This is a genomic window from Veillonella parvula (genome assembly GCF_945949885.1).
Lineage (GTDB): Bacteria > Bacillota > Negativicutes > Veillonellales > Veillonellaceae > Veillonella > Veillonella parvula_B.
Genome location: NZ_CAMFFZ010000005.1, coordinates 1 through 57,671 on the forward strand (window position 1 = coordinate 1; position 57,671 = coordinate 57,671).

The 57,671-nt window shown below is 38.9% G+C and carries 54 protein-coding genes and 1 pseudogene (1 of these 55 running past the window's edge); 39 read left to right on the forward strand and 16 right to left on the reverse strand.

All coding sequences use genetic code 11. The features are described 5' to 3' along the window. The first annotated feature begins 228 nt into the window (after window positions 1-228). The 5 genes from Q7O55_RS02550 to Q7O55_RS02570 all read left to right on the forward strand — a co-directional run bounded on the left by Q7O55_RS02550 (window position 229) and on the right by Q7O55_RS02570 (window position 4,644). A complete protein-coding gene (locus Q7O55_RS02550) occupies window positions 229-1,317 on the forward strand; it encodes an RtcB family protein (protein ID WP_298761155.1) in 1,089 nt (362 codons plus the stop codon). A gap of 43 nt (window positions 1,318-1,360) precedes the next feature. Beyond that, window positions 1,361-2,275 carry a DUF4268 domain-containing protein gene (locus Q7O55_RS02555; RefSeq protein ID WP_229778450.1) on the forward strand — a complete coding sequence of 305 codons (915 nt, stop codon included), beginning with the start codon at window positions 1,361-1,363 and terminating at the stop codon, window positions 2,273-2,275. A 73-nt stretch (window positions 2,276-2,348) separates the two neighbouring features. Further along, window positions 2,349-3,020 (forward strand): hypothetical protein, encoded by a 672-nt coding sequence (locus tag Q7O55_RS02560; protein WP_303928073.1) that lies wholly within the window; start codon window positions 2,349-2,351, stop codon window positions 3,018-3,020. 238 nt (window positions 3,021-3,258) lie between these two features. Further along, a complete protein-coding gene (locus tag Q7O55_RS02565) occupies window positions 3,259-3,942 on the forward strand; it encodes a hypothetical protein (protein ID WP_369691702.1) in 684 nt (227 codons plus the stop codon). Window positions 3,943-4,167: 225 nt separating this feature from the next. Further along, window positions 4,168-4,644: a hypothetical protein gene (locus tag Q7O55_RS02570; RefSeq protein WP_303928077.1), complete on the forward strand. Its 477-nt coding sequence runs from the start codon at window positions 4,168-4,170 to the stop codon at window positions 4,642-4,644. Window positions 4,645-4,700: 56 nt separating this feature from the next. Here Q7O55_RS02570 and fliB read toward each other — a convergent pair whose 3' ends face one another. Then, complete coding sequence (gene fliB / locus Q7O55_RS02575; RefSeq protein ID WP_303928079.1) at window positions 4,701-5,606, reverse strand: flagellin lysine-N-methylase; 906 nt, start codon at window positions 5,604-5,606, stop codon at window positions 4,701-4,703. Window positions 5,607-5,766: 160 nt separating this feature from the next. On the opposite strand from fliB, the gene Q7O55_RS02580 reads away from it, so the two are divergent. From Q7O55_RS02580 to Q7O55_RS02590, 3 genes are all read left to right on the forward strand, one after another. Beyond that, on the forward strand, window positions 5,767-6,330 hold the full coding sequence (locus Q7O55_RS02580) for a PepSY domain-containing protein (RefSeq protein ID WP_303928080.1): 564 nt from the start codon (window positions 5,767-5,769) through the stop codon (window positions 6,328-6,330). Window positions 6,331-6,845: 515 nt separating this feature from the next. Beyond that, complete coding sequence (locus tag Q7O55_RS02585; protein ID WP_303928081.1) at window positions 6,846-7,466, forward strand: ribonuclease E; 621 nt, start codon at window positions 6,846-6,848, stop codon at window positions 7,464-7,466. Between the two features lie 158 nt (window positions 7,467-7,624). Then, a complete protein-coding gene (locus Q7O55_RS02590; RefSeq protein ID WP_004693966.1) occupies window positions 7,625-7,903 on the forward strand; it encodes a PepSY domain-containing protein in 279 nt (92 codons plus the stop codon). A gap of 387 nt (window positions 7,904-8,290) precedes the next feature. Here the strand turns inward: Q7O55_RS02590 and alr are convergent, their stop codons facing one another. Beyond that, window positions 8,291-9,403 (reverse strand): alanine racemase, encoded by a 1,113-nt coding sequence (gene alr / locus Q7O55_RS02595; RefSeq protein WP_303928082.1) that lies wholly within the window; start codon window positions 9,401-9,403, stop codon window positions 8,291-8,293. A gap of 358 nt (window positions 9,404-9,761) precedes the next feature. On the opposite strand from alr, the gene Q7O55_RS02600 reads away from it, so the two are divergent. Next, the gene (locus Q7O55_RS02600; RefSeq protein ID WP_303928084.1) at window positions 9,762-10,712 is read left to right on the forward strand and encodes a 2-hydroxyacid dehydrogenase; all 951 of its coding nucleotides are present in this window, start codon (window positions 9,762-9,764) and stop codon (window positions 10,710-10,712) included. 114 nt (window positions 10,713-10,826) lie between these two features. Here the strand turns inward: Q7O55_RS02600 and Q7O55_RS02605 are convergent, their stop codons facing one another. Next, complete coding sequence (locus Q7O55_RS02605) at window positions 10,827-11,390, reverse strand: TetR/AcrR family transcriptional regulator (protein ID WP_042986611.1); 564 nt, start codon at window positions 11,388-11,390, stop codon at window positions 10,827-10,829. A 200-nt stretch (window positions 11,391-11,590) separates the two neighbouring features. Between Q7O55_RS02605 and Q7O55_RS02610 the strand changes: the two genes are divergently transcribed. Then, on the forward strand, window positions 11,591-13,486 hold the full coding sequence (locus tag Q7O55_RS02610; protein WP_303928087.1) for a cation-translocating P-type ATPase: 1,896 nt from the start codon (window positions 11,591-11,593) through the stop codon (window positions 13,484-13,486). 121 nt (window positions 13,487-13,607) lie between these two features. Here the strand turns inward: Q7O55_RS02610 and pflA are convergent, their stop codons facing one another. From pflA to Q7O55_RS02630, 4 genes are all read right to left on the reverse strand, one after another. Beyond that, window positions 13,608-14,384: a pyruvate formate-lyase-activating protein gene (gene pflA, locus Q7O55_RS02615; protein WP_303928089.1), complete on the reverse strand. Its 777-nt coding sequence runs from the start codon at window positions 14,382-14,384 to the stop codon at window positions 13,608-13,610. 12 nt (window positions 14,385-14,396) lie between these two features. Further along, a complete protein-coding gene (gene grcA3 / locus Q7O55_RS02620; protein ID WP_287529389.1) occupies window positions 14,397-14,633 on the reverse strand; it encodes an autonomous glycyl radical cofactor GrcA3 in 237 nt (78 codons plus the stop codon). A gap of 75 nt (window positions 14,634-14,708) precedes the next feature. Further along, window positions 14,709-16,826, reverse strand: coding sequence for a formate C-acetyltransferase (pflB, locus tag Q7O55_RS02625; RefSeq protein ID WP_303928092.1), 2,118 nt, complete (start codon window positions 16,824-16,826; stop codon window positions 14,709-14,711). Window positions 16,827-17,115: 289 nt separating this feature from the next. Beyond that, window positions 17,116-17,247, reverse strand: coding sequence for a hypothetical protein (locus tag Q7O55_RS02630; RefSeq protein WP_303928094.1), 132 nt, complete (start codon window positions 17,245-17,247; stop codon window positions 17,116-17,118). A gap of 74 nt (window positions 17,248-17,321) precedes the next feature. Between Q7O55_RS02630 and Q7O55_RS02635 the strand changes: the two genes are divergently transcribed. The 5 genes from Q7O55_RS02635 (at window position 17,322) to Q7O55_RS02655 (ending at window position 22,208) form a co-directional block, all read left to right on the forward strand. After that, complete coding sequence (locus Q7O55_RS02635; protein ID WP_303928096.1) at window positions 17,322-18,194, forward strand: helix-turn-helix domain-containing protein; 873 nt, start codon at window positions 17,322-17,324, stop codon at window positions 18,192-18,194. Window positions 18,195-18,515: 321 nt separating this feature from the next. Then, window positions 18,516-19,382 carry a DMT family transporter gene (locus Q7O55_RS02640; RefSeq protein ID WP_303928097.1) on the forward strand — a complete coding sequence of 289 codons (867 nt, stop codon included), beginning with the start codon at window positions 18,516-18,518 and terminating at the stop codon, window positions 19,380-19,382. Window positions 19,383-19,635: 253 nt separating this feature from the next. After that, window positions 19,636-20,658 (forward strand): methionine ABC transporter ATP-binding protein, encoded by a 1,023-nt coding sequence (locus Q7O55_RS02645; RefSeq protein ID WP_303928098.1) that lies wholly within the window; start codon window positions 19,636-19,638, stop codon window positions 20,656-20,658. Further along, window positions 20,658-21,329, forward strand: a complete 672-nt coding sequence (locus tag Q7O55_RS02650; protein WP_303928099.1) for a methionine ABC transporter permease — start codon at window positions 20,658-20,660, stop codon at window positions 21,327-21,329. Before Q7O55_RS02645 ends, Q7O55_RS02650 begins: the two co-directional genes overlap by 1 nt. A gap of 54 nt (window positions 21,330-21,383) precedes the next feature. Then, on the forward strand, window positions 21,384-22,208 hold the full coding sequence (locus tag Q7O55_RS02655; protein WP_303928100.1) for a MetQ/NlpA family ABC transporter substrate-binding protein: 825 nt from the start codon (window positions 21,384-21,386) through the stop codon (window positions 22,206-22,208). A gap of 154 nt (window positions 22,209-22,362) precedes the next feature. Here Q7O55_RS02655 and Q7O55_RS02660 read toward each other — a convergent pair whose 3' ends face one another. Together Q7O55_RS02660 and Q7O55_RS02665 are read right to left on the reverse strand one after the other, a co-directional pair. Further along, window positions 22,363-24,186, reverse strand: a complete 1,824-nt coding sequence (locus tag Q7O55_RS02660) for an ABC transporter ATP-binding protein (RefSeq protein ID WP_303928101.1) — start codon at window positions 24,184-24,186, stop codon at window positions 22,363-22,365. Beyond that, window positions 24,183-26,042 (reverse strand): ABC transporter ATP-binding protein, encoded by a 1,860-nt coding sequence (locus Q7O55_RS02665; RefSeq protein WP_303928103.1) that lies wholly within the window; start codon window positions 26,040-26,042, stop codon window positions 24,183-24,185. The genes Q7O55_RS02660 and Q7O55_RS02665 overlap by 4 nt, the downstream gene beginning before the upstream one ends. Before the next feature lie 121 nt (window positions 26,043-26,163). Between Q7O55_RS02665 and Q7O55_RS02670 the strand changes: the two are divergent. The 7 genes and pseudogenes from Q7O55_RS02670 to Q7O55_RS02700 all read left to right on the forward strand — a co-directional run. Continuing rightward, window positions 26,164-26,963: pseudogene (locus Q7O55_RS02670) on the forward strand (DASS family sodium-coupled anion symporter); the annotation flags it as partial. 70 nt (window positions 26,964-27,033) lie between these two features. After that, on the forward strand, window positions 27,034-27,438 hold the full coding sequence (locus Q7O55_RS02675) for a PACE efflux transporter (protein ID WP_303928105.1): 405 nt from the start codon (window positions 27,034-27,036) through the stop codon (window positions 27,436-27,438). 58 nt (window positions 27,439-27,496) lie between these two features. Continuing rightward, window positions 27,497-28,000, forward strand: coding sequence for a hypothetical protein (locus Q7O55_RS02680; RefSeq protein WP_303928107.1), 504 nt, complete (start codon window positions 27,497-27,499; stop codon window positions 27,998-28,000). Window positions 28,001-28,152: 152 nt separating this feature from the next. Continuing rightward, window positions 28,153-29,286, forward strand: a complete 1,134-nt coding sequence (locus Q7O55_RS02685) for a PLP-dependent aspartate aminotransferase family protein (protein ID WP_303928109.1) — start codon at window positions 28,153-28,155, stop codon at window positions 29,284-29,286. A 10-nt stretch (window positions 29,287-29,296) separates the two neighbouring features. After that, a complete protein-coding gene (locus Q7O55_RS02690) occupies window positions 29,297-30,481 on the forward strand; it encodes a MalY/PatB family protein (protein WP_303928112.1) in 1,185 nt (394 codons plus the stop codon). Between the two features lie 43 nt (window positions 30,482-30,524). Then, window positions 30,525-31,484, forward strand: coding sequence for a homoserine O-succinyltransferase (gene metA / locus Q7O55_RS02695; protein ID WP_303928114.1), 960 nt, complete (start codon window positions 30,525-30,527; stop codon window positions 31,482-31,484). 290 nt (window positions 31,485-31,774) lie between these two features. After that, window positions 31,775-33,046 carry an O-acetylhomoserine aminocarboxypropyltransferase/cysteine synthase family protein gene (locus Q7O55_RS02700; RefSeq protein WP_303928116.1) on the forward strand — a complete coding sequence of 424 codons (1,272 nt, stop codon included), beginning with the start codon at window positions 31,775-31,777 and terminating at the stop codon, window positions 33,044-33,046. Window positions 33,047-33,526: 480 nt separating this feature from the next. On the opposite strand, the gene Q7O55_RS02705 is transcribed toward Q7O55_RS02700, so the two are convergent. Beyond that, on the reverse strand, window positions 33,527-34,114 hold the full coding sequence (locus Q7O55_RS02705; protein WP_303928117.1) for a PepSY domain-containing protein: 588 nt from the start codon (window positions 34,112-34,114) through the stop codon (window positions 33,527-33,529). Between the two features lie 394 nt (window positions 34,115-34,508). On the opposite strand from Q7O55_RS02705, the gene Q7O55_RS02710 reads away from it, so the two are divergent. Next, window positions 34,509-35,075, forward strand: coding sequence for a biotin transporter BioY (locus tag Q7O55_RS02710; protein WP_295816292.1), 567 nt, complete (start codon window positions 34,509-34,511; stop codon window positions 35,073-35,075). Window positions 35,076-35,219: 144 nt separating this feature from the next. On the opposite strand, the gene Q7O55_RS02715 is transcribed toward Q7O55_RS02710, so the two are convergent. From Q7O55_RS02715 to Q7O55_RS02730, 4 genes are all read right to left on the reverse strand, one after another. Continuing rightward, the gene (locus Q7O55_RS02715) at window positions 35,220-35,984 is read right to left on the reverse strand and encodes a TIGR03943 family protein (protein WP_303928120.1); all 765 of its coding nucleotides are present in this window, start codon (window positions 35,982-35,984) and stop codon (window positions 35,220-35,222) included. A 186-nt stretch (window positions 35,985-36,170) separates the two neighbouring features. Next, complete coding sequence (locus Q7O55_RS02720) at window positions 36,171-37,706, reverse strand: permease (RefSeq protein ID WP_303928121.1); 1,536 nt, start codon at window positions 37,704-37,706, stop codon at window positions 36,171-36,173. Beyond that, a complete protein-coding gene (locus tag Q7O55_RS02725) occupies window positions 37,703-38,572 on the reverse strand; it encodes a GTP-binding protein (RefSeq protein WP_303928122.1) in 870 nt (289 codons plus the stop codon). The genes Q7O55_RS02720 and Q7O55_RS02725 overlap by 4 nt, the downstream gene beginning before the upstream one ends. Before the next feature lie 424 nt (window positions 38,573-38,996). Further along, window positions 38,997-40,445, reverse strand: coding sequence for an aminoacyl-histidine dipeptidase (locus Q7O55_RS02730; protein WP_303928183.1), 1,449 nt, complete (start codon window positions 40,443-40,445; stop codon window positions 38,997-38,999). 300 nt (window positions 40,446-40,745) lie between these two features. Here Q7O55_RS02730 and Q7O55_RS02735 point away from each other — a divergent pair, with 300 nt between their 5' ends. The 3 genes from Q7O55_RS02735 to Q7O55_RS02745 all read left to right on the forward strand — a co-directional run bounded on the left by Q7O55_RS02735 (window position 40,746) and on the right by Q7O55_RS02745 (window position 44,137). Continuing rightward, complete coding sequence (locus Q7O55_RS02735) at window positions 40,746-42,197, forward strand: nicotinate phosphoribosyltransferase (protein WP_303928123.1); 1,452 nt, start codon at window positions 40,746-40,748, stop codon at window positions 42,195-42,197. Between the two features lie 8 nt (window positions 42,198-42,205). After that, entirely contained in the window at window positions 42,206-42,973 is a 768-nt protein-coding gene (nadE, locus tag Q7O55_RS02740; protein WP_303928124.1) for an NAD(+) synthase, read from the forward strand. Between the two features lie 186 nt (window positions 42,974-43,159). Beyond that, window positions 43,160-44,137 carry an asparaginase gene (locus tag Q7O55_RS02745; RefSeq protein WP_195394469.1) on the forward strand — a complete coding sequence of 326 codons (978 nt, stop codon included), beginning with the start codon at window positions 43,160-43,162 and terminating at the stop codon, window positions 44,135-44,137. Window positions 44,138-44,398: 261 nt separating this feature from the next. Here the strand turns inward: Q7O55_RS02745 and Q7O55_RS02750 are convergent, their stop codons facing one another. After that, the gene (locus Q7O55_RS02750; protein ID WP_303928127.1) at window positions 44,399-45,175 is read right to left on the reverse strand and encodes an adenosylcobinamide amidohydrolase; all 777 of its coding nucleotides are present in this window, start codon (window positions 45,173-45,175) and stop codon (window positions 44,399-44,401) included. A 175-nt stretch (window positions 45,176-45,350) separates the two neighbouring features. Between Q7O55_RS02750 and Q7O55_RS02755 the strand changes: the two genes are divergently transcribed. The 3 genes from Q7O55_RS02755 to yfbR are packed head-to-tail and all read left to right on the forward strand — an operon-like array spanning window position 45,351 to window position 47,779. Beyond that, the gene (locus Q7O55_RS02755; RefSeq protein WP_303928128.1) at window positions 45,351-46,280 is read left to right on the forward strand and encodes a mechanosensitive ion channel family protein; all 930 of its coding nucleotides are present in this window, start codon (window positions 45,351-45,353) and stop codon (window positions 46,278-46,280) included. A gap of 25 nt (window positions 46,281-46,305) precedes the next feature. Beyond that, the gene (locus tag Q7O55_RS02760) at window positions 46,306-47,163 is read left to right on the forward strand and encodes a D-alanyl-D-alanine carboxypeptidase family protein (protein ID WP_303928184.1); all 858 of its coding nucleotides are present in this window, start codon (window positions 46,306-46,308) and stop codon (window positions 47,161-47,163) included. Between the two features lie 25 nt (window positions 47,164-47,188). After that, window positions 47,189-47,779, forward strand: coding sequence for a 5'-deoxynucleotidase (gene yfbR, locus Q7O55_RS02765; protein WP_187002516.1), 591 nt, complete (start codon window positions 47,189-47,191; stop codon window positions 47,777-47,779). A gap of 195 nt (window positions 47,780-47,974) precedes the next feature. Here the strand turns inward: yfbR and Q7O55_RS02770 are convergent, their stop codons facing one another. Beyond that, window positions 47,975-48,859, reverse strand: a complete 885-nt coding sequence (locus tag Q7O55_RS02770) for an epoxyqueuosine reductase (protein ID WP_303928129.1) — start codon at window positions 48,857-48,859, stop codon at window positions 47,975-47,977. 155 nt (window positions 48,860-49,014) lie between these two features. On the opposite strand from Q7O55_RS02770, the gene Q7O55_RS02775 reads away from it, so the two are divergent. The 10 genes from Q7O55_RS02775 to Q7O55_RS02820 all read left to right on the forward strand — a co-directional run. Beyond that, a complete protein-coding gene (locus Q7O55_RS02775) occupies window positions 49,015-49,797 on the forward strand; it encodes a xanthine dehydrogenase family protein subunit M (RefSeq protein ID WP_303928130.1) in 783 nt (260 codons plus the stop codon). Next, window positions 49,797-50,249 carry a (2Fe-2S)-binding protein gene (locus Q7O55_RS02780; protein WP_004693892.1) on the forward strand — a complete coding sequence of 151 codons (453 nt, stop codon included), beginning with the start codon at window positions 49,797-49,799 and terminating at the stop codon, window positions 50,247-50,249. Before Q7O55_RS02775 ends, Q7O55_RS02780 begins: the two co-directional genes overlap by 1 nt. Beyond that, window positions 50,249-52,546 carry a xanthine dehydrogenase family protein molybdopterin-binding subunit gene (locus Q7O55_RS02785; RefSeq protein WP_303928132.1) on the forward strand — a complete coding sequence of 766 codons (2,298 nt, stop codon included), beginning with the start codon at window positions 50,249-50,251 and terminating at the stop codon, window positions 52,544-52,546. The genes Q7O55_RS02780 and Q7O55_RS02785 overlap by 1 nt, the downstream gene beginning before the upstream one ends. Before the next feature lie 41 nt (window positions 52,547-52,587). After that, entirely contained in the window at window positions 52,588-53,346 is a 759-nt protein-coding gene (gene yqeC, locus Q7O55_RS02790) for a selenium cofactor biosynthesis protein YqeC (RefSeq protein WP_303928133.1), read from the forward strand. 6 nt (window positions 53,347-53,352) lie between these two features. Further along, entirely contained in the window at window positions 53,353-54,075 is a 723-nt protein-coding gene (locus Q7O55_RS02795) for a nucleotidyltransferase family protein (protein ID WP_303928134.1), read from the forward strand. Next, window positions 54,072-54,884 (forward strand): selenium-dependent molybdenum cofactor biosynthesis protein YqeB, encoded by an 813-nt coding sequence (yqeB, locus tag Q7O55_RS02800; protein WP_303928135.1) that lies wholly within the window; start codon window positions 54,072-54,074, stop codon window positions 54,882-54,884. Before Q7O55_RS02795 ends, yqeB begins: the two co-directional genes overlap by 4 nt. Further along, window positions 54,868-55,596 carry an XdhC family protein gene (locus Q7O55_RS02805; RefSeq protein WP_303928136.1) on the forward strand — a complete coding sequence of 243 codons (729 nt, stop codon included), beginning with the start codon at window positions 54,868-54,870 and terminating at the stop codon, window positions 55,594-55,596. Before yqeB ends, Q7O55_RS02805 begins: the two co-directional genes overlap by 17 nt. Next, window positions 55,586-55,900, forward strand: a complete 315-nt coding sequence (locus tag Q7O55_RS02810; protein ID WP_012863865.1) for an XdhC family protein — start codon at window positions 55,586-55,588, stop codon at window positions 55,898-55,900. Before Q7O55_RS02805 ends, Q7O55_RS02810 begins: the two co-directional genes overlap by 11 nt. A gap of 117 nt (window positions 55,901-56,017) precedes the next feature. After that, window positions 56,018-56,830, forward strand: coding sequence for a diadenylate cyclase CdaA (gene cdaA, locus Q7O55_RS02815; protein ID WP_004697909.1), 813 nt, complete (start codon window positions 56,018-56,020; stop codon window positions 56,828-56,830). Continuing rightward, window positions 56,827-57,671, forward strand: partial view of a YbbR-like domain-containing protein gene (locus Q7O55_RS02820; protein WP_303928140.1) — the 5' portion only. Its footprint extends 82 nt past the window's final position; the window shows 845 of its 927 coding nt (coding positions 1-845); the start codon lies at window positions 56,827-56,829; its stop codon lies off the right edge, out of view. The genes cdaA and Q7O55_RS02820 overlap by 4 nt, the downstream gene beginning before the upstream one ends.

Genomic DNA, 57,671 nt, shown 5'->3' on the forward strand with positions numbered 1-57,671 from the left:
TCTGATACTCCCCTATAAAAATGGCTATTTATCAACTGTTTGTTGTGACATAGCCATATTTTTAACTGGCTCTGTTATTTTCTGCAGAAGGTTGGGGCTGACTTAAACGACCCGTCCGTGAAGTTCTTACCCGCAAGACAACTTGCTTCATTATATAGGGACTCCAGATAATGTTTAATCCGCCGCATGTGCAGCTATGAGCTGACGAAGGGGAGCCGGGTGCGGATTATGCCGGACGTCCATGCCGGGAAAGGCTGTACGATTGGTACGACGATGACAATCACAGACAAGGCAGTACCGAACATCGTCGGCGTGGACATCGGCTGTGGCATGTATACGATTGCTCTTGACAAGCAGCCGATTGATTTTGCCAGACTCGATGAAGCGGCTCACATCGTACCTTCCGGGATGAATGTCTGGCCTGAGAAACAGGCTGACTTCAATTTGCAGCGGCTCTATTGTTATGACAAGCTGAAAAAACTGTCTTGGATTGCCTGCAGTATCGGTACCCTGGGAGGCGGGAATCATTTCATCGAGGTCGATAAAACCCATGATGGTCGACATTATCTCGTCATCCATACAGGAAGCCGGAACCTGGGAAAACAGGTGGCGGAGATTTATCAGCGCATGGCCGTTGAGCTGAATGCCCATGATGAAACACTGGAAGAACGGCTCCAGCATATCATAGCAGAATACAAGGCAGCAGGACGGCAAAAAGAAATCCAGAAGGCCATCCAGCAGGCGAAGTCAGAACAACGCAGAGAAAAGCTGCCGGAAGATCTTTGCTTTGTCTCCGGAAAATACCTGAGGCAGTATCTGCATGATGTGGCTCTTTGCCAGCAGTTTGCTAGACTGAACCGGGAGCAGATTGCCAAAAAACTGCTGGAAAGAGCCGGCCTTCAGCCCGGCGAAGCGTTTCATACCATTCACAACTACATCGATGTCGATGAGATGATTCTCAGAAAAGGAGCCATCGCCGCACATAAGGGTGAAAAGGTTCTCATTCCCATCAACATGCGTGACGGAAGCATCCTGGCACTCGGCAAAGGCAATGCCGAGTGGAATTACTCTGCCCCGCACGGCGCAGGCCGCATCATGTCCCGTACCCAGGCAATCAAAGAGCTTTCCCTCAAGGAATACCAGCAGGAGATGGCAGGCGTATATACAACATCGGTAAACGAAGGTACCATTGACGAGGCTCCTATGGCCTACAAATCCCTTGACGATATCTTGGATGTCATCGGTGACACCGTGGACGTTATCGACGTGATGAAACCAGTCTATAATTTCAAGGCGGCAGAGGAGAAGCATTTCTAAAGCATCGGGAAGTGAAGTGACATATATGGAAAAACTAGGGTGCATGAAACGGATTGATGACTTGCGGTCTATCTGGCCGCATGAGGAACAGGATTTTTCAAAATGGCTTGCCCAAAAAGAAAATCTGGAACAGCTGAGTGATGCCATTGAAATTGACCTAGAGCTTGAGGAAACGGAATCTCCAGTAGGAAGTTTCAGTGTAGACATCTACGCCCGCGAAAGCGGGAGTTCCCGTGGGATTATCATCGAGAATCAGCTGGAAGATACCGACCATGATCATTTGGGAAAAATCATTACGTATGCGGCAGGGAAAGACGCTGAAATTATAGTCTGGATTGTCAAAAGGGCTCGTGATGAGCATAAACAGGCTATCGGATGGCTGAATCAGCATACGGATGAAAATATTGGTTTTTTCCTGATTGAAATTGAACTCTGGCGCATTGGGGATTCGCTGCCAGCACCACGGTTTAATGTTGTAGAACGTCCCAACGAATGGGCAAAAACGGTGAAAGCTGCAGAAACCCTGACGCCGCTGCGGAAATTCCAATTGAACTTCTGGCAGCAGTTCTGTGACTATGCCTTCGATAAAGACAGTAAGTTCAGCAAGAGCTTCTCATGCAGAAAGGCTTTCGCGACCAATTGGTACAACCTGAGTACCGGCGTATCGTCTGTGGTGGTAGAATTTACAATCAACACATCCCGCCATCGGGCGACAGCGGGCTTGTATGTTGCCAAGGGGAAGGATTGGTATAGGCAGCTGAAAGATAATCAAGATACGATAGAAAAGGAATTAGGCGCTTCCATTGAGTGGTCAGAAGGTGAAAAAGATGGACGTATGCTTTTGACCAAGGAGCTTGATGCGGCGTTTGATAGAAAAGAATATAAAAACTACTTTGACTGGTTCATGGAAAAAGCACTTCTGCTCAAGAAGATAGCCAATCAGTACAACACCGATTGAAGTGAACACGGGGGTGTTCAAAATCCCTGCTATCGTTCGATTGTATCAAATACAGACACCTTTGAGAGGTTTTATGGAAACAAAATGGTATTCAGATATTTGGCAGCTTATGGTAGCTCCCTTTAAACGTGGTATTCCACAGATCGTAGAACATGGATCTTGTCGAAAAGGGTTCTATGCTACAGCAGCTTTGGCATTAATGTCATTCGTATTTTCAAATATTCTACCTGCTCTTGTGGGTATGATATTTGTAGATAAACTTAATATTGCACTTACTGGTGCGGCAGCTCTTTCTGGGGTCGGCCTATTAGGCCTAGCGTTTGGCTTGCTATTTGCTTTTATTGGTATTGCTATTTATTCTGCTATTTTTTCTTGGGTCGCCAATAAATTTGATGCGAATACTACATATGAGTCTGTGTTAAAGATCATGTGGTATGAACAAGCTTATAATCAGATTATGGGTCTAGTATATTTCATTGGATTTCTATTACTATCATTGCCATTTTTGTTGCTACTAGGATCTAATCCTGATTCTACAGTAGGTAGTATCGTATGGATAATTATTATTATATTCGCAACGATAGTTTTTGCAGTCTATACATTCTGGGTATGTTTAACATTGTTAAGTCGCCAAATTAATAAATCCCGTTTAGCAACTTTTGGCATTTCTATTATTACGAGTTTAATTCCCATAATCGTTTTAGGTATCTTGATTGGAATGATAGCACTTGCTACTTCCAGATAATTACATAACATGAAAAATATGAAAGGGGGCTGTAACAAAACAGCCCCTTTTTTATATTTTAAAGGAATCGCAATTAGAATATGGTAAAACCACATTCTTTTATAGGCTCTTTTGTGCTATAATGATGAACGGAAAATGAAAAGGAACTATTTTTTATAGTTCCTTTTAGTGTGTTGTATGTTATAGTATTTAAACTTGAATGTTATGTATGTATATTGTGTAAAAGGTGGTGATACTTATGATGGTAGGTTTAATGCAGTTTATCTATCGTTTATTAAACCCTATTGAAGAGAATAATCCTCGTATGTATCACTTTGATATTGCCTATGGGCAACTCATAGGAATGTTGCTATTAACACTTATATGCTATCAATTTACTATTGTAGGTGAAGGCGTATATTTAGATGCTATACGTGCGTTTATACGTAATTCTTCGTTATTGGTAAGGTGGGAATCACTATCTCTTCCAGTAGGTCAACATGAAATACAACTTTTTTTGGAACAGATGGGTAGGCCTAGAGAATTTTGGAATCTAGGTCGCTTTGCATGGGTAATCGGAAAAGTCATTCTCATGGCATGTATCATTATAGTCTATGCGGTTGCTCAACAGCGTAAATTCTATGTTCGAACTGTTACAACCGGTATTTTGCATATCATGTCATTTGCTCAACTTGTTGTGGCACTGATTACTTTTACAGCAGGGATTATGCTGATTCTAACTTCGGTACCATTAATACTGCAAGCGATCATTGGCTTCTGTATGATTGTGCTATGTATTTTAAGTACCGTATTATTGTTACAAACTATGGGACGTATTGCGGGAGCATGTATTAATGGGACCCCTTATGAAGGTCTGATTCTAATGTTGATTGCTCTTTTGGTAGCACACGTGTTTGAATGGGTTTATATGTTGACTCGATAAAATACATATGATATATCTAGGATGAGCTATGACTCGTCCTTTTTTACTAGTTTTAAACTAAAAGGAGCATTTATGACATGGTATAAGGATATATTACATTTATTTACCAAACTTAGCGAACAATCATTTCAAAATATTATCAATTACGGATCTCATACGAGAGCCATTCTAAATCTAGTTGTATCTACTATTGTATTATATATAATGACCTATAGCTTACCGTTTATGGTAAAAGTTATATCTCCATTGCTTGGGATTAAACGGATTACTGGGTTAACTCACTTTGATTTAGTTAGCACTCTAGCAAGTTCTACATTCTTGATTTTTCAAATTATCATCGGTTCATTCGTCATATGGCGCTTACTTATTTTAGTAGGTGGACATGGTACGTATAGCGGCGTGCTGCGCAATTATATATATGGCATAGCTTATACAAATGCGCTTCGCACGGTTGTATTACTATTAGTCCATATAATAGGGATTATTTTTTTCTCTCTATCTCTTCAAAAATATGTTGGAGATATGGCCTATCTTATTACGATGTTTAGTCAATATTATGCTGTATTTATTGTAGCTCAATTAATGCGACGTTATGTTGGACTAGGCATCGTTAAAACCTATATAGTTATGTTTATTGTGGCATTACTATCAGTATCAGCATTGCCTCAATGGATTCGCTTTGTCCATACATTATTCAAATAATATATTGTGATAAGAATTAAAAACCGCAAGATACATATCTTGCGGTTTTTTGCTCATTAACTTAGTTGAGCTTCGTAATGGTGTAATAAGAGCTCTACATTATCTTCGTCGTATTCGATTTGTTGTGACCATCTTGCAATTTGCTTTAAGGGATGCCCCTCTAAGGCGCTAGCCATAAGTATATAGTCAGTACCATCCTTTGCATAAGCTAAGATAGATTCCAAGGAATAGTCTGATAGCATATCAATTTGGCGATACAATATATATTGGTACACTTTGTTAAATAGGATCATATCCTCTTGCTGTATATAGGTCTGTACGGATGCGGTGAGTTGGTCTAGTTTACTAGATAATGTATTAACCTGTGCAGTCCAATTTTCATCGATGGGTTCCGTTTTTTTATATAGGTCTAATAATTCTTTGAAAGACTGCTTTGTGGGATTTGGCGCATATTGGAATAGATTAGGATCTAAATCAAAGGCCAATAATTCAAATACATTCTGAAGTGTTAATCGCTCCTCAGAAGTAAATTCGTTATCGTCATCCTCAATTGTAAAGAGGAGGGAGTCTATCGTTTTATTTTGAGCTAATAACTCAACAGAGGCTTCACAAGATAAACCGACTCCACATAGCTCTAAGTCTTCAATATATTTATAAAAGCGCGGATGCATATGGCAGATGTCGCAAAGTCCTTCTTCACCCAATTCGAGTACAACCTTACACAGTCCATTTTCATTGAGTAAGGGGCACATAGGTTGTGTTTTGGGAAATACGAAATGACTACCTTCGTCATCAACCGTGATGGCTTGTTGTAAACTTTCACCAAGAGAACCTGTCATGGAATGATAACGTTCAGCAGTATGTTCGTCTATATCGATGGTCCACAGCTGACAACATGTATTTTCGCATCGATTGGCCTTGCATTGAAATTCGTGATATATAGTGGGGTAAATTGAAATCATAGTTAGCTCACATGTAGTTACAAAAATGAATCTATGTGCATTGTATCATAGGGTGCAGGTACATGCACTAATTATATAAATAAAGATTATAAACCGTGTTGATTTAGTGTATAATTGTATATATATTGTTATGATAACTGTTTGAGATATGGAGGAACCAATGAGATCATTTTTTGTAAAAGGTAGCCTTGTATTGGCCTTGGCAACGGCATTTGGCATGCCAAATGCAAGTGCAGCCTCTTTAGTAGCTGTAGAGCCAACTGTGGCAGTTGTTGATGGCAACCATGCGGCAATTGTAGGAGCTAATGGTTTATTAAATGCCTTTATCCAAAATCATCCAAATGCTGGAATTACGGAAATCGCCTTTGATGCGGATGGAGGTCAAATTAAGTATGATGTAGAAGGTTTTGATGAAACTGGCAAATATGAGTTAACGTATATCTATGCTACTAATCAAATCTTTGAAAAACGCGAAGGGGACTTCCATAAATCGTTAAAGAAAAAATCTTTTGATCCACGAGAAATTTTACCTCCTGCAGCAGTGGTGAACTTTGTTTATGCCCAAACAAAAGGCAAAGCTGTGAGTCTCAACGAATGGGCTGTGCGCTATGATAAAGGTAAAATCGTGTACAAAGTTAGCTTTGGTACAGAAGATAATAAAGAGGTACATGTACGTATGGATGCAATGAACGGTAAATTGCTATCTGTTAAATTTGATGACTAATATATGATTGACTAGTTATTATATCTTAATAGTGCCTAGTTATTTTATTCTGAATATAATAATTAAATACATTAATACTGTTTTTCTTAAAAAAATAACTAGTATTGAAGTATTTTTTGTGAAAGTTTGTTCATGAATGTGAATTTTTAGATATCAACACGTGTATTTTGAAGCCGTTTATCCCTTATATATGGGGTAAACGGCTTTTGACATGTTATTCATGGAATTTTTAAGTATAAAGTAAATCCCATAGGATTTTATAGGAATTATATATAAATTCATTCTAAACTCACTATAAAATAAGCATTTAATGGTTCTTCTACATTTTGACTTCATAGACTATCGATAGTATGTGTACCAGTCGAAAGACAAACTCAACTATATCTGAAATTTCCAAACTATATATCTACAAGTCCATGCTAGATATATGTTTTGGAACTTACATGATGACATTGAGTTGACTGGAAATATACATGCGTAAAGTTGCATGTATATGAATTAATAAGGAGGACAATATGAAAAAATCTATTTTAAAAAGTAGTATTGCTTTAGCAGTGGCTGGCGTATTTGGTGCCACTGTAGCTGTAACAGCAGCTGAACCAGTAACTCCAATGCCTGTTACGCAAGAAACAGCGAGTACAGCGACTCCAGCACAACCAGTTACTGATCCAGTAGTTCCTACTGTAGCGGTGGCTCCAGATGTGGCTACTACTGCAGTTGCACCTAAAACTCCGGTAGCTCCTGTAGCAGAAGCTAATCAAGTAGGTACAGCAGTTCGTAATACTACACCAGTTCCAACAGCTACACAAGATGTTAAAACACCAGTAGCTCAAGAAACTGTAGTGCCTAGTACAGAAAATCCTGCAGCAGCGATCCCTTCTATTGAAACTGCATCTGTAGCTAAAGCGCCTAGTGAACCAAGAGTAGTACGCAGTGGTGATAAAAAATCTGATTCTGTAGCGAAGCATGGTAAAGAAGTTAAAAATACTAAAAAAGCTGCAGTAGATAAAGCGCCTAAAGTAAAAGTTGTGAAAGACGAAAAAAAAGCTGATAAAGAAGAGCCTACTAAAGAGGAAAAAAAAACTCTAAAAGTAGAAAATCACAACCTAGCACAACCAACCAGCAAGAAGGCGTAGTAGACCAAAATAGTATTTTCGTAGTTGGTGCTAATTATTTAGTTGACCAATTCGAAAGCAAATTTGGAAACTCCAAAATTACAAATGTATCTTTCAAAACTCAAGGTAAAACTGCCATCTATGAAGTAGCTGGTTTTAATACTAGTGGTGCTCATTCTATGACTCTAGATGTGGCTACTGGTAATGTAACTGATGGTACTCCTAAAGCATATGATGCATCTATGGAAGCTAGTGCTATTGATGCCGGAACAGTAATACCTCCACATGTGGCAATTAATGCAGCTTTCGTACAGTCTGGCAAGGTAGCGACTGGTATTAATGCGTGGTCTCTTGCTAATCAAAATGGAAAATCACTATATACCATAGAGTTCCATGATGCACAAAATAAACCGATATCCGTTGTATTGGATGCTAAAACAGGGACGGTAGCAAAATAAGTTGATCTCCTATTCTATAGCGCTGTAAAGTAAACCCTTTCAAAAACGAACACTAAGCACTCAAAACTATACACACATAACATAAGTACACTTACACACACATACACAACACATAAAACACACAAAAACACACACAATAAACAATTACACACAGCCCTCTGGATTGGATAGATAAACATTGACTCTCTCCTATGCCGTCTATCATTCAGAGGGCCCCTTATGAATTGTGGTTCCCTCCGAATCATAAGATTATATACTTGGTATATATACTCTCTCTCACAATAAGAACGTAACTGCTTTACAGCACGCTGGGGATAGGAGAGCAAGAAATCCCGTATCATATGTAGAATTCTACATGTGATACGGGATTTCTTTATTTTACATAGGTTAGATATATTGTCGTGGTACGCGCTCTGAGAATCCACAAAAGATTTCATAAGGAATTGTAGAAGCAAGGGCTGCAATTTCTAGTGCAGAAATACTTTCATGACCTTGGGACCCTAGAAGAACCACCTTATCGCCTGGCTTTACGGTAATCGTATTTGGAACGGCGACCATGAATTGGTCCATACAAATGCGACCTACTACAGGGCAACGCGTGCCATGAATCAGTACGGTACCTCGATTGGATAAACTACGAGGATAACCATCCGCATAGCCTACCGGGATAGTAGCAATCGTCATTGGCTCAGCTGTGATATAGGTAGACCCATATCCGATGCCTTCGCCAGCAGGGATATATTGCACATGAACAACTTCACTATGGAAGGATAAAACTGGCTTTAAGCCCAATCGATTTGGTACATCAAGGGATGGCATGATACCGTATTGAATAATACCAGGACGAGCATCTGTGAATAGACTATCTTTGACAGATAAAAGACCTGCACTGTTGGCGAGGGAGAAACGGTAATCTGCTTCTGGACGGAATGCCCGTATTTCATCTACCATGCGATGAAATTTTTGCGTTTGGCTATGGGCGTGTGATTGATCCGCCGCATCAGCATTGCTCATGTGGGAGAAGAATCCGTCTATTTTCAAATTTTCGTAGGACTCAATGCGTTTGATAAACTCAATGGCATCCTCAGGTTTGATACCGATGCGATGCATACCTGTATCAACGGCAACAGCAACGCGAATGATCATGTCGTGATTATCGGCTACTTTATCGAGTGCTTCCAAGTCTGTAGATTCACAAACAGCAGGAATGGAATTCGTATCTGCCACAAGCTCAAAAGATTGTGGCCTTGTGAGACCTAATAGATAAATAGGCACCATAATACCTGCATTGCGAAGAGGTACAGATTCTTCCGGAATAGCAACGGCTAAGGATTCGTAACCTTCCTCCACAGCAATACGGCCCATCATAACGCTGCCGTGGCCGTAGCCATTGGCCTTGATAACAGCTGTAGATGTGCTCCACTCAGGCAAACTATCTTTAATTTTACGCAAATTCTCGCGAACGAGACTTGTATTTATGGTCAAATAGGTGGGTCTCATGGTATTCCTCAATTCTATATAACATTACTCTTATTTTATAACTTTTGGGGAATTACACAATACTTTTGTGAAAGTTTTATACAGAAAAATTAGTTATATTTTTAATTTTATAGCTCTTCTGTATATATTATATACAATAATTGTGAAAGAATACTAATTAATATGGTTAGATGTGTTATTTAGGCTATATATTATAGTATTATTTATATAAATGATGTTTTTGATTCTATAGATATTTGTACCAATTCTATAGATAATAGTATAATTTATATGGATAAATTCTTTATATATTTGATATATATCTATAAAAGTAATTGAGTAAACTTTTTCTTATTTTTTAGTTGTTTAGGAGGTTCTCATGAGTGAACGTGTAGTAGTTGTAAACGCAAGTAAAATGAATTATGACCATGCATTAGATTTCTCTATATTATCTAATGATGTACAGGTTTATGATAACAGTACAAATACTGAGCTTATCGAACGCATTCAGGGTGCTCGCGTAGTAGTAACAAAAGAGATTTCTGTTACTGCTGAGTTACTTTCACAATTTCCAGATACAGTAAAGCTCATCGTAGAAGCCGGCACAGGCTATAATAATATCGACCTCAATGCAGCAAAGGCAAAGGGTATCGCTGTGTGCAACATTCCAGCATACAGTACAGAGCGTGTAGCACATACGGTAATCATGATGATTCTTAATTTTGCGTCCACTATGCAACAACAAATTGGTATGCTTGCTAAAGGGGACCGTAGCAATTTTACAAAACATTTACAAGTGAGTCATACAGAAGTGAATGGCAAAACCTTAGGTGTTGTTGGTGCTGGTCACATCGGAATGGAAGTTATCAAAGTAGCAAAAGCACTTGGCATGAATATCTTGGTTCATACACGTACACCGAAAGCTGATGGGGATGGTATTCGTTATGTAAGTCTTGATGAATTACTTGAAAATAGTGATTATATTACATTGCATTGCCCATTGAATGATCAAACTAAACATCTTATTAATAAAGAAACAATTGGTAAGATGAAACCTAATGTAGTCATCGTTAATACTGGTCGTGGTGCCCTTATCAATGAAGCTGATCTTTGTGAAGCATTAGCAGCTAAACGTATCGCTGGGGCAGGCCTTGATGTACAGGAAGTAGAACCTCCTGCAGAGGACAGTCCACTCTATACACTTGATAATGTTATCATTACTCCGCACATGGGCTGGAAAGGCCTTGAAACACGTCAACGCCTGGTAGGCATTATTCGAGATAATATACAAGCATTCTTAAAAGGTGAACCAATTAATGTGGTGTCATAATAGTTACGATAAAGATTTATAACAGTATAATTTATACTATTACACCTTGGTTTAATATAAAGGTCTATATTATAGGGTTGTTTGAACATCTACAGTATAGTGTAGTTTATAATATTACATAATAGGTTCTATAACGGCATGAAAGTAATTGTCTAATTTTGTAGGTGATTCTTTCATGCCGTTTTTTACCCACCATAACACCATTTCCACAAAACTACCTGAAATATGATTGATAATAAAGTCATCCGGTAGATTTGTATTTGCTTTACGGTCTTGATTGATGAAATATCTTTGTACCAACTCATTTAAATGATCTCTAAAATAGCGCAAAAAGATTTCGTTATTATCACTAGCTAGTAGTTCGAGGATTTTATTTTCATTTTGCTGTAAATGTTGTAATAAATGACCAAATACTGAGACTGGGTAAATATTTTGTTGATAAAGTCCATGAGCATGAGGTAAATGATTAATACTATCTTTTATATGTAAAAATAAGTCTTCGCAGAGGGCTTCTAGTAATGCCTCTTTTGTGTCGAAATGAGCATAAAACGTGGTGCGTCCAATATCTGCGGCACTAATGATTTCCTGAACGGTGATTTTATCATATGCTTTATTAGATAATAATTCGTTAAAAGCTATAAATATAGCTTTACGAGTCCTTTTCTGTCTACGATCCATATTAACTCCTGTCATACTTTTAGTACAAAACATCATATATGTTCCGTAATGAACATATATGATGTTTTATATATTGTATTAAAACCATAGGTTGATACAATTAAAGTGAACAAAGTGTTCGCTATCGTAATTATTGTACTGTAAGTATAGTCATAATTCAATTCATATTGATAGTGAAAGTCTGATAAGGGGATTGCTGTATGGTACATCGAATACATGATATATTATCTGGTTTATATATGACGATTTTAGCAGGGCTATTTTTACTGCTTGATGGGATTCCGCATTTGATAGAGGAGTTTGGTGGACAGAGTCCGTTTCAAAATATATTCCCTTTTGAGCCTTCTTGGGTTACCGTTATTATTTGTGGTTTTCCTCTTGTGTATTTATCTATTCGAAGGATCGTATATAATAAGGGAATTAGTAAAATCTCATCAGCTCTATTGATTTCCATGGCTATGTTTGCAGCCGTTGCCATCGGAGATATATTTGCGGCTGGTGAGGTAGCGTTTATTATGGCTTTAGGCGCTCTCCTTGAAGAATCAACTACCGAGCGAGCAAAAAAGGGGTTAAAAAAGTTAATTTCGTTAGCACCTGTTAAGGGTCGTAAAATACAAGATAACAAAGAAATAATGATTTCCGTAGAGTCTATACAAAGTGGTGATTACTTGCGAATCCTTCCGGGCGAAACAATACCTGTAGATGGGCGAATCATTAACGGTGAAACAACGGTAGATCAATCCATTATGACAGGAGAGTCTATACCTGTTGATAAAACAATTGATGATGATGTATTTGGTGGAACTATTAACTGTTTTGGTGCCATAGATATTATAGCTACTAAAGTGGGCGAAGATAGTTCTATTCAAAAAATGATTCAGCTTATTCGAAATGCGGAACAGAAACAGGCTCCGATTCAGCGCATAGCTGATACTGTTGCTAGTCGATTGGTGCCTATTGCATTGTTGATTGCTTGCATAGGCTATCTAGTAACTGGAAATATCATCGTCGGTGTTACTGTGTTGGTAGTATTTTGTCCTTGTGCATTGGTGCTTGCTACACCTACTGCGGTTATGGCCGCTATTGGTCAAGCTACTAAACATGGCGTTATTATTAAATCTGGTGAAATTCTTGAAACTATGGGAAAAGTGGATACCATGGCATTTGATAAAACCGGCACATTAACACGTGGCCAGTTATCGGTTCAATCTATTTTGGTCGTTGATACAGATTATAGTGAGGTCGATATTCTTCAATTAGCTGCATCTGCAGAGGCTAAGAGTGAGCATCCTATTGGCAAGGCTATCGTTTCTCATGCCATGCATCAAGAGTTAGAAATACTTGATACTTCTTCGTTTACAATGTCCGTAGGAAGGGGCATTATTGCCGTAATAAACGGTGTTAAATTATATTGTGGTCATGAACGTTTTCTTGAGGAACATAATATTATTGTTGATGAAAGGGTTCAACAAAACGTAAATACATATCGAAGTGAAGGAAAGGTATCTATCATTATTGCAGATAAAGATCATATTATAGGTATTATTACTTTATCTGATACAATGCGACTAGATACGGCAGATATGTTGTCTGCAGTCTCTAGTCTAGCTATGAAAACAGTACTTCTTACGGGGGATAGTAAAGAAACGGCTACATATATTGGCAAAAAAGCAGGTATTTCTGAAATACATGCGGAGCTTTTACCTGGAGAAAAAGTGAGTATTATTGAAGAGTTGCAAGGAAAACACCACAAGGTTTGTATGGTTGGTGATGGAATTAATGATGCACCAGCTATGAAGACTGCTGATGTGAGTATTGCAATGGGGAGTATCGGTAGTGATATTGCCATAGAAACAGCTGATATTGCATTGATGAGTGAAGATCTTAGCAAAATTCCTTATATTAAGCGACTATCAGATGCTACGATTAGAACTATTAAATTTAGTATTGCTTTATCAATGGCCATTAACTGTATCGCTATTATTCTCTCATTACTTGAGGTTTTGACACCTACTACCGGTGCGTTAGTTCATAATGTGGGGTCCTGTTTGGTTGTCCTCATTGCAGCCCGTTTGTATGATAGAAAGTTTATATAAATGCAATAAGAGCCGTCCCCGGTTGTATGGGGGCGGCTCTATTGATTAGGGCTATCATAGATCAAGTCTTGGTATATATATATTTATATATATCAAGGGAGGTAGTTATCCTCAAACTTGATTATGATTGATGTTGTGTTTTGATGGGACTCCACCAATGGCGTCGATAGGCCTTGATGCCTTCCACCACGGTTCTTGTCGCTTTAGCTGCAATATCTTTCGTTGCAGCGGGGATGCCCTCTAGGCGATAGGGAATACCTAACTCCTTATATTTAGCAGTACCCATAACGTGATAAGGTAAGCAATCAACGGCTTGTAAATTTTTCAGAGATCCTAGAAAAAAGCCTAGACGATAGTGACGATCGGCATTATCTGTAATCGTAGGGACTACTACGTGACGAACCCAAATCGGAACTTCCACGTCTGCCGTCAATCGAGCAAACCCGAGAATGGGTTCTAACGGTTTACCCGTTAACCATAAATGCTTGGCTGGATCGATTTCCTTAATGTCTAGGATGACGAGACTAGTCACACTGAGTAATTTACGGTATGCCACCTCTTGGTGGGGATCAAAACAAATTCCACTTGTATCTAAACAGGTATGGACGTTTCTTTCACGGAAATATGTGAAAAGCTCAATCACAAAGTCGATTTGCATAAGAGCTTCCCCACCTGTAACGGTGATACCACCATTAGTATAAAATTGGCGGTTACGTTCGTACTGGTCCCATAATTCCTTCACGGTCATAAATTTAGCATCATCGCTAGTTTCAGCCCATGTGTCAGGATTATGGCAATAAGCACAGCGCATGGGGCAGCCTTGAAGAAATACCACCATGCGCATGCCTGGACCATCAACCGTACCCATCGTTTCAACCGAATGAATACGTCCAGTCATAGGAAACCTCGATTAGATTTGTTGATGGAATGTACGGGAAATAACTTCGTCCTGTTGTTGTTTTGTCAATTTGTTGAAGTGCACCGCATAACCGGATACACGAATCGTCAATTGAGGGTACAACTCAGGATGTTTTTGAGCGTCTAACAATGTTTCACGAGTAAACACGTTAACGTTCAAATGATGGCCGCCCTTTTGGGAATAACCATCCAATAACTCTACCAAGTTATCAACTTGTTGGTTGCTCATGGGTATAACCTCCTTTCAACCAAGACTAACACGCATATCGATGCCGGTGAAAGCAGTTCGATACTGTGGAAGATTTTACTTATCTTCCTCTATAGTAACATTTGGTTCGCTGCATGCGAAGTTTGTATTGCTGTTAGGCAATTGAGAAGGGTCTAACTCAATATCAAAATCGCTAACGGAAACAAATGTTTCACCAGATTTACCTAATGCGTCCGGAATGATAGAGAAGGTATTAGAAATACCATCGGAGCAATCACGCCATGGCATTTTAGCTACGGATGCCAATGAAGATACGGCACCGTGAGAATCACGACCGTGCATTGGGTTCGCGCCAGGAGCGAAAGCTTCGCCAGCTTTACGCCCGTCTGGAGTAGAACCTGTAGCAGTACCATATACTACGTTGGAAGTAATTGTTAACAAGCTCATAGTAGGAACGGATTGACGATATGTAGGATGTTTACGAATTTTGTTCATAAATGTGGAAACAACTTTTGCTGCCAAGCCATCTACACGGTCATCATCGTTACCATATTTAGGGAAGTCGCCTTCGATTTCGAAATCAACAGCGATGCCATTTTCATCACGAATAGGTTTTACTTTAGCATATTTAATAGCGGATAAGGAGTCTGCTACTACGGATAAACCAGCGATACCAGTTGCAAACCAACGAGTTACCTTGCGGTCATGCAAGGCCATTTCTAGTTTTTCATAAGCATATTTATCGTGCATGTAGTGAATGATGTTTAATGCATTTACATATACGCCTGCCAACCATTCCATCATGTCGTCGAATTTTTCCCATACTTCGTCGAATTCTAAGTATTCGGAAGTGATAGGGCGGTATTTAGGACCAATTTGTTTCTTCAACTTTTCGTCAACACCGCCATTGATTGCGTAAAGCAAGCATTTAGCCAAGTTGGAACGAGCACCGAAGAATTGCATTTCTTTACCAATACGCATTGGGGATACGCAACATGCGATTGCGTAGTCATCACCAGAGTTAGGGCGCATCAATTCGTCATTCTCGTATTGAATGGAAGATGTTTCAATGGATAATTTTGCACAGAAACGGCGGAAGCCGATTGGCATGCGAGGGGACCATAATACAGTGAGGTTTGGTTCTGGAGCAGGACCAAGGTTAGTCAATGTATGTAGGTAACGGAAGGACATCTTGGAAACCAATGTACGGCCGTCAGTACCCATACCACCGATGGATTCAGTCGTCCAAACAGGGTCACCTGTGAACAAATTGTTGTATTCGTGGATACGTGCGAAGCGAACCATGCGCAATTTCATAATGAAATGGTCTACGAATTCTTGAATTTGCTCCTCTGTGTATGTGCCGTTGCGAAGGTCTCGTTCAGCATAGATATCGAGGAATGTGGAGTTACGGCCAATGGACATAGCAGCACCGTTTTGCTCTTTAATGGCACCAAGATAGCCGAAGTAAATCCATTGCATAGCTTCACGAACATCCTTAGCTGGCTTGGAAATATCATAGCCATAGGACGCTGCCATCTCTTTCAATTCTTTCAAAGAACGGATTTGATCTTGTATTTCTTCACGGTCGCGAATGACATCTTCTAGCATGTCACCCATTGTGATGCTAAATTGTTCTTTTTTATCTTCAATGAGATAATCAACACCGTAAAGAGCGATACGGCGATAGTCACCGATAATACGACCGCGGCTGTACGCATCTGGCAAACCAGTTACAATATGAGCTGTACGTGCAGCACGCATTTCTGGAGTATATACATCAAATACGCCATCATTGTGAGTTTTGCGATGTTTTTTGAAGAAGTCCTCTGTTTGCGGATCCATTTTGAATCCGTATTCTTCGATAGCGGATTTTGCCGTACGCAAACCACCATATGGGAACATAGCGCGTTTCAAAGGTTTGTCAGTTTGCAAACCAACGATTGTTTCAAGGTCTTTGTCGATATATCCTGGCGCATGGGCAGTAATGTGTGTGGCCACAGAAGTATCAGCATCGAGCATGCCGCCTTTTTCACGTTCTTCTTCATAAAGCTTCATTACTTGTTCCCACAATTTTGTTGTTCGTTCTGTAGGACCAGCAAGGAAGGAATCGTCCCCTTCATAGGGAATATAGTTTCTTTGAATAAAGTCGCGTACATCAACGGCTTTATCCCACACACCTGTGTTAAAATCTTTCCATGCAGTATGTTGCATTTTGCACCTCCATAAAAGGATATAACTATAGATTTCTATGCCTATAGTGTACAATGTTTGTAACAATTCCACAATGAATAGATGATATAGATTTTCAATACATACTATGCGATTTTGTGAAGTATCTCATAAACTTCCATAAGCTAAATTGTTTGGATACAACAATATATAGGTTTGTATGAGTTTTTGTTTTTTATGATTTTATTTAATGTATATATAATAATATGAAATTGCATATCAATATTGTTAAGAGACCTTGGGTACCGACTTTTCAATAATATTGGATAGCTTATATTTGTGCATAGTTCAAGCGGTCGTTTACATCTTGTATAGAATTAGCCTGTAAGTCTTTATAAATGCATATATATTGCGATGCTACGGAACGTTGCTGGACAGGAAAACAAGAGTTTCTTTTCTTCATTGACATCATATACTATACTTTGAGCAGCTCTTGTTGAAGAGTAATTGATATTGCTTAATATAGGAGGTCACATTATGGATTTTAATGAAAAATTACGGGAGTATAGAAAACAGTCTGGATTATCTCAGGGAAAATTAGCGGAAACACTTAATGTATCGAGACAGACCATAACAAAATGGGAATCGGGCAATGGGATGCCGGATATTTCAAATTTAAAGGCCCTTTCAGCTGTATTCAATATTTCTGTGGATGAATTACTTTCAGAAGAAGCGGTTAAACTTCGATATCCTTATGAAAGCGTCGTAGAATATGATATCGATGAGATAAAACATTTCGATGTTAAATTGGGCTCTGTTAATCACGTAAAAATGAGAGCTGGAGAGGGTGAGAAGATAAAGGTTCAACTGGTCAGTGATACTATTGAAAATTTGACGGAACTGGTGAAAGTAAAAATCGATGATATTAAGAGGCATATCGATGTAGATGTAAATCGTTCTAAATCCTTATCTGAGGAGCTTGTAAAAGAACATTTGTCGATTTTTATAAATTTGCCTGAAAAATATATGGGAGATACGGAGTTAGCGACCCAATGTGAAAAACTGGAGCTATTTGATATTGATAGCGAAAGGTTTGAGCTGAATGGAGAGGCTAAAGAAATTTTTATTGCCGGTGGTAACAGTCATATAGAGTTGGATAATAACTCTCCAATGGAGATATATGTAGCGGATTATACGGGGCGAATTGATGTAAATCAGATATCGGCGAAATCTCGTCTGTATGTCCTTCATGAGTATGCTTTCAAAGTGGTAAAAAAAGGTATTCGCACTAAATTGCTTTTTGAAGAGCGAGGAAAACTTGTAGATGATTTTTCCGTGGCTGAATCAGAAAATCAAATTGAAATTAATGGTATTAATAGTGAACTTACGATAGTCAAGCTAAGTAATTAGTTGCCTTAATTACAGGGCCATTCTTACAGCACAGTTTTCATAAAACTTAATTTCTTGTGTTCCCATAATTTTGTTGTACATTTTGCAGACCCAGTAAGGAAGAAATCGTCTCCTTCATAGGAGTAAAAGGTATGATTTGATTTCTTGTAGTTTCAGTGGTATATTATGGTACAATTTAGATAGTGTTATTAAGATATAATACATATAGATAACATTATCTTGGTAGAATTAATCAAGATAGAAATAATCTGGATAGAATATACGTGGATCAAAATTGATTATAAGATTGTATATGCGAATACTATTGAAAGGCGGATGTTAATGACAAATCGAAAGAAAGCACTTTTAGGTGCATCTGCTACAATTGCTGTATGGGCTACTGCATTTCCTTTCAGTAAAATAGCATTACAATCCGTAGATTCATTAACACTTTCTGTGGCAAGGGTTATGGGTGGGGCCTTACTTATGCTGATAATCGGTGTTGTAAAAGGCTTACACATACCGACAACATGGCGTGAGTGGGGACTATATATTCTGTTAGGCGCCACAGGGAATTTTGTTTACCAAGTTGTTTTTAATGAAGGTTTGCGCACAATTCCGGCGGCCACATCCAGTATTATTATGGCCTTGACTCCGATGACGACGGCACTGATGGCCATGATTGTTTATAAAGATAAAATACGCCCCATAGGCTGGTTATTTACAATAACGGCTTTTATAGGTGTAGCCATAATTATTCTTTGGAATTCAACCCTTACAATTCCTACAGGTGCATTATGGACTTTGCTGGGGATGACACTCTTTGCAGTTTATAATATCCTTAATCGTGGACTTAGTTTAAAAGGATATAAGCCTATCACTATCGCCATGTGGTCTATGTTTACAGGTGCCATTATGGCTTTGCCTTTTGCGGAACATGCCATTGAAATGATAGCTGTGGCACCGATTAGTGCAAAATTTGCCATGGCCTATTTAGCATTTCTTTCTAGTGCGTTAGGCTTTGTTTTCTGGAGCTATGCCTTGGAACATGCTGAAAAGGTTTCAGATGTAACCAACTTTATGTATATCTCGCCCATAGTGGCAGTTATTGTTGCCGCATTTTTATTGGGAGAAATTCCTAATATGGGGCTCTATATGGGGGCACCTGTCATTTTAGGATCATTATATCTTTTTAATCGATATAGATAAGTTATTTTTGTTAGAGTCTGAATCGGTTCAGCTTGATGTAAAAAATATAAAATTAGATAAATAGGGATGTAAACCCTTATAAGATAAGAGCTATATAATAAAAGAACCTCAATCTTTTGATTGGTGAGGTTCTTTTTTGTTTGACAGGCATTATAAATTGTAGTAATCTAAGTACATAATTAAAACATACCTTAAAGATATGTTTTGCAAGAAATATTAATTCCTATCAATGTACAAGGAAAGAGGCAGTACAGTGATTGCTATACGAAATGTAACGAAAGAATTTGATGTTAATAAGCAAAAGGTTACTGCATTATCTGATGTAAACTTTACCATAGAAAAAGGAGACATATTTGGCATTATTGGCTTCAGTGGAGCTGGCAAATCTACACTGTTACGAATGATTAATGCTTTAGAGGTACCTACCTCTGGTCATATTGAAATAGATGGTGTGAATATCAATGGCTTAAGTTTTAGCGAGCTCAGAAAGGTTCGTAAGCGCATCGGCATGGTGTTTCAACAGTTTAATTTATTGAATGCTAAATCTGTGTATGATAATGTGGCTATCCCGCTAATTCTTAATAGGTTACCAAAATTCGACATTGATAAAAAGGTTAAAACCTTATTAGACTTTGTTGATTTAGGCGATAAAGCAAATGCATATCCTGGAGAATTATCTGGTGGTCAAAAACAACGCGTTGGTATTGCCCGTGCATTAGCTACAGATCCATCTATATTGCTTTGTGATGAAGCAACCAGCGCTCTAGATCCTGATACAACAGAATCTATATTACAATTACTAGAACGTGTTAATCGTGAACTAGGAGTAACAGTAGTTATCGTAACTCATGAGATCGATGTAATTCAGAAAATATGTAATCGAGTTGTAGTTATGGAGCATGGAAAGCTCATAGAGAGCGGATCTGTACTTGAGGTGTTTAGTAAACCTAAACACGAAACAACAAAGCGATTTGTTAGAACTGTAATTCCTGATGAAATTCCATCAACAGTGAAACATACATTAGCTTGTGATAAAAGGCTATACACAATTCTTAAGATGCATTTCTTAGGAAATAATACGACAGATAATGTTCTATATCATATTAATAAAACCTTTGATTTAGAAACGAGTGTATTATTTGCTACGGTAACAGAGTTAGAACATACTGCACTTGGTATATTCATTGTTCGGTTTATTGGCGATGATCTTGAGGTGGGCAAGGTAAAAGAGTATCTTATTGCTCAAGGTATTGAATGGCAGGAGGTGACACTATAATGGATTTCTTCATGCAAGAACTTGGTGTTCCAGGATCGCAGTTATTATTAGCCGCAGAACAGACATTATATATGGTGTTCCTATCTCTATTTATTGGTACAGTACTAGGTCTAATTATCGCAGTCACACTGGTAGTAACAAATCCTAATGGTATCGTTAAAAATAGTATTGTTTATACCATTACCAATACAATTGTTAATATTGTGCGTTCCGTACCATTTATCATTTTGATGGTGTTTATATTACCGTTAACTAAGATGATTGTAGGTACTCGTGTTGGTACAACAGCGGCTATTGTACCACTTGTTATATTCATTGCACCTTATCTTGCTCGACTCTTTGAGAACTCTATTTTAGAGGTTAATAAAGGCATTATCGAGGCAGCACAATCGATGGGGGCCTCTCATTTTGAAGTGATTTGGCATTTTCTTTTACCAGAAGCAAAGGGTTCGCTTATTTTATCTATTACAACGGGTACTATTGGTCTAATCGGTGCTACTGCTATGGCTGGTGCTATTGGTGCTGGTGGTGTAGGTGATTTGGACCTCACCTATGGTTATGAACGATTGAACTTCCCATTGATGTTATTTACCGTAGTTATTTTGATTATTTTTGTTCAAATTATTCAAACAATAGGTAACTATTTTGCACGTCGTGCGCGTCGTTCCTAATTTGATAAAATAGATTTTAGTTATATTGATTGTGAAAATATAGGAGAAAATACTATGAAATTTAAAAAGCTTCTTGCCCTTGGTGCAGCATTAGTATTCAGCGTAGCTTTTATCGCAGGCTGCGGTTCTAATAATAGCGATAATGGTGCTAAAAAAGAATTAACCTACAGTAAATCTCAGGGTCCTTATTCTGAATTGTTTGAAAAAGGTGTAAAGCCAATTTTGGAGAAACAAGGCTATACTTTTAAAGGCGTAGATATGTCTGATTTGGTACAAGCTGACCAAGTGTTAAGTGATGGTGAGGTTGACTTTAACGTTGAACAACATACAGCATACATGAAAAACTTTAACGAAAAACAAAATGGTCATCTTGTAGCATTAACACCAATTCCAACAGTACCAGCAGGTATCTTTAGTGGTTCTAAAACATCTTTAGATCAAGTGGCAGATGGCGACACTATTGCTGTACCTAATGATGCATCCAACATGGCTCGTGCTTATGCGTTATTGCAAAAAATCGGTTGGATTAAGCTTGATCCTAACAAAGATTTAGCAACAGTAACTCAAGCAGATATTATTGAAAATCCTAAACATCTTAAATTTACAGAAATGAAATCCCTTACAATTCCTTCTGTACGTACTGACTTTGATTATATCGTTATTACAGGCGCTATTATCTATAATGCAAAAATTGATCCTAAATCTGCATTGGCAAATGAAGACGTATTGCCACAATGGTTATTACAACTCGTAGTTAATGAGAAAAACAAAGATGCACAATGGGCAAAAGACATCGTAGCAGCTTACCAATCTCAAGAATTTAAAGACTACATGGAAAAAAATAACAATGGCCTATGGTTCGTACCAAAAGGTGAATAGAATATATAAAACGTGCTTAGTTGCGGCATAAAAAAGAACCACTGATAAGTTGTAGCTTAGCAGTGGTTCTTTTGTTGTTTGCGGAACTATGTGAGGATAGTTTTGTGCCTAATTCTAAAAAACTTATAACCTTTAGGTCAGTAATCTCTTTATATTATACTGTCATACCTGCAGCATAGTTTTCATATAGTTCTTTATAGTGACCACCGCGTTTGATGAGTTCGTGGTGTGTTCCTTGTTCTACGATGATGCCGTTTTCTACAACTAGTAGGAAATCGGCATTTTTTATTGTTGATAAGCGATGGGCGATAACGATACTAGTTCGACCTTTGAGAAGGGTGTTCATGGCTTTTTGAACTTCCACCTCGGTGCGGGTATCTACGTTAGCCGTTGCTTCGTCAAGGATGAGAATGCTAGGATCGGCTAAGAAAGCCCGAGCGATGGTAATTAATTGGCGTTGACCTTGGGATAGATCATCGCCACCTCGGTTGAGCATCGTATCATATCCATTTGGTAAGGTGCGGATAAAGTGATCTGCCATGGCAAGCCTTGCTACATGCTCGATTTCTTCTCGTGTAGCATTTGGTTTGCCGTAGCCAATATTATCAGCGATAGTACCAGTGAATATCCAAGCATCTTGTAATACCATGCCCACCGTGTTGTGTAAGCTTTCACGAGATACATCACGAATATCCACGCCATCGATGGTGATGCGTCCATTCATAATATCATAGAAGCGCATGATGAGATTCACTAATGTAGATTTACCAGCTCCGGTAGGCCCTACGATGGCTACCATAGAGCCAGCTGGAATATGGATATTAATATCCTTCATAAACACATTGGACGGTGTATAACCAAAATCAACATGTTTAAAATCGATTGTACCTGTATGGGCCTGATTACTCGGGTTTTGGGACATCATAGGTGATTTGGTAGTAGTCGTTTCTGTATCAGCTCCGGATTCATTATCGAATAATGTTAGTTTACCATCGTCAATTTCAGACTGTGTATCAATGACTTCATAAATACGACCTAAGGCTGCAGCAGTTTCTTGGAATTTTGTCATGATATAGGAGCTGCGAGATAGAGGATCCGATACTTGACCTACGTAGAGAAAGAAGGCCTGAATATCCCCAATGGATATGGAGCCACGCAGTACCATGAGCCCTCCTTGAATGGCAACAAGGCAATAGGTGATTTGATTTAGAAACTTAACGAGCGGTTCTACTAGTTGACTTGTGAAAGCAGCGCTTCTCATACTTTTAAATAGATTATTATTTAGTACTTTTACTTGACTCGTCGTATTTTCTTCGAGTCCAAAGGTCTGAATAATCGGTTTGCCTATAACGATTTCTTCAATGCCACTGTTGAAAGCTCCCAATGCATTCTGATTTCTAAGATATACAAGGCGGGCTCGTTTAGATAGCCACGTTAAGCATACGATACCAATCAGTATGATGACGATGATGGATGCTCCCAGAATTGGGCTAATCCAAAGCATCATAGCAGTGGCACCGATGATACCGATAATGGCGGACACAAGGCCTGGCACACCTTCGCCTATGGTTTCTGCCACAGCATCTAAGTCTGAGGTGAGACGGCTTAGTAAATCACCTCGTTGGTGATCGTGAAAGTATTCGATGGGCAACGAGTATAGATGAGTACTCATGCGTGTACGTAAAGCGAGTACTGTTTTTGAACCTATAGAGGCCATCATGTATTCCCCAAAGTAGGTGAATAAGGCATGTCCACTATAGATAGCAATAAGCCAGAGAATAATTGTATCAATAGAGGCAAATATTGTATTAATGTCTTGGTTTGTTTGTAATCCGCTAACAATAGCATCTACGACCTTGCCAAGTAATACTGGAGCTGATACCTCAAACATAGCTGCTGTGATAAGGGCTAAGATGAGTAGTGCTAGCCAACCCCATTGACTTTTAGAATCGATTAGGAAACGACGTAATGGGCTCATTCTGTCACCTCCTGAGATGCTAAAATTTGTTGATATACAGTTGAAGTGTTTGCTAGCTCATCATGTGTGCCATAGCCTGCTACTTGTCCACGATTGATAATTAAGATATGATCTGCTTTTTTTGCAGCACTTACCTTTTGCTCCACAGAGATGAGGGCGGGTCGATTATCCTTTTGCAATTCTTTGTGTAATGCTGTACGAACGGCACGTTCTGTGGTGCCATCGAGGGCAGAGAAGCTATCATCGAATATGAATAAATCAGGTTTACGTACTAAGGCTCTAGCCATAGCAAGGCGTTGCCGTTGACCACCGGATAGATTAGTGCCACCTTGGGCAACCATATGTTGGTAACCACCATCAAGGCGATTGATAAATTCATCAGCCTTGGATAGACGACATGCATTTTCTACATCTTGAGTAGTAACTTCTTGATTTGGTGCTGTACCATATCGTACGTTCATGTCTACCGTACCAGTAAATAAATAAGCTCGTTGTGGCACATAACCAATGCGAGCGCGCAAGTCATCTACATTCCATTCGTAGATGGACTTACCTTTAAATAGAATATCGCCAGACTCAATTGAGAATAGGCGAGGGATAAGGTTTGTAATCGTACTTTTACCTGACCCAATATCACCCATAATAGCTAAAGTTTCACCGTGATGTACCGTAAAGGAAATATTTTCTAAAGTCGGTGATTCCGCATTATCGTAGCGGAACGTAACGTTGCAGAACTCGAGAAGAGGTGTATCATCGCTTGTCGATGTCGATGTCGATGTCGATGTCGATGTCGATGTCGATGTCGATGTCGATGCCGCAATGTTTTTGCTATTTTCTAGATTAGCCATATGATTCATAGGATAGGAATCTAAATTTGTATCATTTTTATTATATGGCTCAGGGAATATATCCGAGTTTTTGTGTTCTAACAACTCTCGAATACGGGTGTAGCATACAATAGCTTCAGGAATATCGATGATTACGAAAATAGCCATGAGCATACTTAATAAAATGAGGTTAGCGTATTCGATGACGGCTATGATATCCCCTACCTGTAGTGAGCCCATGCTGACGTTATGTCCGCCGAGCCATAGGATGGCAACGGTACTCATATTAAATAGAATCAATATGGTAGGCAAACCAATGGCAAAGGTTTGGCGCAATCGTCTATTGAGTTGTGCTGTTTCTGTAAACATACAGATTTCTTTTTTGTTTTCGTAGCTTCGCCTGTTGAAAGCTCGTATAACAGGCATGCCCACAATATGATCGCGTACCGTGTCTGTAATGTCATCTAACTTCAGCTGTATCGCTTTGATGAGCGGTAAAGCACGATTTTCAATAAAGATGATAGTGAGTATCATACAAGTCATAACGACGAGGATGACGAGACCTAGTTGCCAGCTTTTATAGAATGTAAGACCTAAACCGACACAAATCATAAGCGGCATAGGGAGAATCATATTTAATCCTTCTCCTAGAACCGATTGGATTTTCTCTACGTCGCGGCTTGTTCGCATGAGTATGGTACCGGTGCCAAAGTGTGTGAAGTCTCGTAGTGAAAAGTATTGTAGGGATGTTACCAAATCATTGCGTAATTCCTTGCTCATAGAGGCAGAGATGTGGGCACTCATGGCTACGCCTAGAATAGCGGATAGCACAGTTAGTAATGCCACAATAAGCATGTTCATGCTAGAGTTTGTGATCATGTCTAAATCGCCACGAAGTACGCCATCATTGATGATGGATGCCGTTAAGGTTGGTATATATAATGTGCCTGCCACGGTGAGTAACGAAAGAATTGATACGATGATGACTGGAAACCATAAAGGTTTTATATAGCGTATAAAAGGTTTCATTTAAATCCTTTCAGTAATTTTAGTTAAATTAATAATTTTCGATATCTATATTATATTGTATAAAATTAAAAACGGCTAGTTCAATAAAAAGTATTATAAAAAGTTTAGGGACTATTAATAACTGTTATGTTTTAAGTTATGTACTCTTGTATGGCTCATCGGTGCTCCTGAAGGTCTTAGCGCAAATTCTTGGATTTATGTAAGTATTTTCGCAGGCCTCGTGGTGGGGTTGATTTTAGAACCAATGCCACCAGCTTTTATCGGTATCATTGCAGTTACCGTATCTATGTTGTTTAAGGTTGGCCCTGCCCCTGTTGTAGATAAAGCAACTGGTGTAGCAAAGGCAATTACTGATGCTCAAGCTATTAGCTGGGGGCTTAGTGGTTTCTCTAATGCCATCGTATGGTTGATTTTTGCAGCCTTTATGATTGGTATTGGTTATGAACATTCAGGCCTTGGCCGTCGTATTGCTTTATTCCTCGTAGCAAAACTTGGTAAGTCCTCCTTAGGTTTGGTTATGCCATTGCTATTACTGACCTTGTGTTGGCTCCATTTATTCCAAGTAACGCGGCTCGTTCTGGTGGTACGATTTATCCAATCGTATCTAGTATTTGTCCGATGTTCGAATCCTATCCAGATAAAAACTCTCGTAAAATTGGTTCTTATTTGAACTGGGTGGCATTGGCAACTACATGTGTGTCTAGCTCCATCTTCTTGACTGGTGCAGCGCCAAACCCATTGGCTCTTGAGTTGTCTGCTAAGTCTGGTATCGTAGCGGCAAACTGGGGGACATGGTTCTTAGCTTTCTTACCAGTAGGTCTTATCTTGTTTATCATCACACCATTGTTGACTTATGTATTCTGCAAACCAGAGGTAAAAGGTTCCCCTGAAATGGCAATATTCGACAAATCTAAGAAAATAAATATAATATAATATTGATATGATAGTAAATATCTTTTTTTGAGTTTTCTGATGGAGGTAGTTTATTATTATGTCTGCTACAGAGCGTGTTGTACAGTCGATTTTATATGAGCTAGGCTGTGTTTTGATTGGCTGTTTGGTGATGCAGTTTGTTCCGCATGAGGGGCAGCCTTTGGTCTTGATGATTATTTTTTCCTTGTTGGCGATGGTTTGGAATTTTGTGTTTAACTGGATATTTGATAAACTAGTACCAGGTGACCGATTAGCGCGAGGGCCTGTAATCCGCACAATTCATGCAGTGTTGTTTGAAGGTTTGTTTATGCTTGCCACAGTGCCTATTATTATGCACATGATGCATATGAGCTTTTGGATGGCCTTTGCTACAGATATAACGATGACATTAGTCATATTAGGTTATACTTATATTTATAATTGGGTATATGATCGAGCACGTCTATATTTTGTAGAGGCTTAATTTTAAATGTGAGGTAGGTACCTCTTGTAAAATCTATATCGTATAGTAGGAGGTTCTTATGTCTACAAAGTCTATTACGGGCACAGGTTTCTTGTTGGCCGTTGCCTTATTGGTGCAAAGCTTGCGCCTCATTTTCCCCTTTATTCCTAATCAGGTGAGCATGTTCCTTATCGGTTCCATTACGTCCGCAACCTTTGTACTCGCCACATGGCGCTATGGATGGGAGAATGGTCTTGTTATTGCTTGGATTGCACCAGTAGTGGCGCATTTACAAGGCATGTTGCCGTTGCCGCCGTTTATTTTGATTACGGCCCTAGGAACGACAGCGTATGTATTCGTAGTCCACTGGTTACAACATAAACCAAAAGCATTGCTTATCATTGTGGCGGCTTTGGTAAAAGCCGGCGTACTCTTTGGAGGGTACTCCTTGTTCTTCTCCTTGTTCCAATTTCCACCAAAGATTGTAAATACCATGCTTTTTGTATCTAGTTGGCCTCAATTGGTAACATCTTCTTTAGGTATTATTTTGGCATTACTTATTACAAAACGTACTAAAAATTAGTCTAACTTAACTTAGAGTTATGACAACCCATTCAAAATAGATATGACTTTTTCGGGGCACTCAGGCAGTATGAGTGCCCATTTTTGTTGACCTTAGTCATTGTCTACTTTTATAATTAACATATTGTATACAAATATGAGGAGTTGATAGGAATGAAATTTAATACAAAATGTGTTCACGGCAGTGGTAAACCAGATAGCACTGGTGCAATTTCCCCTGCAATCTATATGTCTAGTACATTTTCTCATCCAAAGTTGGGGGATACAACAGGTTATCAATATTCGCGCGAGTCTAATCCAACGCGCGACCGTTTGGAACAATTGATAGCTGGCCTTGAAGAAGGTACAGATGCATTGGCATTTTCCTCTGGTATGGCAGCTGTGGACACAGTATTCCACCTATTCTCTCCTGGAGATCACATCATCTTAGGTGATGATTTATATGGTGGTTCTATCCGTATGTTCACAAATATTTACGAACAGAACGGCATTGAGTTCACTTATGTAGGCACCTCTGATCTTGATGCGGTGAAAGCTGCTTTTAAATCGAATACAAAGGCTGTTTATATTGAAACACCGACAAATCCTATGATGGAGATTACCGATATTCGTGCACTCTGTGCATTGGCGCATGCACGTAATGCGCTAGTAATCATCGACAATACTTTCCTAAGTCCATATTTCCAAAAGCCATTGACTTTGGGGGCCGATATTGTCGTTCATAGTGGTACCAAATTCATTGGTGGTCATCACGATGTAATTTCTGGCTTTACTATTGTAAAAGATGAAGAAATCGCTGCAAAATTGCGTTTAACATACAAAACAGTTGGTGCATGCCTATCCGCTATGGATAGCTGGCTCGTTATTCGCGGCGTAAAAACATTGGCACTTCGTATGGAGCAACACCAAAAGAATGCCATTGCTCTTGCGGAATGGCTAAAGACACAACCTAAGGTAACAAAAGTATTGTTCCCAGGACTTCCTGAACATCCGGGCTATGAAATCAATAAAGCCCAAACAACAGGCTTTGGCGGCATGTTATCCTTCGAAGTAGATAACGAAGAAACGGCTAAACAAGTATTAGAAGGTATTGAGCTTATTCAATTCGCTGAAAGCCTTGGTGGTACAGAATCCTTGTTGACGTATCCTGTGACGCAAACACATCCAGATTTAAAACCTGAAGATGCAGAACGCAAAGGCATTACACGTCGTTTGTTGCGTTTATCTGTAGGGATTGAAGATACAGAAGACTTGATTGCGGACTTGGAACAGGCTTTTAACAAATAAAGGAATTCCTATGGGACAATATAATTTTGATCAAATAGTAGATAGAACTCATACAAAATCATTGAAATACGACTTTGCTGTAAAGCGCGGTAAACCTGCGGATGTGTTGCCATTCTGGGTAGCGGATATGGATTTTGAAATTCCCCCTGAGTTAAAACAAATCTTATTGGATCGTGTTAAGCATGGTGTTTTCGGCTATACAGAGTCTGACGATGAATACTTTGAAGTGTTGAAGAATTGGTTTGCTACGCGTTTTAACTGGACGCCAGAACAAAAATGGCTTGTTAAAACGCCTGGTATCGTATTTGCTTTAGCGATGGCGGTTCGTGCTTTTACCGAGGTTGGCGAAGGGGTGCTCATTAATCAACCTGTGTACTACCCATTTAGTATGGTTGTTGACGATAACAATCGTCGTCTTATCAATGTGCCGCTCATCAAAGGCGACGAAAAATACACTATCGACTTTGAAGGTATCGAACGCGCTATTATCGAGGAGAATGTAACATTATTCCTCTTGTGTAATCCGCACAATCCAGTAGGGCGCGTGTGGACTGAGGACGAGTTGAAACGCCTCGGCGACATTTGTATTAAACACAATGTGCTCATCGTGAGCGACGAAATCCATGCTGACTTTGTTTGGGAAGGGCATACGCACAGGGTCTTTGCCGACCTTGGTGAAAGCTATGCAGAACACTGCATTGTATGTACAGCGCCTAGCAAGACTTTTAACATTGCAGGCTTACAAGTAAGTAATATCTTTATTCCAAATGACTCCTTACGTCGTCGTTTTATAAAAGAAATTGACCGTGCTGGTTATAGCCAATTGAACACGATGGGGATTGTGGGCTGTGAAGGAGCCTACAAAGTCGGGGCTCCTTGGCTTGATGAATTGAAAGAATATATTCAAGACAATATTCAATTCACCATCGACTATGTAGCAAAATATATGCCAAGGATTCGTGCATATCGTCCTGAAGGGACCTATCTCATGTGGTTGGACTGCTCTCAATTGCCGCTTAGCCCTAAAGAGCGAGACGAATGGATCATCAATGATGCTAAGCTATGGCTCGATACGGGTTCTATGTTTGGTGTCGATGGGGAGGATTTTGAACGTATCAATGTTGCTTGTCCTCGCAAAATCTTGGAAGAAGGGCTCGAAGCTTGGCGTCACGCCTATGAGGCTAAAGACTTTTAATTAGATTAGGTTATCAAATTGTAGAATATGTAGAGGTGACACTATGCCTATTAAAGTAATAAAAAATTTACCGGCCATAACGAAATTAGCTCAAGAGAATATTTTCGTTATGGATACCGAACGGGCGGAAAATCAACAAATCCGACCCTTGCAAATTTTGCTTGTCAATTTGATGCCTACTAAAGAAGTGACGGAAACTCAGATTTTACGTGCTCTTAGTAATAGTCCATTGCAAGTTAATTTGACTCTTTTGCATACCGCATCTCGTAAGGCTAAAAATACAGATGAACAATATTTAGAAACCTTCTACCGCACCTTTGATGAAGTAAAAGACCAGTTCTTTGACGGCATGATTATCACCGGTGCTCCTGTAGAGTTAATGCCTTTTGAAGAGGTAGACTATTGGTCTGAACTCGTAGAAATCATGAACTGGGGCGAAGAGCATGTTTACTCTACGTTTTATATCTGTTGGGGTGCTCAAGCTGGCTTATATCATCACTTTGGCATTAATAAATCGATTATGGATGAGAAATTATTTGGTGTTTACGAACACGATATTTATAATGATCGACCAGTGCTCATGCGTGGATTTGATGAAAAGTTTTGGATGCCACACTCACGGCACACCACAGTTTCGTTGCAACAAATTAAGGAAAATCGTGACTTGGAACTCTTGGCTGGGTCTGAACCAACAGGAGCTGCTATCGTTCGTAGTTTAGATAATAAACATATTTTTGTATTTGGTCATGCCGAATACGATTGGGATACACTTAACCGTGAGTACGTGCGGGATATCAAAAAAGGTATGGATATTGCGGTTCCTGAAAACTACTTTCCGGATAATGATCCGAAACAACGTCCCGTCGTGCGCTGGCGCTCTGTAAGTACACTATTATTTACAAACTGGTTAAACTACTATGTATACCAAGAAACGCCATATATCATTGAACAAATACAAAAAATGAAATTTGAACGAGATAAAAATTTAGGCGCTTACATCTAAATTTAAGTACTTATTTCTAATTTATTGTTAGTACTATGTACCCCTAATTACTTCTAACATCTCTCAAGGGAGCGGGTTCTTTGGAAGTAATTAGGGGATTTTATTTCTTATAAAATGATTTTGCTTGCTTTAGAGGCTTTGGTAAAAGTTTTCATCATCCTTTGTTCGCTATAGTTTAAAGTTATGGAGAAGACCATGTAAAAAATAGTAGACATATTTTTTAAAACATAGTACTATACTAGGCATAAAGAATGAACTTAAAATATAGTTAATATAAAGGAGTTGTCACAATGAGTAAACAATATAGATTTGAAACATTACAATTACATGCTGGTCATACCGTGGACCCAACAGGTGCTCGCGCAGTGCCTATTTATCAAACTACATCTTTCGTATTTAAAGATGCTGAGGAAGCAGCAGGTCGTTTTGCATTGACTAATCCTGGTGCTATTTATTCCCGCCTTGGCAATCCTACAACCGATGTATTGGATGCTCGCGTTGCACAACTTGAAGGTGGTGCAGGCGGTATAGCTGTAGCATCTGGTTCTGCAGCAGTTACGTACTCTATTTTAAATGTAGCAGATGCTGGCGACAATATTGTTGCTGCATCCACATTGTACGGTGGTACTTATAATTTGTTTACTGCTACATTGCCTCGATTGGGGATTCAAACTAAATTCGTAAATCCCGATCATTTGGAAGAATTTGAAGCAGCTATCGATGAAAAGACTAAAGCCGTTTATATCGAATCTATTGGTAACCCTGGTATTAATCTTATCGATGTACAAGCAGTAGCTGATATTGCACACAAACACAATATCATCTTGATTGTAGACAATACATTTGCATCTCCATATTTGTTCCGTCCATTGGAGCATGGGGCTGACGTTGTTATTCATTCTGCTACTAAATATCTTGGTGGACACGGTACAACATTGGCTGGCGTAGTTGTAGAATCTGGTAAATTTGATTATAAAGGTTCTGGTAAATATCCTGGCTTCTCTGAAGGGGATGAACACTATAATGGTTTAGTGTATGGTGATCTACCAATTCCATTTACTGTAAAAATCCGTGCCCAATTGCTTCGCGATACAGGTGCATGTATTGCACCACTTGCAGCATGGCAAATCTTGCAAGGGGTTGAAACTTTGTCCTTGCGCGTAGAACGTCATGTAGAAAATACTCGTAAAGTAGTAGACTTCTTGAGTAAACACCCTAAGGTAGCATGGGTAAACTATCCAGAATTAGCAGATAGCAAATATAAAGCGTTAGCAGATAAATATTTCCCTAAAGGTGTTGGCTCTGTATTCACATTCGGTGTAAAAGGTGGTAAAGAATCCGGTATTAAGCTAGTTGATTCTTTGGAAATCTTCTCCAATCTTGCCAACGTAGCAGATGCTAAATCTCTTGTTATTCATCCTGCATCTACAACTCATGCTCAACTTAATGAAGAGCAACAAAAATCTGCTGGTGTTACACCAGACATGATTCGTTTGTCTATCGGTCTTGAAAATGTAGATGACATCATCGAAGACTTAGTACAAGCTTTAGATAAAGCTTAATCTTTCACATCTTTAGTTTGAAAACTATAGATCAAACTTTCAGAACTTACAAATGACATCCTTAAGCTGAACTTTGCTTAAGAAATAGAACACATAACTATCAAACCTATAAAACTTATACAAAAGACCTCCCGTTGGGAGGTCTTTTTGTTGGTATGTGCTAATTTTATAAGAATAAAAAGTTGTATAGGTGTAATACAACCTTGATAGAATGGATATATAAAAAGACCTTGGATTCAATGATCCAAGGCCTTTAAGGGAGTATAGTGTGTGTAACGTTTGGTCTGTGGTGTGTGCACAGACCGTTTTCCTATTGTGTGAGATAGGATGTTAGGGAACCCGTGGTTAGTGTTACGGGCTCTCTGAGAGTGTGTTAGAGAGTGTATCCAAAGGATACAGTGTGTATAGTATGTGTGTTATATGTGTAGTGTGTCATCTAAGTGGGTTAGGATAGGGTTTCACTTGATGAAAGAAAAAATCTTAGTATTTTGTGTTTTTAACTTTAGCGCTAATAACTTTACCGGATGTAGCGTCTACTTTTACTTCAGCATTTTTACCACCGCCAGTTGTCATATCGAATTCATATACAACTCTGCCGTTTTCACGTTCAACAGTCCAATCCATAGTTTGGAAATCAGAACCAACTTTTTCCATAGCTTTTGTTTCAGCTACTTCAGGAATGATGATGTTTTGAACGTTAATTGTTTTAGAAGCTTTGGAGTAACCTTTTACTTCTTTACCAACGATTTGACCAGATGCTTCGTCTACTTTAATTTCTACTTCACGGTTGCCATAATAACCTTCTACTTCATAGTAAGGATTGTGTTTTGCGTCATAGGAAATAGATTTTACAGTAGCGCCAGGGAATTGTTGTTGGAATACTGTAATAGCGCCCATATAATCAACAGAATAGTTAGCTTGTGCGGATGGAACAACGCTACCAACACCATTCCAGTTGCTATGGTTGTTGTAACTATGGTTGCTAGCTGCACCAACTACACCTGCTAATAATACTGTACTAACGCCAAATGCACATAGTACTTTGGATACTTTCTTAACATTTTTCATAAGCAATGCCTCCTGATACCAAATTATAATTTTTGTTTAGTTACGATTTTATGAAAGTAGATTTTACTCAATCTACTTATGTATAATTTAATCTTGTTATATGAAAATAAGATTAAATTAAATGATTTTTGTATGAAGATGAGTATATCTTTTAGTTATTATGAACTATTGATAATAACTATTAGCTATAGTCAAAATTAAAAAGTACAAAAAACATAGTATATATAATATTAGACTATATAGTAAACTAAAAGTCAAACATTATAGTTGACAATTAAAAATGCAAGTGCTTTAATTTAGATAGTTAGTAGTTTGTTTTCGTGTTATCTTGGATTTTTATTCTCCATTGATAGCACAAATTCCTGCTTAGGTCTGTTATGAATGGAGGTATACCATGAGCTCTACTGTATCAAAACAAACTCACATTACCACCCGTCAGTTAACGATGACAGCACTCTTTGTGGCGCTAATCGCCGTTGGTGCTTTCATACGGGTCCCATTACCGAATTGTCCGTTTACATTGCAAATCTTATTTACTACATTAGCGGGCATTGTTTTAGGTAGTCGTTTAGGTGCCGCTAGTGTTGGCATTTATATTGTATTAGGTCTTGTTGGGGTTCCTATTTTTACGTCCGGTGGTGGTCCTAGTTATATTTTGCAACCTACCTTTGGTTATTTAATTGGCTTTATGGTTGGTGCGTATGCAGTAGGACGCATTGCAGAGACAATGGATACATTATCGTTTAAACGTTTGCTAGCTGGATCCATATTAAATCTATTTATTGTATATGGTCTTGGCATGGTGTACCTATACTTTATTATGAATCTGTATTTAGGTAAGCCTATTGGTGTCGAAGCTGTTATTATTACATGCTTCCTAATCCCCGTTGGTCCAGATATTTTCTTGTGCGCTGTAGCGGCATCTCTTGGTAAGAGAATTATTAAAGAATTACAGCACTAATAGAACGTTTTAATAATTATTATAAGGCATCAATCTTTTGTAGATTCATATAGACATTGAACTATGAAATATACGTTATTATTTTATTCAACAGAATCATTCCTATTAAAAACGAGGCGTTAAGCCTCGTTTTTAATGTAATTCTTAAGGGTATACATAGCCTAATATAGGTTCTGCAGATTTGATTTTTGTAATCTCTACATATGGTTGTTTACGACCGTGGAAGTTTCGCGTAGAAACCTTACCTTCAATCGATACCCATTGTTCATTTTGTAAGCTATCACCATCTGTTTTATAGGCTGTCATGCCAATAGGGGCAACGTCAGCAATACAACAAGCCATAGCCATACGAGAAATAGTAAATTCGTTAGATTTTAATGTATTATCTTCGCGGTTTACATAGCCTGTCATATAAACTGTGTAGTCTTTATATTGATCAACATTAGATCCAACCTTTACAATGGTTTGATAGAAATTATCTGAGTTCAAAACGATTTCTTTTTTGTCCTTGGAAATCCCTGGCTCTTTACTTTCACTGTTAACGGTGACAACCTCTCCAATAGCATCGTTTGTAAAGTCGAAATTGTTAGTATCATCGTTTACGCGAGCGGCACCATGAACGCCTGTTGATGGTACAAGAACGGGAGGAATGATGAGCAACATAATGGGAATAATAATCGGAACGATAGACTTCCAGTTATGCTTGTAGTATTTTGAAGGCGCCCAAATGATCGTCGCTAGACCTCCTAAAATAAGGGCAACGCCACTAATACCTAGTAAAAGTTCATAACGTGGTGCAATATAGTTCAAATAACGACCTGTCACAATGAGGTAAATACAGCAGATACCTAAGGTGAGATACAATAGACCTTTCACGATAGAAAAGCGATCTTTCAGTCCTAATGTCATGAAATCATCTCCTTTTAATCAATTAAGAACTGAGATAATAATTATCTTAAAATTAAGATATATTACACTATAAGATGTAATGATTATACTGGATTACAAATAGTAGCTCGTTAATTTAATGAGTAATTGTGAATTGGAAAGTAGTTAAGTAAGAATTTGCCTACTAACTAAGTAAAAATTTGTAAACTAGCTAAGAAAAAATTTGAATACTAATGCTGCTATGTAGGACATAACGGCAATTGTTATACTTAATCGTATGATAAATGAGGTAGGCATATATTGTTTTAATATATATACGTTTTTGATATCTAGCATCGGACCCAAGATGAGGAAACCCATTACGGAGCTAATAGGAAATAAAGTGCTCAAGGATTTACCGATGATAGCATCTGATGTAGAGCAGACTGAGAAGAAGAATGCTAACATCAGCAAAATTGGAATGGCTGTAAATTCTGGCAAGGTTAATCCTGCATTGAGAAGCCAAGGCTTGCCATACATTTGAATTATAGATAGTACAGTTGCCGCCATGGAGAAATAGAGTAAGAGTTGAGAAAACTCTTGTTCCATATGGATTAACAATCTTTTTTTATCAATATACTTAGTTTTAGTTGTTTCTAAAATGATTTCTTCATAGCTAAGACTCTGTGGTGCTCTTGCTTTCAATATAGATGTGGCTGGAGACCAGAATCGGAATGATAGGGCTACTAACAAGGCCACAACTAGTCCTAAAACGATACGCCATACGGAGAGCATAGGATTGTCTGGAAATGCATACCAAGTAGAAAGAATGGTGATAGGGTTTATAATCGGACTAGCGAGCATAAATAAAAGGGCTACCGATAAAGGGATACCTCTGTCTATTAGTGCTTTGAATAAGGGGATGATAGCACAGTCACAAATTGGCAAGGCAAAGCCACTGACCATAGCAGCCCCATAACTTTTCCAAGAATGGTCGCCTAACAGTTTTAGTAGCACTCGTTGTGGTACGAAATAGCGAATAATCGTTGAGCCTACCGTGCCTAGCAATAGGAATGGGATGGCTTCGATGATGAGACCCGTGATTATAGCGAAGCATTGGTGGATGGAATAGGGGATGTCATGGCGAAAAGCTGTGACTAACAGTATATAAGTTGTAACACCAATAACTAATAGATTGGGAATGAGTCCCCATGTAGAATTTCGGCACAGCTGCTCCACTTTTTCAGGGGTGGGAGTGGTTACAATTTTAGCCTCTCCGTTGTAGGTGCGCAATAAAGCGTGATGTGTATCGGATTCTGTGATGATACAATCTGCGCTGTATAATTGACTCATTACGTCATTACCTAAGCCAGGGAGTATGGTTGAAACAAATTGATCGGTACAAATATATAACACCTTTTCTATTTGTACCAGGTGGCTTAATATATCGCTATATAGTAAGGCTTCTAGTTGATGAAAGCTTACCATGCCATTCCACTCAATCCATAGCTCTTTTGGCTGTAGTCGTTTTAAATAATCCGCAATTTTACAGGCTATCAACTCGTAAGACTTGATATCGCTAGGAACGATGGCACTGAGTTCATCCGCATTGAGTTGTAAGGGCTCTTTGATAAGAGGCTCACTGCCTTCTTCGGCGCTGATTATTGCGGTACCGCCTAGCTTTTTTCGGTATTGTAATTGTTTGTTTATGAACGTGCTTTTACCGGATCCAATAAACCCTGTAACGATATAAACAGGAATCATGATTGACACACTTCGTTATGTACCATTGGTACATTAAAATCTGTTCCGATAACGACTAAACTATAATCATTAGTTTCACTAGGTGAAAGCGAACAATAATGTGTGCCGTACTGGAGTTCGTGTGGGCCTTCTGTAGTAGGTACAATCCCTTTGGCACGAAGCACTGTATCAGGCATGCCTTCTAAAATGGTTTTCCACTGTGCGAGACTGAGAGTACGTAAATCCTTAAAGGTATGACTCATAAATAAATGTTCATCGTGCAAACAGTGATCATCATGACAATGATATAGGCGCTTGATGTAATCACGCAAACTGATGGTATTCCATGCTTCTTCATGGATTGGTGTATGTGGCGCGAGGTCGCGAATCATACGTTTCGTAATGCTTGTTTGTTGAATATCTTCTGTATGGCTCAAAAAAATCGCATCACTATGAGTGATTTGATCCTTGAAGAAAAGACCAAAATTTTTGATAAACATTGGTGCTTGCATAGCATCGACAGTCGTTATCGATGCGTGAACGTAAGCAGATTTTGCAATGTCCTCGTCCTTACAAGTATGGATGATTTCACTAAGCTTGCTAACACCTGATGGCTCGATGTAGATCATATCGATTTTGTAATTTTGGAGAATATCAAGTAGTGCTTGCTGGAAATTTCCTTGTAAGCTACAACAAATACAGCCAGAGGTTACTTCGCGGACTGTAGCCCCTGTTTTTGCGAGATTAGTCGCATCAAGGCTAGTTTCACCAAAATCGTTTTCTATAATAAGAATTTTATCTTTCGATGTATGTTCTTTTAATATATGTTGTAATAATGTTGTTTTTCCAGAACCTAGAAATCCGGATATAATAACTATTGGAATCATATATACCTCCTGCGTAATGTAAACACAGTATACACCTATAGGATAACACAGAAAATACTCTATGGGGTATATGGAGACTAGCAAGTTCCTCAGAGTTTAACAGTCTTCTCTGAAATTTATAGGTTATATACTATATATGAGTATACTGACACATGTAGTTGATATTCATAATTATTTATAAATAAAATGATGCATTACATGTTGTTCACATATGAAAGAATACTCCTATGTGAATAAATATTTATTTGTATAGTTGAGAAATTTTTATAAAAAAATCCCTCCTACAAGATAATTCAGTTGGAGAGATTTGCTGAATTACTTGTAGGAGGGTTGGAGAGTCATTATTACATGGGTCTCGTAATTTGATGTGCTATTTGCTTATAGTATAACAAATTATACAGCAAAAATATAGTAATTATTTATTTTATTGTAATTTTGCTAATAATGCTTTGAGGTACACATATACATTTTCAACAGAAGGTAAATGAACGCGTTCTGTTGGTGTATGAGGACTTACGATAGTAGGCCCAAAGCTAATCATCTGTGTATTTGGTAATACGCCTTTTAATAAACCACATTCGAGGCCTGCGTGAATGGCATTTACATTAGCTGGTGTATTGAACATTTCGTTATGCAAGGAAATCGCTTGTTCTTCCAATTTTGAGCCTTTGTCGTATTCCCATGCTGGATATCCACCTGTACGCTCTGCAGCTACGCCAAGTGCTTTTGCAAGAAGCATCATTTTTTTAGTTAAGAATTCAAGACTATTGCTATTGGAACTACGAATAGAAATGAGTATTTCAATGGTATGTTGATTTTCACGTACGATAGCAATATTATTAGATGTTTCTACAAGGTTTGGGATAGACTTACTTACAGAATGAACCCCATCTTGTGCAAGATAGATATATGTAATAAGTGCTTCTGTTGTGTCTTCTGCATATACTATTTCAGGAGTAGGAACATCTTCAACTACGAATGTAAGTCTTGGATCCTGCACGCTATATTCGTGTTGATATTGTTTTTCTTGGTATGCGAGTAATGTTTTAATGGCTGCCACATCTTCAGAACGTACAGATAATACAGCTACTGCCTTAGACGGGATTGCATTATGTTTTACGCCACCTTCGAAGAACGCTAAACTAATAGGATATTGTTGTTGAATATCATAGAGCACACGGGTTAGTACTTGGTTTGCATTGGCTAGTTGCTCGTTGATTTCGATGCCGGAGTGCCCCCCTTTGAGGCCGGTTACTGTAATGGATAGGCCCGCATCATAGCCTGGTTGATTGTTATCGCGTAACAATGGAATTTTTACATGTACGTGGCAACCGCCAGCACAACTAACGGTGAAGTCATGTTCTACCTCTGTATCTAGGTTGAGTAAGTAGTCACCAGTTACTTGGCCTTCTTTAATGGCAAAGGCACCATCCATACCAGTTTCTTCGTTGGTAGTGAATAATAATTGCATTGGACCATGTTGTTGGTTTTCATCTTCAAGGAGAGCAAGCATCATAGCAGCACCCATGCCATTATCAGCACCTAACGTTGTATGGTCTGCGTGCATCCAATCGCCTTCGATGATGTTGGCGATTGGATCTTTAGAGAAGTCGTGGTTAGAGTCATGGTCTTTAACACAAACCATATCAATATGGCCTTGTAAAATGATGGATGGACGGTTTTCATAACCAGGAGATGCAGCTTTTTTTATAACTACATTAAAGATTTCGTCTTGATGAACTTCAAGACCTAAATTTTTGGCAAAGTTCACGATGTAATCGCTGATTCCTTTTTCATTGCCGGACTCACGCGGAATTTGGCTCATTTCTTTAAAAATTTCTAAAACGCGTTTTGATTGAACGATTGTTTCCATAATGGCACCTTTCATTCTCATGTAGAATAGACATGTATGTATTATTGAAAGCTTTTAAAACAATATAAAATGAAATACTTTATCGTAATGGTCGCTTGTTTTACAACCTATAGTGGGTTCTTTCATACATACACATGAAATATATAAATTATTACTATATATAGTTATATCACAATAAGGATTATTAGGATAGCTTATGCTAGGTGCTAGCTATATAGGAATAATATTGTATAATGAGGGTATACGAATAACGAATAACAATTAACTAAATTCTATAGATCTTAGAAGGTTGGTGAACCAATGCAACATGAAAGCCGCAATATTAGCATGCTTATGGATTTTTATGAGATGACTATGGCACATGGCTACTTTACAAAATTAAAAAATGTGGATCGCGTCGCATTTGATGTTTTCTTTAGACGTAATCCAGACAAGGGCGGTTTTGCTATTTTTGGTGGTCTCGAACAAATCGTTGAGTACATTTTAAATCTACACTTTGATGAAAGTGATATCTCTTATTTACGGAGTCAGGGTATTTTTAGTGAAGAATTTTTAGCATATCTAAAAGATTTCTCTTTTACCGGTGATGTATATGCCTTTCCAGAAGGTTCTATCATCTATCCTAATGAACCTGTTATTACAATTGTGGCACCTCTCATAGATGCACAAATCATAGAAACTGCAGTGCTTACTATGATGAACCATCAATCTCTTATTGCCACAAAAGCTAATCGCATTGTTCGCGCTGCGGATGGGCGTATTGTGGCTGACTTTGGTGCTCGCCGTGCACATAATGTAGATGCTGCTGTATACGGTGCAAGAGCTGCTTATATTGGTGGTGTTCAGTCCACTGCAACTGTTTTAGCAGGGCAACAATTTGGTATTCCTGTCAGTGGGACCATGGCACATAGCTGGGTTATGTACTATGGCTCTGAATATGATGCTTTCAAAGCCTATGCCGAAGTGTATCCAGATAATCCAGTATTCCTCGTTGATACTTATGATGTGTTAAATTCTGGCGTGCCTAATGCTATTAAGGTAGCAAAGGATGTATTGGAGCCAATGGGTAAACGCTTAAAAGGAATTCGCCTAGATTCTGGTGACCTTGCGTATTTGGCTAAAAAAGCACGGCGCATGCTAGATGATGCAGGTTTAGAGGATTGTAAAATCATGGCATCTAATAGTCTAGATGAGTATACAATCACATCTTTGCTAATACAAGGTGGGCCTATTGATATTTTTGGTGTAGGGGAACGCCTCATTACCTCTAAGAGTGCCCCCGTATTTGGTGCGGTATATAAGATTGCTAGCATCGAGAAAGATGGTATGTGGGAACCGCGTATCAAGATTTCTGAAAGTGTTGAAAAAATTACTAATCCAGGTTTAAAAAAGGTATATCGTGTTTATAATGATAAAGGTCGTGCGATTGCAGATCTATTAACATTGTTGCGAGAGGTACCCGATACAGAGGAACCATATCGTTATATCGATCCTGAGCAACCTTGGCGTGAATTATATTTTGAAAACTGTACCTTTAAAGAAATGAAACAACTCGTTATCAAGGATGGTAAACTTGTTGTAAATTTGCCAACCTTAGAGGAAATTCGAGAATATGTACAGAAACAATTATCTAATGAAATTTGGCCCGAAGAACAACGCTTTGAAAATCCACATCGTCACTATCTTGATATGAGCCCTAGCTACTATCAATTGAAGATGGATTTATTGAACCGTATTTATCGAAAAAAATAGGAGGGGCTATGTTAGAAAATCCACAATCTACAAAGAATGCCCTTATTCAATGGATTAGAGATTATTTTAGTCAAAACGGTCCTAACTGTAGTGCTGTAGTCGGTATTTCAGGTGGTAAGGATTCTACTATCGTGGCAGCTCTTTGCAAAGAAGCTCTTGGTGCAAATCGCGTAGTTGGTGTTCTTATGCCAAATGGAGTGCAATCCGATATTGATGATGCTCAGGCAGTGGTGAATCATTTAGGAATTCCTCACATGACAGTTAACATTGGTGCTGCCTATGAGGCGCTAACTCATGCTATCGTTCAAGCTAAGGGCTATGATGTTGTAACGGGGAGAACTGATTTAGCCAAGGATGCAATTATCAATACACCGCCTCGCCTTCGAATGACAACGCTCTATGCAGTAGGGCAAAATTTGCCAAATGGTGCTCGTGTAGCCAATACTTGTAATGGTTCTGAAGACTACGTAGGATATTCTACAAAATACGGAGATAGTGCAGGTGATTTTAGCCCTCTCGCTCAACTCGTGGTAGAAGAGGTTCGTCAAATAGGCAAGCTTCTTGATATTCCCTCATATTTAGTTGATAAGGTGCCAAGTGATGGTCTTAGTGGTCAGTCAGATGAGGATAAATTGGGATTTACCTATGCTATACTGGATCGTTATATCAGAACTGGTGAAATTGAAGATCAGCCAACAAAAGAGCGAATAGATCATCTGAATCGAATTAATAAACATAAATTGGAGTTGATGCCATCATTTGACCCAAAGCTTTAATTGATAAGGCGGAAATCTCGATTTATAGAGATGAATCCATGAATCGATAGGGGCGAAGCCATAAAATAAGATAAAATAATTTTTTAGAATATAATAAGGCTGGCCATTATTGACCAGCCTTATTGAATCGTACTTAGTTTAAATTTAATAACAATAATTATTTTATAGTTTTATAGTGGAGGTAATATGGATACAAAAATCGCTTTGATTGGTACTGGAGGAACTATTGCAGGAAAAGGTACTTCAAATACTGATTTAACAGGCTATACGGCAGGGGTGTTAGGGCTTGACGAAATCTTAGCCTCCGTACCTGGTACAAAACCGTATGGTCCTTATACATATACTCAGTTTAGTAATATTGAAAGCTCCGATATTACCGTAAATCACTGGTTAGAACTTTCTAAGTTGGTGCAAAAATTGGTTAATCGAGATGATATCGGTGGTGTTGTTATTACTCATGGCACAGATAGCATGGAGGAGACGGCATATTTTCTGAATCTGACAGTTCATACAGACAAGCCAATTGTTATTACTGGATCTATGAGACCCGCAGGTGCTATTAGTGCAGATGGGCCAATTAATTTATTGCAAGCTATCCAAGTAGCGAGAACACCATCGTCTGTAGGTAAAGGTGTGATAGTCGTATTAAATGGCTACATTGATGGGGCAAGGGATGTATCTAAATGCAACACTACTAATGTAGCGACTTTTGATAGTCCATTAGTGGGGCATCTTGGTATTGTACAAGATGGTTTTGCCCACTATTATAAAGTGTCTACTCGACGTCATACTCAAGACTCTGTATTTGATGTGAGTAAATTGTCTGAGTTACCTCGTGTAGTTATAATGACCTGCTATGGTGGTATGGATGATATGGTGCCTATGAGTGTAGTTGCTACAAATCCTGACGGTTTAATCTTAACAGGTCTTGGTCATGGTACAATCCCACAAAACGTACGTCAAATCACACAGAATACAAAGTTTCCAACGGTACGTGCTTCTCGTACCGGTAGTGGTATGGTATCTGCAGTGCCACAAGATGCACTGGCAAACTATCTAGTATGTGATACTTTAAGTCCACAAAAAGCGCGTATTTTATTGATGCTAGGGCTTACAAAAACTAAAAATCTTAAAAAGTTACAACAATTCTTCTATGATTATTAAAAGCACATAATATTTATGGAACATAATGATTCTTTGATCTAATAATTAATTTAATAAAAGTTGAGAAAATATCTCAAAATTTAATTTGATATTCATTTTCAAGAATTATACTACATGTAACAGTTTTATATGCAATAAACCGCACATTCCGATCGCCTAGGATGTGCGGTTTTCATTTGTATTATATTTTTCATATATGAGTGGGGTGTTGAATGATAAGTTGGGGGCATTCTAGATGTTTTTGGATATCATAAGATAGGATTATTCAGCTCCAATAGCATTTTCTAGTGCTCTTTGTACGCCTACATAGACGGCCTTGGCTAAAGTGTCTCCAAATAGTGAGAAGGAGCCAGCATCGGTTAAGATATCTCCATTTGTATCGATGGTGAGAACGATACCATCTGTAGAGGTACCTGTGGCAGATGTTTTGCGTTCTTTCGTAATTGCGTCAGGAATGTCTTCATTAATAAACGGATGGAGGCGTACGCTTTCAACATTCCAATCTTGTAGGGCTGCGGTTTTAGCTTCGGTAATCGTCATGATAGCTTTTACCATAGCGCTATCTGTTAAAGCTTTATTTGTAAATACGAGGATATTAATTGTGCCTGGTACTATGAAGTCTCCATCACGCTCTTCATAACAATAACCTGTACCTGCGCGATGTGCCGTTTTTTCATAGCCTGCAGTCACGATAGTTTCTACGATAGTATCATGTTCTTCGACTTTGGCATAGGCGTGTAGATGTATTGTGGCAGACGTGAGGAGGGCTGTACTAAAATGAACAGGTGTATCAATGTGCTCAAATTCTTGAGCTAAATAATCGGCTACAGAGCCACCGGGTAAATCTTTTTCTGTTTCGATTTGATATGTTAGCTGCTGGTTGCGTACCGCTAGAGTATGGTGATAGCCACCATTTAATTGTCCGCTCGAAAGAGAATAGTGGATATCGTCAAAGTGTACCGTGACGGAGTGTAACTCTCTAGTTACATAGCCTCCAGTAGCGAGTTCTTGGGGTGCTTCGTATAGATTTTTGAACATGTAAGTCTCCCTAGTTTTATGATTGTTATATATGGAATATAACGATATAATATCTTTATTATCGTATTGCGAATGCATATGTAAAATTATAGCATATATGTTTACTGTTATTATATTGACATTATGTTGAGACGTATATTTGTTATTGTATAGATTTATATTATGGATGGTTATTATGGCTAATTTCTTAAGTGCTGTTTCTGAATTTCTTTTTAAAGACGCTAATATATTAATTCAAATAAGGGACTGGTTCTTTGCACAAGCTGGAAATATCTTATTAGCGTTAATTTTATTTTGGATAGGACGATATGCTATTAAATGGGTAAAAGCTTTTGCTGTTCGCATTATGACAAAAGCTTCCTATGACTCAGCAGCAATGAGCTTTATTACTCAAATTATTAATTACGCCTTGCTAGTAGGGTTAGTATTGATTTGCTTAAACCAAATTGGTATTCCTACAACATCTTTTATAGCTGCTTTTGGTGCTTTTGGTTTAGGTATTGGTCTCTCCTTACAGAATAACCTTTCTAATTTAGCATCTGGTTTATTAATTCTTATCTTCAAGCCTTTTAGAGCGGGTCACGTTATTCAGGTAGGTGATGTAGTCGGCAGTGTTAAATCAATCCAATTTATGTATACAGTTATTACTACAAAAGATCAAAAGAATGTATACATACCTAACTCTCTTCTTACATCCCAAGCTGTAACTAACATTGTTTATACTTCAGAACGCGTTATCCCATTTACGTTTGACATTGGTTATAATAATGATCATCATGAAGCAATAAAAATCTTAAAGAATATTTTTGCAGCAGATAAACGTGTCCTTAATCCGAAGAATATGGAAATAGGTATCTCTGAATTTGGAGATAATTCTGTACGAATCGCCGCTTATGCTCGTGTTAAGTCGAATGATTTCCTCGCTGTTCAATACGGCATTATGTCTGATGTAAAAGATGCTTTTGATAAATATGGCATCGACATTCCATATCCTCAACGTGTAGTATATATTCAAAATGTAGATACATCGACAGGTGAAATTAAAGGGACAAAGAAAAAAGCAACTACTACAAATGTAGAAATAGATAATAGTCTTGAAAGTTAGGATACTGGAAGGTAGAACGAGAGTGATGACACTTTTAACGACGAATATTCATATGTTTTATAAGAAATTGGTATTGGCCATAACTTTTATAGGAATCGTATTTATAGGTGCTGGTGTTGCTCAAGCTGCATACATTACACCTCCTTCTACTGTTGGTGAGGCCGTAGTCCTTATTGATGCAGATACAAAAGAAATTTTATTTGCAAAGAATCCAGATAAGTGGATGCATCCAGCTAGTACTACGAAAATGGTTACCTTGTTAACTGCTTTAGAACTAAAGGGCACACAGCTTGATGAATTAGCTACGATAAGTAGCTATGCAACGAGCATGGAAGAATCAAACCTTGGGATTCGCGTAGGCGATCAGATTACATTGGAAGGTGTTCTTGAAGGTATGATGGTTGCTAGTGGCAATGATGCGGCCGTTGTAGTAGCCGAAAATGTAAGTGGTTCTGTAGATAAATTTGCTAAGGATATGACTCGCATTGCTACAAAAGCGGGTGCAAAGAATAGTGTGTTCTTGAACCCTCATGGATTAACACAAAAGGGTCACCATTCTACGGCTCGTGATTTAGCGATGATTGCAGCGTACGGCATGAAATACCAAATGTTCCGTGACAAGGTTGCTAATGATTATTACAAGGTGCCGTATCAAAATCGTGCACCAGAAACAATTCGTACTACAAACCATTTTATTCGCAATAAATATCCAGGTGCGAATGGCTTGAAAACAGGTTTTACAAATGCAGCAGGAGAATGTTTGATTGCGTCTGCCACACGGAAGGGCCATACTATGATTGTAGTTATGCTTAATGATGATAATCGTTGGGAAGAAGCTGTACAATTTCTTGATTATGGATTTAAACTCCGTGGGGTAATTTAAGGACCTATTGTGTAATGGGGGACATATGAGTTCATTTTTTGCATTTTTAAAACGCATGCGCTTTATCAATCGATGGAGCCTCATGCGAAATACGGAAATAGAAAATATTCAAGAACATAGCCTTGAAGTGGCTATGGTAGCACACAACTTAGGGGCCATAAAAAATGAATACTTCGGTGGGAATGTAGATATCAATAAGGTAGCTGTCATAGCTATGTATCATGAGGTGAGCGAAATCTTTACAGGAGATATGCCGACACCAATCAAGTATTTTGATCCAAAGTTGCGGGAGCTGTATGGTGAGGTTGAAACTTTGGCGCAAGAAAAAATGCTATCAACCTTGCCAGACCGGTTACAATCTGTTTATAAGCCTATACTTGTTGATGCAGAGGCTAGTCCAGAATGGCCTCTCGTTAAGGCTGCCGATATAATTTCAGCCTATATGAAATGTGTCAAAGAGCTCAAGGCAGGGAATGATGAGTTTAAAGAGGCACATGACTCTATCTTAGCTAAGTTGAAAAATCTAAATATGCCTGAGGTAGATATGTTTCTTGAAATATATCTACCTGCTCTTGGTAAGAGTTTGGATGAGTTGAACTATTACGAAATTAAATAATTACTAAAAGAGACGACTTCTTGAACTGAACCCCCAAAATTGGGCACAATTTTGGGGGTTCAGTTCATTTTGGCCGTCTCTTTTTGATTCTAAAAATTTGTAGATTATTTTGCTAATGCTTTATCAAATTTTTGTTAGTTTGCTTAATAAAAATTATTATAAGTGTATTTGTTAATTATTATGTCTTATTGAGTGTTATAGTTTACTTTTTCTATCTATAATCTCTTGATTTCTCATTAGTGTTTTTTTACCTCGCCATGAGAAGGCTCGACGACCGTATTTTGCTTTGAATTCTTTGTTCGTTAGTGCTTCTAGTTCGTCTATATTGACATACGGCTCTATCTGTTGAAATTCAGGGATAGGCGTAGTTGGGATATCTTTATTGTGAGGACACACTTCTTGGCATACATCACAACCAAATACGAGTGGAGTTTTAGCGAGGATATTTTCCTCTTCATCAGTGAGTTCTCCTTTTTTCTGCGTCAAGAAGCTTTTACAAGTGTTGTATTTAAAATCGTCATGACCTAAACATTGACCTAAGCACGCTGTAATACAACGATTGCATCCCATGCAGGACTGCTCAAGGGGGGGATTTGGCTCGAGCTCTAGTGTTGTTAAAATTGTGCCAATAACGACATAAGAACCCCACTTAGGACTGATAAAACAGTTGTTTTTTCCATAAAAGCCGAGACCTGCCAAGTAGGCCATGTACCGATCGGCTAAAGGAGAGGTATCGCAATGAATGGAGAACTGAGCCGAGTCATCAATTATTTGTAATCTTTCAATAAGACGTTCTAAATATTCATTAATGATTAGGTGATAATCTGTAGACCATGTATAGCGAGATAGATTGAATTGGCCTTTGTGTTCTACATGGTATGGGAATAGACAAACGATGGCACTTTTCGGTATGAATTGTTTCGTTCCTAGTAGCCTTGCTTCTACATCTGCCGTAGTGAAGGGGCATGGGTTGCTTTCAAATAAAATAGTTTTGGCTTGTTCAGGCAGTGGCCATGAGGCAATTCCAAATTCATAAATATGTAATTCTTTGCAAATTTCCTGTAAATTTATATCTTTCATCGTAGATTTAGTGGTAAATAATTGGTAAAATAAAAGTATAAGAAATGCGTGAGATTCTATAGAACTTTATTATGTTTGTAGTTTGGTGATAACTGTATTTTTATAGTTAGCACCGTAATTCTGTTAGTATTAGTATATCATTGAGAGGACAGATTATGTTAGCATTTATGAAAGTATTACAACCGAAGACGGTGGAAGAGGCTTATGAATTAGCCACAAAGAACAAAACTGCTCCTATGCTAGCAGGCGGCTGTTGGCTGCGTCTAGGACGACGAACTTGGCCATCAGTGATTGATATGGCAGGTCTTGATTTGCGTTATGTTCGTGAAGAAGATAAGGAGTTTGTAATTGGCGCTATGGCGACACAAGGAGATGTGGAACGCTTTGAGCCTTTACAACAATTCTGCGGCGGTGCCGTAGTTAAAGGCGTTAAGGAGATTCTTGGCGTTCAATTTAGGAATACTGCTACCATGGGCGGTTCTGTAGCAAGTAAATTTGGCTTCTCAGATATCATTCCTGCTTTATTGGCAGTACATGCAGACATCGTAACCTTTAAAGGTGGTCGTATGTCCATGCAAGACTATATGAAATATAGAGAACGTGATATTCTCGTGGAAATTCGCATCCCTAAAGTAGATGTACCTGTAGCTGTTGAAGCTCTTCGCATCTCTCGTGGCGACTTCCCATTATTAACAGGTGCTCTTCGCCATGACGAAAAAGGCGTTGAATTATACATCGGCACAAGACCTGGTACACCTCAATTAGCAGAAAAAGCAAGTGCTTTGCTTTCAGAAAGAGGATTATCTGCCGCAAAAGAGGCAGCTCAATTGGCATCTGAAGAACTAGTGTATCAATCTAACTCTCATGCGTCCAAAGAATATCGCATGGAGATGGTAAAAGCAATGGTTCAACGCTTAGCTAAGGAGGTGGCACAATAATGGAACTCGTACTTAATATTAATAACAAAAATGTAACTGTTAATGTGCCAACTGATGAGATGTTGTTAGATACATTGCGCAATCTTGGCTATTACAGTGTCCGCTGTGGCTGTGACACCACAAACTGTGGCCTTTGCACTGTATGGGTGGATGATGAAATTATTTTGTCTTGTGCTTATCCTACATTTCGTGCGCCAGGCCATAAGATTACTACATTAGAAGGTTTACAAGAGGAAGCTGAATTATTGGCGGCTTGTATCGCAAGTGAAGGCGCAGATCAGTGTGGTTTTTGTACAACTGGCATGATGATGAGTGCTATCAATTTGAAACGCAAAAATCCAAAGGCTAGCGATGATGAAATTCGCGAATACCTTATAGGTAACTTGTGCCGCTGTACTGGTTATGAATCACAACTTCGAGGAGTTCGTAAATTCTTAGAAGGAGGCCTATAATGATGAACAAGCATATTGGTAAATCCTATGACAAAGTTGACTCAAAAGGTATTTTGTCTGGTAAACCGTCTTATACTGGCGATTTTGTTCCCAAAGATGCGCTTGTTATTAAGGTTCTTCGTAGCCCTCATGCTCAAGCGCGCATCAAATCTATTGATACATCTAAAGCTAAATTGATCCCTGGCATAGAAGCTATTTTTACTTATGAAGATGTGCCTAATACGCGATTCACATTAGCAGGTCAAACATATCCAGAGCCATCCGCTTATGATGCGCTCATCTTGGACTCTGTAGTTCGTTATGTTGGAGACGAAGTAGCTCTCATCGTAGCAAAAGATGAAGCTACAGCGCTTAAAGCAATGCCACTTATCAAGGTTGAATACGAAGTACAGAAACCTGTACTTGATATGCACACTGCTATCGACCATGAAACTATAGTACATCCTGAGGATGATATTCATAACAATATCCCCGTAGGTCAAGATTACAAACGCAATATTTGCGTATCCTATCACAAACGGGTAGGAGATGTGGAAGCAGAACTCGCTAAATGTGATTACGTGGCAGAAGGTACATACTTTGATCAGGCCACACGCCAAACAGCGATGGAACCATTCCAAAGCTTTGGATATATAGATGCGCTAGGTCGTGTAGTTATTGTATCCTCCACGCAAATCGTATTCCATGTACGCCGTCACATCGCTCGTGCACTCGGTATTCCGGCTACAAAAGTCCGTGTAATTAAGCCTCGTATCGGCGGCGGCTTCGGTTCTAAACAAACAGCTTGTACAGAAATTATGACAGCTTTCGTAGCGTGGACACTAAAAAAACCTTGTTATCTTTTATACGATCGTACAGAAGCACAAACTTGCTCCACTACACGTCATGCTCGTGAATGGAAAATCCGTGTAGGTGCTACGAAAGATGGCATTATTAAAGTTATTGATATGGACTCCATCACAGCCGCTGGGGCACATGCAACTCATTGCTTCACTACTACAACGGCTGGTGAACATAAATCTGTACCGTTGTACAACAAAGCGACTGCTGTTCATTATGGTACAGAAGGTGTGTATACTAACCAAACTCCGGGAGGTGCTTTCCGTGGGTACGGTGCAACAGAAGCATTGTGGCCATTAGAGTGTGCAGTAAACCAGTTAGCCGACAAAATGGGGATTGATCCAGCTGAATTACGTCAGAAGAACTTAATAGCGGAAGGTGAACAAAGCTTAGTATATGCTCCAGATGAATATCTTGATTCTGGTCTTTTCCAAGATACTGTAAATCGTGTAAAAGAAATGGCTCGTTGGGATGAACGCCCTCATTCTTGGGACATCGATGAGCGCTATCGCGGTGGACTTGGCATGGCTTTAGCATTACAAGGCTCTGGTGTCGCAAATATCGACGTAGCATCTGTTGAAATCCGACTTGGTGACGATGGCAATTATACATTGTATACTGGATCTTCTGATATGGGCATGGGGTCTAATACCGTATTAACTCAAATGGCCTGTGAAGTAATAGGTTGTCCTATGGAATATATGACTGTTATTGAATCAGATACAGATATCGTACCATTCGATCCAGGGTCCTACGCATCTAGTACAACCTATGTAACGGGTACTGCTGCTAAGATGGCTGCAGAAGAGTTACGCACTAAGATTATTGCTAAATTTGCTCAATTCTTTGAAACCGACGTTGAGAACGTTGACTTTGACGGCGTTGTAGCTACCACGAAAGACGGCTCCAAAACAATGGATATACATCAATTGGCACCAAAATTATTAGTTGGTGCTAATGCGGAGCAATTGTCTGGTTTCGCTACATGGGGCAGTCATACGTCTCCACCTCCATTTATGGCATCTATTGCTGAGGTAAAGGTAGATAAACAAACAGGTAAGGTTATTCCTCTTCATTTCTATTCTTGTGTTGATTGCGGTACTGTTATCAACCCTAAATTGGCTCGCGTTCAAGTTGAGGGTGGTGTGGTACAAGCTATCGGGATGGCTTTATATGAAGATGTACGCTATTCCAACAATGGTCGTTTGGAAACAAATAATCTTATGACTTATAAAATCCCAACCCGTCAGGATATTGGTGAATTACATACAGACTTTGTAGAATCTTACGAGCCTACAGGTGGCTTCGGCGCTAAATCTATTGGTGAGGTTGTCATCAATACGGGGTGCCCTGCGATCCAACATGCCATTAAAAATGCAGTTGGTGCGGATATTCGTACATTACCTATGACACCTGAGAAGGTATTTATGGCTATGGACGAGAAATATAAAGTATAGAGATTTCTAGTTCCTTTTACTTTCTAAGGAGGCCTGGTTCTATGACATCACAAACATCCTATTGGAATCGATTGATTCAGCCGGGAATCGTTGCCCTTGTTGGGGCAGGCGGTAAAACGACTGTGCTTTCAAAACTAGTAGAATATGGACGGCTGAAAGGTCAGCCAATCGTAGTTACGACTACAACTCGACTCTATGAATCTCAGGTGGCTCATTATGAACCGATTTATACTCGTAATATTAATGAAGCTGATGAATATTGTACTGACCGACTTTTACGTGGCTATTGTGGTGCGTGGTTCGCTGGAATTACAGGAACAAAAGTAGACTCCTTAGATTGTGATCTTATCGATGGTTTATCCAAGTTACATCCCAATTGGCAAATTGTTGTAGAAGCAGATGGGGCGAAGGAAAAATGGCTCAAGGCACCTAAGACGACCGAACCTGTCATTCCATCTCTTACAAAGACTACGATTGGCCTCGTAAATCTACAAATGCTAGGGGCCCCATTAGATGATGAGCACGTACATAATATCGAGCTCGTTCAAGATATCGTAAAACGCGATATGGGGGCTATTGTAACTCCGCGTATGTTGGCTGATCTTGTTTTGCATAAACAAGGTTTATTCCAATATAGTAAAGGCAAGAAAATACTGTTCTGTACTGGTTATGAAACAGTGCAACATCGCATTATCGATGATTTTATTGATCATATTGTTGATAGCGATATTACGGCTATCATTTTGGCTGATGGATATAAAGCAAGTTGTGAAATCCGTCGCATTATTCAATGTCGGTAGGTACTCATGACTATTATGAAAGCAAATTGTGACACCGCTTTTAGTCCCATGAAAGACCCCATAGACCGTCATCCTTTGCATATTGGTATTGTCCTCCTTGTGGGAGGGCAATCCAAGCGCATGGGATGTAATAAGCAACTCTTGCCCTGGCGTGGTAAGACTGTTCTAGATGCGGTCTGTGGGGCTCTTCAATGTGGATGGGGTGGACAGGTAGTTTCTGCTGCGTCGTGTAAACTACCTTTTGTGGCAGTTACTGGTGATGATCATGAGAAACTAGAACCTATTGTCACAAGCTATGGTTTTGAAGCCATTCGAAATGACCATCCTGAACTAGGGCAAGGAGTATCCATAGCGTTGGGAGTACATCATTTGGTGAATACGTCGCCCATACCGCTAGACGGTATTCTCTGTTCAGTAGGGGATCAACCACTTCTGACGAGTGCTGTTGTACATGAGGTCATTAGTGTATTTAGTGATAACTTTCATCCGAAAACTATCGTCGTTCCACATTATGGGGCGAATTATCACTCGGGGAATCCTGTTATCTTTGGTTCTCATTGGTTTGATTTTTTACAACAGATTCAAGGGGATCAAGGCGGTAAGACCATTATTCGTGGTGCTGGTAAAGCCCATGTCGTGAAACTATGGATTAGTGATGATATTGGCGACGATATAGATACACCCGATGATTTTGAGCGTTTGAAACATCGTGAAAGTGAGGCATTATGAAACCATTGGTACTCATGCGTGGAGGCGGAGACATCGCTTCCGGCGCTGTATATAGATTGAGACGGGCGGGCTATCCCGTTGTAATTAGTGAAATAGCGATTCCTACCATGATTCGCCGCGAAGTATGTTACGGTAATGCGGTTCATCGTGGAGAAATGATTTTGGAACGTTTTGTTGCTCGTCATGTGTCTATTAGTGAAGTGAAGGATACATTGGCACAGGAAATCATTCCCGTTGTCACTAGCTCATATGAGGAATTATTGGACACTTTAAAACCAGAGATTGTAGTCGATGCTATTTTGAGTAAAAAGAATCTTGGAACAAAACGAGATGATGCAGAGCTCGTTATAGGTGTTGGCCCTGGATTTACTGCTGGAGAAGATGTAGATGTGGTCATTGAAACGATGCGTGGTCATTCATTAGGTCGCTGTATCTATGATGGGCCGGCTCAACCTAATACAGGTATCCCTGGAAATGTAGGTGGCTACACTCATGAGCGCGTTATCCATTCTCCAAAGGCTGGACTATTTACAGCAAAACGGCATATTGGCGATTCTGTACAAGCCAATGAGGTGATTGGTTATGTCGATGAAGAACCAGTCCGAGCTAAAATTACAGGCATTCTACGAGGAATTTTAAAAAGTGGGCTCATCGTATCAGATCATTTTAAGTTGGCTGATGTGGATGCTCGTTGTGAAGAGTCTCATTGTTATAGTATTTCAGATAAATCTCTAGCTGTTGGTGGTGGCGTTTTAGAGGCTGTTACTGCTTGGGATTATGAAAGGAATCTAGATGAAAACAATTTATGATGTGATGAAAAATCGTCTACAGGTTACTGAAACTACCGTGATGGTTACAGTTCTATCCGGTCCTCGTCAAGGGGATAAGACTATTTATGCCGAAGATGGTAGCGTCCTATATGGTACTCCTATTGAAGGCTTTACTGTAGATAAAGCAAAGCTAAATTCTCTCTGCATGGTAGGCGAAATGGAGTGTTTCGTACAACCTGTAGAAAATGATCCGTCAGTTCTCGTATTAGGCGCAGGTCATGTTAGCCGAGCTATTACTGATTTGCTGTTGTTTATTGGCTGTCGTGTTACAGTCGTAGATGACCGTCCAGAATATGTGGTTCCTGAATTCTTTGATGAACGTGTTACACGTAAGTGCTTACCTTTAGAAAACTTTAAGAATGATTTACCTCTTGATGAATATAATGGCTTTATCATTGTGACGCGTGCTCATGAGTACGATAATATATGTTTAGAACAATTGCGTGGTTACTTGCCTACGTATATGGGTGTTATGGGTAGCCAAAAACGCATTCATCATGCTTTTGAAGTGTTGCGTGAGCAAGGTTGGACCCAAGATGAGTTAGATATGATTTATGCTCCAATTGGTCTAGACCTTGGTGCACAAACACCTGAGGAGATTGCATTATCTATCGTTAGTGAATATTTGGCAGTGGTACGTGGTAAAAAAGGCGGCTCATTGCGGAAAGGTAGAGTGAGCCATGAATCGTGAGTTTATTGAATATCTTAGTGAACGTAAAAACGAAACCTTAGCAGTAGCCACTATTTTATATACCCGTGGATCCACACCTCGTAAAGCTGGTACATCTATGGTTGTATTTCCTGATGGCTCTATTTTTGGTACTATTGGCGGCGGTCGTGCAGAAAATGAAATCCGTCTAAGTGCTGTGGACTCTTTGAATAAAAAAGAAGCTCACCGCCGTATTGATGTTCTCCTCGATGATGACGTAGCTGTTAAAGAAGGTATGGTTTGTGGGGGGCAAATGGATGTTTGGATTGAAACACAAAACATCTAATAAAAATCTCATTCAGCGTTTGTTTATAAATTTACAGTACTTTCAAAATGAGTTAAAATATAAGGTACAGTCAAAGAATTGACTGTACCTTATTATTTTGTATAAGGAGCTATTTTTATGCATATTGACGCACTTATACATACCTTTAGGCTTCTTGATATTGTTGATATCATAATCGTTGCCATTGGTATTTACTATTTATATAAATTGCTTAAAGATACGAGGGCCGTTTCTCTTTTAAAAGGTCTCGTTATGTTGGCAATTTTAAATTTATTGAGTCATTTGTTAAATCTATACGTTATCAACTGGATTTTGCAACAAAGTATGACCGTTCTTCTCTTTGCGTTACCGGTTGTATTCCAACCAGAATTGCGTCGTGCTCTAGAACAATTGGGGCGTGGACGAATTTTCAGCAAGGCACAAAATGTAAACGAAGAAGAAATGGATATGGCCATTAATGAAGTAATGGCTGCGGCTCGCGTTATGTCTCGTGAACATACGGGGGCACTTATCGTTTTTGAACGTGAAGTAGGTCTCAATGACTTTGTAGATACTGGTATTCTTATTGATGCTGTATTGAGCCGCGAGTTGATTAAAAATATTTTCGTTCCAAGTACACCTCTTCATGATGGGGCCTTGATTATTCGTGATGGGCGAATTCGTGCAGCAGGCTGCTTGTTGCCGTTGACTGAGGACCGCACATTGAGTACTGAACTAGGTACACGTCACCGTGCAGCTATTGGTTTGTCTGAGCAAACTGACGCTGTTGTAGTCGTTGTCAGTGAGGAAACAGGGACTATTTCTTATACGTATGGCGGTCATATTTATCGCCATTTACCAGAGGATCAAATTAAAGAGGCATTGCGCACCTTTATGGAACGCCCTCGTCAAACCATTACTAGTATGTGGAAATGGAGGGCAAATAAATGATGATTCATTTGAAACGCAATTGGCCTGCTAAATTATTATCCTTGTTAGCGGCTATCGTTATGTGGTTCTTTATTATGCGTGATCAGAACCCTGTGATGGAGGTAACCTATACAATACCTGTACAGGTTCAAAATCTCAATTCTGGCTATATCATAGAAGATGCACCAGATGTGGTCCGTGTTGTACTAGCTGGCCCACGTGATACCATTATGTCTATGAAATCAGATAATTTACGGGCTTATATTGATGCATCCGGTGTAAAACCAGGTCAAAATAATGTAACTATTAATTTTACTCCTCCTGCAGGAATGAATCTTGTGGAGGTTAAACCAGACACCATCACCATCAATGTTGATGAATATGCAGAGAAAACAATTCCTGTTGAAATAGTTCCAATCGGTAAGTTCTCTGATGATATTGCTTTGAAATCGGTAACGATTGTGCCGAAAGAGGTAACTGTTTCTGGACGCAAACAACAAGTTAACGCAGTGAATAAGGTTGTCATGAAAGTTAATGTGGCTGGTCAAACGAAGAACTTTAGCGCTGTTAGTACTTTAGAAGCTTGGGATACGGCAGGTAATGTACTGGATGTACATATTAATCCAAACCAAGGTCAAGCACAATATGAACTTAACTTATTACGTAAAGAAAAGGCAGTTCCTATTACTGTTCCGACTGTTGGTACAGTAGCAGAAGGTTATGAAGTTAAGTCTACGTCTGCTACACCAACGCAACTAACGGTTACCGGTCGTGAAGAAATGATTGATTCCGTTACAGAAATACAAACAGAACCTATCGATGTGTCGGGTGCTACTGAAACTGTACAGGGTAATTATAATTT

Excerpts from the sequence above, each read along its gene's own strand:
- Q7O55_RS02550 (WP_298761155.1), top strand. The coding sequence starts at position 229 with ATGCCGGACGTCCATGCCGGGAAAGGCTGTACGATTGGTACGACGATG.
- Q7O55_RS02555 (WP_229778450.1), top strand. The coding sequence starts at position 1,361 with ATGAAACGGATTGATGACTTGCGGTCTATCTGGCCGCATGAGGAACAG.
- Q7O55_RS02560 (WP_303928073.1), top strand. The coding sequence starts at position 2,349 with ATGGAAACAAAATGGTATTCAGATATTTGGCAGCTTATGGTAGCTCCC.
- Q7O55_RS02565 (WP_369691702.1), top strand. The coding sequence starts at position 3,259 with ATGATGGTAGGTTTAATGCAGTTTATCTATCGTTTATTAAACCCTATT.
- Q7O55_RS02570 (WP_303928077.1), top strand. The coding sequence starts at position 4,168 with ATGGTAAAAGTTATATCTCCATTGCTTGGGATTAAACGGATTACTGGG.
- fliB (WP_303928079.1), bottom strand. The coding sequence starts at position 5,606 with ATGATTTCAATTTACCCCACTATATATCACGAATTTCAATGCAAGGCC.
- Q7O55_RS02580 (WP_303928080.1), top strand. The coding sequence starts at position 5,767 with ATGAGATCATTTTTTGTAAAAGGTAGCCTTGTATTGGCCTTGGCAACG.
- Q7O55_RS02585 (WP_303928081.1), top strand. The coding sequence starts at position 6,846 with ATGAAAAAATCTATTTTAAAAAGTAGTATTGCTTTAGCAGTGGCTGGC.
- Q7O55_RS02590 (WP_004693966.1), top strand. The coding sequence starts at position 7,625 with ATGACTCTAGATGTGGCTACTGGTAATGTAACTGATGGTACTCCTAAA.
- alr (WP_303928082.1), bottom strand. The coding sequence starts at position 9,403 with ATGAGACCCACCTATTTGACCATAAATACAAGTCTCGTTCGCGAGAAT.
- Q7O55_RS02600 (WP_303928084.1), top strand. The coding sequence starts at position 9,762 with ATGAGTGAACGTGTAGTAGTTGTAAACGCAAGTAAAATGAATTATGAC.
- Q7O55_RS02605 (WP_042986611.1), bottom strand. The coding sequence starts at position 11,390 with ATGGATCGTAGACAGAAAAGGACTCGTAAAGCTATATTTATAGCTTTT.
- Q7O55_RS02610 (WP_303928087.1), top strand. The coding sequence starts at position 11,591 with ATGGTACATCGAATACATGATATATTATCTGGTTTATATATGACGATT.
- pflA (WP_303928089.1), bottom strand. The coding sequence starts at position 14,384 with ATGACTGGACGTATTCATTCGGTTGAAACGATGGGTACGGTTGATGGT.
- grcA3 (WP_287529389.1), bottom strand. The coding sequence starts at position 14,633 with ATGAGCAACCAACAAGTTGATAACTTGGTAGAGTTATTGGATGGTTAT.
- pflB (WP_303928092.1), bottom strand. The coding sequence starts at position 16,826 with ATGCAACATACTGCATGGAAAGATTTTAACACAGGTGTGTGGGATAAA.
- Q7O55_RS02630 (WP_303928094.1), bottom strand. The coding sequence starts at position 17,247 with ATGAAGAAAAGAAACTCTTGTTTTCCTGTCCAGCAACGTTCCGTAGCA.
- Q7O55_RS02635 (WP_303928096.1), top strand. The coding sequence starts at position 17,322 with ATGGATTTTAATGAAAAATTACGGGAGTATAGAAAACAGTCTGGATTA.
- Q7O55_RS02640 (WP_303928097.1), top strand. The coding sequence starts at position 18,516 with ATGACAAATCGAAAGAAAGCACTTTTAGGTGCATCTGCTACAATTGCT.
- Q7O55_RS02650 (WP_303928099.1), top strand. The coding sequence starts at position 20,658 with ATGGATTTCTTCATGCAAGAACTTGGTGTTCCAGGATCGCAGTTATTA.
- Q7O55_RS02655 (WP_303928100.1), top strand. The coding sequence starts at position 21,384 with ATGAAATTTAAAAAGCTTCTTGCCCTTGGTGCAGCATTAGTATTCAGC.
- Q7O55_RS02660 (WP_303928101.1), bottom strand. The coding sequence starts at position 24,186 with ATGAGCCCATTACGTCGTTTCCTAATCGATTCTAAAAGTCAATGGGGT.
- Q7O55_RS02665 (WP_303928103.1), bottom strand. The coding sequence starts at position 26,042 with ATGAAACCTTTTATACGCTATATAAAACCTTTATGGTTTCCAGTCATC.
- Q7O55_RS02675 (WP_303928105.1), top strand. The coding sequence starts at position 27,034 with ATGTCTGCTACAGAGCGTGTTGTACAGTCGATTTTATATGAGCTAGGC.
- Q7O55_RS02680 (WP_303928107.1), top strand. The coding sequence starts at position 27,497 with ATGTCTACAAAGTCTATTACGGGCACAGGTTTCTTGTTGGCCGTTGCC.
- Q7O55_RS02685 (WP_303928109.1), top strand. The coding sequence starts at position 28,153 with ATGAAATTTAATACAAAATGTGTTCACGGCAGTGGTAAACCAGATAGC.
- Q7O55_RS02690 (WP_303928112.1), top strand. The coding sequence starts at position 29,297 with ATGGGACAATATAATTTTGATCAAATAGTAGATAGAACTCATACAAAA.
- metA (WP_303928114.1), top strand. The coding sequence starts at position 30,525 with ATGCCTATTAAAGTAATAAAAAATTTACCGGCCATAACGAAATTAGCT.
- Q7O55_RS02700 (WP_303928116.1), top strand. The coding sequence starts at position 31,775 with ATGAGTAAACAATATAGATTTGAAACATTACAATTACATGCTGGTCAT.
- Q7O55_RS02705 (WP_303928117.1), bottom strand. The coding sequence starts at position 34,114 with ATGAAAAATGTTAAGAAAGTATCCAAAGTACTATGTGCATTTGGCGTT.
- Q7O55_RS02710 (WP_295816292.1), top strand. The coding sequence starts at position 34,509 with ATGAGCTCTACTGTATCAAAACAAACTCACATTACCACCCGTCAGTTA.
- Q7O55_RS02715 (WP_303928120.1), bottom strand. The coding sequence starts at position 35,984 with ATGACATTAGGACTGAAAGATCGCTTTTCTATCGTGAAAGGTCTATTG.
- Q7O55_RS02720 (WP_303928121.1), bottom strand. The coding sequence starts at position 37,706 with ATGATTCCTGTTTATATCGTTACAGGGTTTATTGGATCCGGTAAAAGC.
- Q7O55_RS02725 (WP_303928122.1), bottom strand. The coding sequence starts at position 38,572 with ATGATTCCAATAGTTATTATATCCGGATTTCTAGGTTCTGGAAAAACA.
- Q7O55_RS02730 (WP_303928183.1), bottom strand. The coding sequence starts at position 40,445 with ATGGAAACAATCGTTCAATCAAAACGCGTTTTAGAAATTTTTAAAGAA.
- Q7O55_RS02735 (WP_303928123.1), top strand. The coding sequence starts at position 40,746 with ATGCAACATGAAAGCCGCAATATTAGCATGCTTATGGATTTTTATGAG.
- nadE (WP_303928124.1), top strand. The coding sequence starts at position 42,206 with ATGTTAGAAAATCCACAATCTACAAAGAATGCCCTTATTCAATGGATT.
- Q7O55_RS02745 (WP_195394469.1), top strand. The coding sequence starts at position 43,160 with ATGGATACAAAAATCGCTTTGATTGGTACTGGAGGAACTATTGCAGGA.
- Q7O55_RS02750 (WP_303928127.1), bottom strand. The coding sequence starts at position 45,175 with ATGTTCAAAAATCTATACGAAGCACCCCAAGAACTCGCTACTGGAGGC.
- Q7O55_RS02755 (WP_303928128.1), top strand. The coding sequence starts at position 45,351 with ATGGCTAATTTCTTAAGTGCTGTTTCTGAATTTCTTTTTAAAGACGCT.
- Q7O55_RS02760 (WP_303928184.1), top strand. The coding sequence starts at position 46,306 with ATGACACTTTTAACGACGAATATTCATATGTTTTATAAGAAATTGGTA.
- yfbR (WP_187002516.1), top strand. The coding sequence starts at position 47,189 with ATGAGTTCATTTTTTGCATTTTTAAAACGCATGCGCTTTATCAATCGA.
- Q7O55_RS02770 (WP_303928129.1), bottom strand. The coding sequence starts at position 48,859 with ATGAAAGATATAAATTTACAGGAAATTTGCAAAGAATTACATATTTAT.
- Q7O55_RS02775 (WP_303928130.1), top strand. The coding sequence starts at position 49,015 with ATGTTAGCATTTATGAAAGTATTACAACCGAAGACGGTGGAAGAGGCT.
- Q7O55_RS02780 (WP_004693892.1), top strand. The coding sequence starts at position 49,797 with ATGGAACTCGTACTTAATATTAATAACAAAAATGTAACTGTTAATGTG.
- Q7O55_RS02785 (WP_303928132.1), top strand. The coding sequence starts at position 50,249 with ATGATGAACAAGCATATTGGTAAATCCTATGACAAAGTTGACTCAAAA.
- yqeC (WP_303928133.1), top strand. The coding sequence starts at position 52,588 with ATGACATCACAAACATCCTATTGGAATCGATTGATTCAGCCGGGAATC.
- Q7O55_RS02795 (WP_303928134.1), top strand. The coding sequence starts at position 53,353 with ATGACTATTATGAAAGCAAATTGTGACACCGCTTTTAGTCCCATGAAA.
- yqeB (WP_303928135.1), top strand. The coding sequence starts at position 54,072 with ATGAAACCATTGGTACTCATGCGTGGAGGCGGAGACATCGCTTCCGGC.
- Q7O55_RS02805 (WP_303928136.1), top strand. The coding sequence starts at position 54,868 with ATGAAAACAATTTATGATGTGATGAAAAATCGTCTACAGGTTACTGAA.
- Q7O55_RS02810 (WP_012863865.1), top strand. The coding sequence starts at position 55,586 with ATGAATCGTGAGTTTATTGAATATCTTAGTGAACGTAAAAACGAAACC.
- cdaA (WP_004697909.1), top strand. The coding sequence starts at position 56,018 with ATGCATATTGACGCACTTATACATACCTTTAGGCTTCTTGATATTGTT.